The organism is Sphingomonas sp. AAP5 (genome assembly GCF_004354345.1).
Classification (GTDB): Bacteria; Pseudomonadota; Alphaproteobacteria; order Sphingomonadales; family Sphingomonadaceae; genus Sphingomonas; species Sphingomonas glacialis.
In genome coordinates this window covers 1-55311 of sequence record NZ_CP037915.1, presented here as the reverse complement: position 1 = coordinate 55311, position 55311 = coordinate 1, and the positions used below count along the sequence as shown (strand labels likewise).

At 63.5% G+C, this 55311-nt stretch carries 58 protein-coding genes, 4 pseudogenes and 1 riboswitch (1 of these 63 only partly in view); of the genes and pseudogenes, 30 read left to right on the top strand and 32 right to left on the bottom strand.

The window, feature by feature from the left end:
- The 4 genes from E2E30_RS19995 to E2E30_RS19980 form a co-directional block, all read left to right on the top strand.
- Positions 1-215: the 3' end of a hypothetical protein gene (locus E2E30_RS19995; RefSeq protein ID WP_037535047.1), read on the top strand. The gene continues 262 nt to the left of window position 1, outside the view; 215 of the gene's 477 nt are visible here — the last part of the coding sequence; the start codon falls outside the window, past its left edge; its stop codon occupies positions 213-215.
- A gap of 331 nt (positions 216-546) precedes the next feature.
- The gene (locus E2E30_RS19990; RefSeq protein ID WP_037535046.1) at positions 547-879 is read left to right on the top strand and encodes an ArsR/SmtB family transcription factor; all 333 of its coding nucleotides are present in this window, start codon (positions 547-549) and stop codon (positions 877-879) included.
- Between the two features lie 10 nt (positions 880-889).
- Positions 890-1318, top strand: coding sequence for an arsenate reductase (glutaredoxin) (gene arsC, locus E2E30_RS19985; protein ID WP_133192423.1), 429 nt, complete (start codon positions 890-892; stop codon positions 1316-1318).
- Positions 1318-2478 carry an arsenic transporter gene (locus E2E30_RS19980; protein WP_272482955.1) on the top strand — a complete coding sequence of 387 codons (1161 nt, stop codon included), beginning with the start codon at positions 1318-1320 and terminating at the stop codon, positions 2476-2478. The genes arsC and E2E30_RS19980 overlap by 1 nt, the downstream gene beginning before the upstream one ends.
- Here E2E30_RS19980 and E2E30_RS21115 read toward each other — a convergent pair.
- Positions 2433-2839 (bottom strand): annotated as a pseudogene (locus E2E30_RS21115) (voltage-gated chloride channel protein); the annotation flags it as partial. The gene E2E30_RS19980 and the pseudogene E2E30_RS21115 overlap by 46 nt on opposite strands.
- Positions 2840-2862: 23 nt before the next feature.
- Positions 2863-2940, bottom strand: a riboswitch (Fluoride riboswitch).
- Positions 2941-3101: 161 nt separating this feature from the next.
- Here E2E30_RS21115 and E2E30_RS19970 point away from each other — a divergent pair.
- Positions 3102-3341 (top strand): annotated as a pseudogene (locus E2E30_RS19970) (chloride channel protein); the annotation flags it as partial.
- Positions 3342-3371: 30 nt separating this feature from the next.
- Here the strand turns inward: E2E30_RS19970 and E2E30_RS19965 are convergent.
- Positions 3372-6341 carry a Tn3 family transposase gene (locus E2E30_RS19965; protein WP_133192422.1) on the bottom strand — a complete coding sequence of 990 codons (2970 nt, stop codon included), beginning with the start codon at positions 6339-6341 and terminating at the stop codon, positions 3372-3374.
- Between the two features lie 129 nt (positions 6342-6470).
- Between E2E30_RS19965 and E2E30_RS19960 the strand changes: the two genes are divergently transcribed.
- Positions 6471-7100, top strand: coding sequence for a recombinase family protein (locus E2E30_RS19960; protein WP_133192421.1), 630 nt, complete (start codon positions 6471-6473; stop codon positions 7098-7100).
- Positions 7101-7105: 5 nt separating this feature from the next.
- Here E2E30_RS19960 and E2E30_RS19955 read toward each other — a convergent pair whose 3' ends face one another.
- From E2E30_RS19955 to E2E30_RS19940, 4 genes are all read right to left on the bottom strand, one after another.
- Positions 7106-7450 carry an alpha/beta hydrolase gene (locus E2E30_RS19955; RefSeq protein ID WP_165954606.1) on the bottom strand — a complete coding sequence of 115 codons (345 nt, stop codon included), beginning with the start codon at positions 7448-7450 and terminating at the stop codon, positions 7106-7108.
- 9 nt (positions 7451-7459) lie between these two features.
- The gene (locus E2E30_RS19950) at positions 7460-7999 is read right to left on the bottom strand and encodes an alpha/beta fold hydrolase (RefSeq protein WP_133192419.1); all 540 of its coding nucleotides are present in this window, start codon (positions 7997-7999) and stop codon (positions 7460-7462) included.
- Positions 8000-8088: 89 nt separating this feature from the next.
- Entirely contained in the window at positions 8089-8289 is a 201-nt protein-coding gene (locus E2E30_RS19945) for a nuclear transport factor 2 family protein (RefSeq protein ID WP_133192418.1), read from the bottom strand.
- Positions 8282-8659 carry a carboxymuconolactone decarboxylase family protein gene (locus tag E2E30_RS19940; protein WP_133192417.1) on the bottom strand — a complete coding sequence of 126 codons (378 nt, stop codon included), beginning with the start codon at positions 8657-8659 and terminating at the stop codon, positions 8282-8284. The genes E2E30_RS19945 and E2E30_RS19940 overlap by 8 nt, the downstream gene beginning before the upstream one ends.
- On the opposite strand from E2E30_RS19940, the gene E2E30_RS19935 reads away from it, so the two are divergent.
- Positions 8658-9635 (top strand): LysR family transcriptional regulator, encoded by a 978-nt coding sequence (locus E2E30_RS19935; protein ID WP_240699157.1) that lies wholly within the window; start codon positions 8658-8660, stop codon positions 9633-9635. The two genes, E2E30_RS19940 and E2E30_RS19935, sit on opposite strands and share 2 nt — an antisense overlap.
- Here E2E30_RS19935 and E2E30_RS19930 read toward each other — a convergent pair.
- Entirely contained in the window at positions 9632-10585 is a 954-nt protein-coding gene (locus tag E2E30_RS19930; protein WP_165954605.1) for a hypothetical protein, read from the bottom strand. The genes E2E30_RS19935 and E2E30_RS19930 overlap by 4 nt on opposite strands.
- 223 nt (positions 10586-10808) lie before the next feature.
- Here E2E30_RS19930 and E2E30_RS19925 point away from each other — a divergent pair, with 223 nt between their 5' ends.
- The 7 genes from E2E30_RS19925 to pcaF are packed head-to-tail and all read left to right on the top strand — an operon-like array spanning position 10809 to position 16579.
- Positions 10809-11975 (top strand): muconate/chloromuconate family cycloisomerase, encoded by a 1167-nt coding sequence (locus tag E2E30_RS19925; protein ID WP_133192415.1) that lies wholly within the window; start codon positions 10809-10811, stop codon positions 11973-11975.
- A gap of 3 nt (positions 11976-11978) precedes the next feature.
- Complete coding sequence (gene catC, locus E2E30_RS19920; RefSeq protein ID WP_133192414.1) at positions 11979-12269, top strand: muconolactone Delta-isomerase; 291 nt, start codon at positions 11979-11981, stop codon at positions 12267-12269.
- Between the two features lie 30 nt (positions 12270-12299).
- On the top strand, positions 12300-13196 hold the full coding sequence (locus E2E30_RS19915) for a dioxygenase family protein (protein WP_133192413.1): 897 nt from the start codon (positions 12300-12302) through the stop codon (positions 13194-13196).
- Between the two features lie 16 nt (positions 13197-13212).
- Positions 13213-13923, top strand: coding sequence for a CoA transferase subunit A (locus E2E30_RS19910; RefSeq protein ID WP_133192495.1), 711 nt, complete (start codon positions 13213-13215; stop codon positions 13921-13923).
- The gene (locus tag E2E30_RS19905) at positions 13923-14579 is read left to right on the top strand and encodes a CoA transferase subunit B (RefSeq protein ID WP_133192412.1); all 657 of its coding nucleotides are present in this window, start codon (positions 13923-13925) and stop codon (positions 14577-14579) included. The genes E2E30_RS19910 and E2E30_RS19905 overlap by 1 nt, the downstream gene beginning before the upstream one ends.
- Positions 14580-14581: 2 nt before the next feature.
- A complete protein-coding gene (gene pcaD / locus E2E30_RS19900) occupies positions 14582-15373 on the top strand; it encodes a 3-oxoadipate enol-lactonase (protein WP_133192411.1) in 792 nt (263 codons plus the stop codon).
- Positions 15374-15376: 3 nt separating this feature from the next.
- Complete coding sequence (gene pcaF, locus E2E30_RS19895) at positions 15377-16579, top strand: 3-oxoadipyl-CoA thiolase (protein WP_133192410.1); 1203 nt, start codon at positions 15377-15379, stop codon at positions 16577-16579.
- Positions 16580-16581: 2 nt separating this feature from the next.
- Here pcaF and E2E30_RS19890 read toward each other — a convergent pair whose 3' ends face one another.
- Positions 16582-17520, bottom strand: coding sequence for a LysR family transcriptional regulator (locus E2E30_RS19890; RefSeq protein ID WP_133192409.1), 939 nt, complete (start codon positions 17518-17520; stop codon positions 16582-16584).
- A 152-nt stretch (positions 17521-17672) separates the two neighbouring features.
- Here E2E30_RS19890 and E2E30_RS19885 point away from each other — a divergent pair, with 152 nt between their 5' ends.
- The 7 genes from E2E30_RS19885 (at position 17673) to E2E30_RS19855 (ending at position 23197) form a co-directional block, all read left to right on the top strand.
- Positions 17673-17972 (top strand): phenol hydroxylase subunit, encoded by a 300-nt coding sequence (locus E2E30_RS19885; RefSeq protein ID WP_133192408.1) that lies wholly within the window; start codon positions 17673-17675, stop codon positions 17970-17972.
- Positions 17973-18989: an aromatic/alkene monooxygenase hydroxylase subunit beta gene (locus E2E30_RS19880; protein ID WP_133192407.1), complete on the top strand. Its 1017-nt coding sequence runs from the start codon at positions 17973-17975 to the stop codon at positions 18987-18989.
- A complete protein-coding gene (locus E2E30_RS19875) occupies positions 18986-19252 on the top strand; it encodes an MmoB/DmpM family protein (RefSeq protein WP_133192406.1) in 267 nt (88 codons plus the stop codon). The genes E2E30_RS19880 and E2E30_RS19875 overlap by 4 nt, the downstream gene beginning before the upstream one ends.
- A gap of 2 nt (positions 19253-19254) precedes the next feature.
- Positions 19255-20790, top strand: a complete 1536-nt coding sequence (locus E2E30_RS19870) for an aromatic/alkene/methane monooxygenase hydroxylase/oxygenase subunit alpha (protein WP_133192405.1) — start codon at positions 19255-19257, stop codon at positions 20788-20790.
- 20 nt (positions 20791-20810) lie between these two features.
- Positions 20811-21152: a phenol hydroxylase subunit P4 gene (locus E2E30_RS19865; RefSeq protein WP_133192404.1), complete on the top strand. Its 342-nt coding sequence runs from the start codon at positions 20811-20813 to the stop codon at positions 21150-21152.
- A 9-nt stretch (positions 21153-21161) separates the two neighbouring features.
- Positions 21162-22223 carry an NADH:ubiquinone reductase (Na(+)-transporting) subunit F gene (locus E2E30_RS19860; protein ID WP_443018426.1) on the top strand — a complete coding sequence of 354 codons (1062 nt, stop codon included), beginning with the start codon at positions 21162-21164 and terminating at the stop codon, positions 22221-22223.
- Between the two features lie 77 nt (positions 22224-22300).
- Positions 22301-23197 carry a SphA family protein gene (locus E2E30_RS19855; RefSeq protein ID WP_165954604.1) on the top strand — a complete coding sequence of 299 codons (897 nt, stop codon included), beginning with the start codon at positions 22301-22303 and terminating at the stop codon, positions 23195-23197.
- Between the two features lie 421 nt (positions 23198-23618).
- On the opposite strand, the gene E2E30_RS19850 is transcribed toward E2E30_RS19855, so the two are convergent.
- Complete coding sequence (locus E2E30_RS19850) at positions 23619-24632, bottom strand: AraC family transcriptional regulator (RefSeq protein ID WP_240699162.1); 1014 nt, start codon at positions 24630-24632, stop codon at positions 23619-23621.
- Here E2E30_RS19850 and E2E30_RS19845 point away from each other — a divergent pair.
- From E2E30_RS19845 to crcB, 4 genes and pseudogenes are all read left to right on the top strand, one after another.
- Complete coding sequence (locus E2E30_RS19845) at positions 24632-25519, top strand: SDR family oxidoreductase (RefSeq protein ID WP_133192400.1); 888 nt, start codon at positions 24632-24634, stop codon at positions 25517-25519. The genes E2E30_RS19850 and E2E30_RS19845 overlap by 1 nt on opposite strands.
- 75 nt (positions 25520-25594) lie before the next feature.
- Complete coding sequence (locus tag E2E30_RS19840; RefSeq protein WP_133192399.1) at positions 25595-26245, top strand: NAD(P)-dependent oxidoreductase; 651 nt, start codon at positions 25595-25597, stop codon at positions 26243-26245.
- 166 nt (positions 26246-26411) lie between these two features.
- Positions 26412-26621: a hypothetical protein gene (locus tag E2E30_RS19835; protein WP_335925478.1), complete on the top strand. Its 210-nt coding sequence runs from the start codon at positions 26412-26414 to the stop codon at positions 26619-26621.
- A gap of 3 nt (positions 26622-26624) precedes the next feature.
- A pseudogene (gene crcB, locus E2E30_RS19830) lies at positions 26625-27008 on the top strand (fluoride efflux transporter CrcB).
- Between the two features lie 14 nt (positions 27009-27022).
- Here the strand turns inward: crcB and E2E30_RS21160 are convergent.
- From E2E30_RS21160 to E2E30_RS19815, 4 genes are read right to left on the bottom strand one after another with little or no spacing between them, the layout of a single operon-like run.
- Positions 27023-27148: a hypothetical protein gene (locus E2E30_RS21160; RefSeq protein ID WP_260171586.1), complete on the bottom strand. Its 126-nt coding sequence runs from the start codon at positions 27146-27148 to the stop codon at positions 27023-27025.
- A 52-nt stretch (positions 27149-27200) separates the two neighbouring features.
- Positions 27201-27713 (bottom strand): MgtC/SapB family protein, encoded by a 513-nt coding sequence (locus tag E2E30_RS19825; protein ID WP_107963382.1) that lies wholly within the window; start codon positions 27711-27713, stop codon positions 27201-27203.
- Positions 27710-28780 (bottom strand): sulfite oxidase, encoded by a 1071-nt coding sequence (locus E2E30_RS19820; RefSeq protein ID WP_133192398.1) that lies wholly within the window; start codon positions 28778-28780, stop codon positions 27710-27712. Before E2E30_RS19820 ends, E2E30_RS19825 begins: the two co-directional genes overlap by 4 nt.
- A 59-nt stretch (positions 28781-28839) precedes the next feature.
- Positions 28840-29931: a YeiH family protein gene (locus E2E30_RS19815; RefSeq protein WP_197524563.1), complete on the bottom strand. Its 1092-nt coding sequence runs from the start codon at positions 29929-29931 to the stop codon at positions 28840-28842.
- 110 nt (positions 29932-30041) lie between these two features.
- Between E2E30_RS19815 and E2E30_RS19810 the strand changes: the two are divergent.
- A pseudogene (locus E2E30_RS19810) lies at positions 30042-30919 on the top strand (LysR substrate-binding domain-containing protein).
- Between the two features lie 434 nt (positions 30920-31353).
- On the opposite strand, the gene E2E30_RS19805 reads toward E2E30_RS19810, so the two are convergent.
- From E2E30_RS19805 to E2E30_RS19795, 3 genes are read right to left on the bottom strand one after another with little or no spacing between them, the layout of a single operon-like run.
- Positions 31354-32232, bottom strand: coding sequence for a hypothetical protein (locus E2E30_RS19805; protein WP_133192397.1), 879 nt, complete (start codon positions 32230-32232; stop codon positions 31354-31356).
- On the bottom strand, positions 32229-33626 hold the full coding sequence (locus E2E30_RS19800) for a relaxase/mobilization nuclease domain-containing protein (RefSeq protein WP_165954603.1): 1398 nt from the start codon (positions 33624-33626) through the stop codon (positions 32229-32231). Before E2E30_RS19800 ends, E2E30_RS19805 begins: the two co-directional genes overlap by 4 nt.
- A 32-nt stretch (positions 33627-33658) precedes the next feature.
- Positions 33659-34240: a hypothetical protein gene (locus E2E30_RS19795; protein ID WP_133192396.1), complete on the bottom strand. Its 582-nt coding sequence runs from the start codon at positions 34238-34240 to the stop codon at positions 33659-33661.
- Positions 34241-34530: 290 nt separating this feature from the next.
- Between E2E30_RS19795 and E2E30_RS19790 the strand changes: the two genes are divergently transcribed.
- Positions 34531-34791, top strand: a complete 261-nt coding sequence (locus tag E2E30_RS19790; RefSeq protein ID WP_133192395.1) for a hypothetical protein — start codon at positions 34531-34533, stop codon at positions 34789-34791.
- A gap of 70 nt (positions 34792-34861) precedes the next feature.
- Entirely contained in the window at positions 34862-35260 is a 399-nt protein-coding gene (locus E2E30_RS19785; protein ID WP_133192394.1) for a VOC family protein, read from the top strand.
- Positions 35261-35576: 316 nt separating this feature from the next.
- Here E2E30_RS19785 and E2E30_RS19780 read toward each other — a convergent pair whose 3' ends face one another.
- The 3 genes from E2E30_RS19780 to E2E30_RS19770 all read right to left on the bottom strand — a co-directional run bounded on the left by E2E30_RS19780 (position 35577) and on the right by E2E30_RS19770 (position 38430).
- A complete protein-coding gene (locus E2E30_RS19780; RefSeq protein WP_133192393.1) occupies positions 35577-35942 on the bottom strand; it encodes a hypothetical protein in 366 nt (121 codons plus the stop codon).
- On the bottom strand, positions 35939-36625 hold the full coding sequence (locus E2E30_RS19775; protein ID WP_133192392.1) for a ParA family protein: 687 nt from the start codon (positions 36623-36625) through the stop codon (positions 35939-35941). The genes E2E30_RS19780 and E2E30_RS19775 overlap by 4 nt, the downstream gene beginning before the upstream one ends.
- 1412 nt (positions 36626-38037) lie before the next feature.
- Positions 38038-38430: a DUF3768 domain-containing protein gene (locus E2E30_RS19770; RefSeq protein ID WP_206365725.1), complete on the bottom strand. Its 393-nt coding sequence runs from the start codon at positions 38428-38430 to the stop codon at positions 38038-38040.
- A 222-nt stretch (positions 38431-38652) separates the two neighbouring features.
- Here E2E30_RS19770 and E2E30_RS19765 point away from each other — a divergent pair, with 222 nt between their 5' ends.
- A complete protein-coding gene (locus E2E30_RS19765) occupies positions 38653-39006 on the top strand; it encodes a hypothetical protein (protein WP_240699161.1) in 354 nt (117 codons plus the stop codon).
- A 199-nt stretch (positions 39007-39205) separates the two neighbouring features.
- Here the strand turns inward: E2E30_RS19765 and E2E30_RS20880 are convergent, their stop codons facing one another.
- A complete protein-coding gene (locus E2E30_RS20880) occupies positions 39206-39370 on the bottom strand; it encodes a hypothetical protein (protein WP_165954602.1) in 165 nt (54 codons plus the stop codon).
- Between the two features lie 546 nt (positions 39371-39916).
- Here E2E30_RS20880 and E2E30_RS19760 point away from each other — a divergent pair.
- Positions 39917-40324 carry a response regulator gene (locus E2E30_RS19760; RefSeq protein ID WP_133192391.1) on the top strand — a complete coding sequence of 136 codons (408 nt, stop codon included), beginning with the start codon at positions 39917-39919 and terminating at the stop codon, positions 40322-40324.
- A gap of 95 nt (positions 40325-40419) precedes the next feature.
- Here E2E30_RS19760 and E2E30_RS19755 read toward each other — a convergent pair whose 3' ends face one another.
- From E2E30_RS19755 to E2E30_RS19700, 12 genes are all read right to left on the bottom strand, one after another.
- Positions 40420-40830, bottom strand: a complete 411-nt coding sequence (locus tag E2E30_RS19755) for a single-stranded DNA-binding protein (RefSeq protein ID WP_133192390.1) — start codon at positions 40828-40830, stop codon at positions 40420-40422.
- A gap of 815 nt (positions 40831-41645) precedes the next feature.
- Positions 41646-41894, bottom strand: a complete 249-nt coding sequence (locus tag E2E30_RS19750) for a hypothetical protein (RefSeq protein WP_133192389.1) — start codon at positions 41892-41894, stop codon at positions 41646-41648.
- Between the two features lie 93 nt (positions 41895-41987).
- Positions 41988-42947, bottom strand: a complete 960-nt coding sequence (locus E2E30_RS19745; protein WP_133192388.1) for a DUF2493 domain-containing protein — start codon at positions 42945-42947, stop codon at positions 41988-41990.
- 226 nt (positions 42948-43173) lie between these two features.
- Positions 43174-43341, bottom strand: a complete 168-nt coding sequence (locus E2E30_RS20875) for a hypothetical protein (protein ID WP_165954601.1) — start codon at positions 43339-43341, stop codon at positions 43174-43176.
- 369 nt (positions 43342-43710) lie between these two features.
- A complete protein-coding gene (locus tag E2E30_RS20870; protein WP_165954600.1) occupies positions 43711-43872 on the bottom strand; it encodes a hypothetical protein in 162 nt (53 codons plus the stop codon).
- 344 nt (positions 43873-44216) lie between these two features.
- Positions 44217-44804: a DUF6927 domain-containing protein gene (locus E2E30_RS19735; RefSeq protein WP_240699160.1), complete on the bottom strand. Its 588-nt coding sequence runs from the start codon at positions 44802-44804 to the stop codon at positions 44217-44219.
- Positions 44805-44852: 48 nt separating this feature from the next.
- Positions 44853-45488, bottom strand: coding sequence for a hypothetical protein (locus E2E30_RS19730; protein ID WP_133192386.1), 636 nt, complete (start codon positions 45486-45488; stop codon positions 44853-44855).
- A 279-nt stretch (positions 45489-45767) separates the two neighbouring features.
- On the bottom strand, positions 45768-46739 hold the full coding sequence (locus E2E30_RS19720) for a phosphoadenosine phosphosulfate reductase domain-containing protein (RefSeq protein WP_133192384.1): 972 nt from the start codon (positions 46737-46739) through the stop codon (positions 45768-45770).
- Positions 46736-47659, bottom strand: coding sequence for an ArdC family protein (locus tag E2E30_RS19715; RefSeq protein ID WP_133192383.1), 924 nt, complete (start codon positions 47657-47659; stop codon positions 46736-46738). Before E2E30_RS19715 ends, E2E30_RS19720 begins: the two co-directional genes overlap by 4 nt.
- 138 nt (positions 47660-47797) lie before the next feature.
- Positions 47798-49861, bottom strand: coding sequence for a ParB/RepB/Spo0J family partition protein (locus E2E30_RS19710; protein WP_133192382.1), 2064 nt, complete (start codon positions 49859-49861; stop codon positions 47798-47800).
- A 125-nt stretch (positions 49862-49986) separates the two neighbouring features.
- On the bottom strand, positions 49987-54207 hold the full coding sequence (locus E2E30_RS19705) for a strawberry notch-like NTP hydrolase domain-containing protein (protein WP_133192381.1): 4221 nt from the start codon (positions 54205-54207) through the stop codon (positions 49987-49989).
- Between the two features lie 177 nt (positions 54208-54384).
- On the bottom strand, positions 54385-55287 hold the full coding sequence (locus tag E2E30_RS19700) for a replication initiator protein A (protein WP_133192380.1): 903 nt from the start codon (positions 55285-55287) through the stop codon (positions 54385-54387).
- Positions 55288-55311: the final 24 nt, after the last annotated feature.

Below are 55311 nucleotides of genomic sequence, written 5' to 3'. Positions count from 1 at the left end.
TGGCGCTGAACCAGCCGCCACTCTCCGCCGACCAGTGGACCGCGGAGGTCACCAAGATGCGCGAGGTCTACAAAGCCCCCGTCGCCGCAGCCGACGTGCCGGCGATCGTCGCTTATCTGACCGCCATGAGCGCAAAGCAGCCGGGCGCCGCGAAGGGCAAGGCGCAAGACCCCGATCCGAAGGCTGCGCCCGACGTATCGGGGGGATCAGGCTAAGCCCATCAACTCACGACACGCGGTTCTGCGCGCGAAGTGCTGTGCGGTGTGGCCTCTGGGGGAGGGCGTCGACGCCAATCGAAACACTGCTCGCGCCTGCGCGTTCGCAGGTGCGCCACGTGGCACACCTTACGCGATAATCGTCACCCGGCAGGGCCGAGACGCCGGCACGATGGCTCGGTCGGCACGCCCAGCGGGCCGATAGAGCCGTGCCCGCGGGGTCCCGCCCCACTCGTTGGGGACTTCGGAAAAGAGCGTAGGGTGCCGACTGCCTGCCTACTTGGTGCTATAAACGTCTGTACCGGAACCATATAGCTGCTATTCTGGATATATGGAAAACAACACGGCAATTTCAGCGCTCGGCGCGCTCGCACAAGGAACACGCCTCGACGTGTTCCGCCTGTTGGTGCGGCACGAACCGCATGGCTTGGCTGCGGGCAAAATCGCCCGTCAGCTCGACGTACCGCAAAACACAATGTCCGCACACCTCGGCATCCTCGCCCGTGGCGGGCTGGTGCGATCCGAACGTCATAGCCGCTCGATCATCTATCGTGCCGATCTCGACGGCCTGCGCGCGCTAACGCTCTTCCTCGTCAAGGATTGCTGCGCCGGCAACGCGGAGCTGTGCGCCCCGCTGATCGCCGAACTCACCCCCTGCTGCTGAAAGGACGCCCGTGGCCGTCGATATCGTGATCTATCACAACCCCGTGTGCGGCACGTCGCGCAACACGCTCGGCCTGATCCGCAATGCCGGCATCGAACCGCACGTGGTCGAATATCTGAAAACTCCGCCCTCGCGCGCGCTGCTGGTCGAGCTGATCGACCGCGCCGGCATAACGCCCCGCGAGCTGCTGCGCGAAAAGGGTACGCCCTATGCGGAGCTCGGCCTGGGCGACACGTCGCTGTCCGACGACGCGCTGGTGGATGCGATGATGACGCACCCGATCCTCATCAACCGGCCGATAGTCGTCTCACCGCTCGGCGTGAAGCTCTGCCGGCCGTCCGAAGCCGTGCTTGATCTGCTGCCGGGCGATCAGCGCGGCGCGTTCGCGAAGGACGACGGACAACAGGTGGTGGACGCCTCGGGCCAGCGCATCGCCTGATGCTTCTTGCCGTCCTGATCTTCGTCGTCACGATCGTGCTCGTCATCTGGCAGCCCAAGGGGCTCGGAATCGGGTGGAGCGCGATAGGCGGGGCCGTCTTGGCGCTGCTCGCGGGGGTCGTCACGCTGTCCGACGTACCGGTCGTTTGGGGCATCGTCTGGAACGCGACGGCTGCATTCGTCTCGATCATTGTCATAAGCCTGTTGCTCGATGAAGCTGGATCCTTCGAATGGGCGGCGCTGCACGTTGCGCGCTGGGGCAGGGGACATGGGCGCCGGCTCTTCGTCCTAATCGTGCTGCTCGGCGCGGCGGTGTCGGCGTTGTTCGCCAATGATGGTGCGGCGCTGATCCTCACGCCGATCGTCATCGCCATGCTGCGCGCGCTGGGGTTCAAGGACAAGGCGACGCTGGCGTTCGTCATGGCGGCCGGGTTCATCGCCAACACGGCCAGCCTGCCGCTGGTGGTCTCGAACCTCGTCAACATCGTGTCAGCCGACTTCTTCAAGATCGGGTTCGGCACATACACGTCCGTGATGGTGCCGGTCGACCTGGTATCGATCGCCGCCACGCTGGGCGTGCTGCTGCTGTTCTTCCGGCGCGACCTCCCAGAAGACTATGACGTGGGGGCGCTGCGCGCGCCCCGAGAAGCGATCCGCGACGTTGCGACCTTCCGCGCCGGGTGGATCATCCTCGCGCTGCTGCTGGCCGGCTTCTTCCTGCTCGAACCCCTTGGCGTGCCGGTCAGCGCCGTCGCCGCTGCCGGTGCAATCCTCCTGCTGGTGATCGCGGGGCGGGGCAACGTGATCCAGACCGGCAAGGTGCTGCGCGGCGCGCCGTGGCAGGTCGTGATCTTCTCTCTCGGCATGTACCTAGTCGTCTACGGGCTGCGGAACGCCGGCCTGACCGACCATCTGGCGGCGCTTCTCGATCGCACCGCCCAAGGCGGCGTGTGGGGCGCGGCGTTCGGAACAGGCGTGATCGCGGCCGTCCTGTCGTCGGTGATGAACAACATGCCGACAGTGCTGGTGGGCGCGCTGTCGATTGACGCGGCCCATGCCACTGGCGCGGTGAAGGAAGCGATGATCTATGCCAACGTCATCGGCTGCGACCTCGGCCCCAAGCTGACGCCGATCGGCTCGCTCGCACCGCCGAAGAGATGAGTGGCGATCGTGCCGATGAAGACCAACGGTGCCATGCGCAGCGGAACGCCGCCTCCGGGCTCGTGTATCTGCTCGACGATGAGATTATTGCCCGCTTCGACCGAACGGCCGGGAGGTGATAGAGCAACGCGACCGCCGCTCCGCCTAAGGGCAGGAGGTAAAGCAGCCAGGGATAGTCGAACCGCGCCTGTGTCGCGGCGTCGAGGCTCCAAAGGAAAGCCGCGCAGAGTGTTCCCACCAGCGCCGCCATCGGCACGAGGACCAGCGTCCAGCGCAACACCGACAGGGCATGGTCATGGCGATCGCGAAAAAAAGCGGCCAAGTTTAATGCGTTATAGAGATTGCGAAACGTCGCGCGCACAATTCCTCCTTGCTGCCTTGCGGCGCCCGGTAGGAATCATCGGCCCTTGCGAGGGCGGTTCGGCCAACATAGCCAGGCGGAAATCCATCGCCTTCGGCCACTATATGTCGCCGCGGTGCGGCAACGTCAATCCGATGTAGAAATGAAACTGTATGGTTGCCGGATGACAGGCCCGAAACGGCAGGATAACTGACGGACCGATGCTGTTGCTCGCAGCCATCCGATTGCTGTGGCCGGCGGAGCAGGCGAAGAGCCGCCGCCCAAGGGCGGCGAGGTCACGCCGCTGTTCTTCATCGGCGCGGCGCTGGGTCATGCGCTCGCCGGCCCGATCGGTGTCCCCGTCGACCTCTTTGCCGCGCTCGGTTTCGTGGCGGTTTTCGCGGGCGCGGCCAATACGCCGCTGGCCTGCACGATCATGGGCGTCGAGCTGTTCGGCGCCGAGACCGCAGTGCCGGTCGCGGTCGCCTGTTTCGTCGCTTACGCCTGCTCCGGGCATAACGGGGACCGGTGAGAGGATGTTCGAAAACGTACGCTAAGCGTCGCGGCCGGTCTGGTGAAGGCGGAGCGGCCTGAATCGCTCGCGGGGCTTGTCCATCTCGCTCCAAAGATAATCGCCGGTAAGACCGATATGCTCCCAGCCCAATGGCGCGACGTGGGCAAGCAGTTTGTCCGGCACCTCGGCACCGCTGCCGCGCAGATGCCGGACGGCACGGTCGAGATAGACGGTGTTCCAAAGGGTGACGGCTGCGGTGAGAAGGGTTAGCCCCGAGGCACGATGGCGCTGGTTCTCGAATGTGCGGTCGCGCAATTCGCCGAGGCGGTTGAAGAAGATGGCGCGGGCTAGCGCGTTGCGGGCCTCGCCCTTGTTGAGGATGCTGCCGGTACGACGCCGCTGCTCGGGATCGTCGAACCAGTCGAGCATGAATAGGGTGCGCTCAACCCGCCCGATCTCGCGCAATGCGCGGGCCACTGGGTTTTGACGCGGAAAACCCGCCAGCTTGCGGAGCATGACCGAGGCGCTGACGGTGCCGGCGCGGATCGAGGCGGCAAGCCGCAACGTCTCGTCCCAATTCTCTTCGATCGCGCGGACGTTGACCGGGCCGGTGACGAGCGGGCGTAGTGTCGGCCAGGGATCGAGCGGTGAGAGGCCGTACAGCCGGCGCTCGTTGAGGTCGCGGATCCGCGGTGCGAAGCGGAAGCCGAGCAAATGGCACAGGCCGAAGATATGATCGACAGCCCCGGCGGTATCGGTCGCATGTTCGCGGATGACCAGCTCGCTCTCATGATCAAGCAGGCCGTCGAGGACATGCGCGGCTTCGCCGGCATTGGCGGCAATGACCTTGGTGTGAAAGGGCGTGAAGCGGTCGGTGATATGGGTGTAGAACAGCACGCCGGGATCAGTGCCATAGCGGGCGTTGCGATCGGCGCGGGCCTCGCCCTGACCGCCGGCGCGGAAGAACTGCCCGTCCGACGACGATGTGTCGCCTGGCCCCCAGACCTGGGCGAGCGGGTGCGCGGTATGGCAGTCGACGATCGCCGCCAGCGCCGACAGATAGGTTTCGTCGCGCACATGCCATTCCGCCGTCCAGCGCAGGCGGGACAGGGTCAGCCCACGCGAGCTTTCCGCCATCCGGCTCAGCCCGAGATTGGTCGCATCAGCGAGGACAGCACCCATCAGCGCGGACTGGTCGGAGGCCGGATCGCCACTACGTGCATGGACGAAACGGTCGGCGAAGCCCGACCATGCGGCGACCTCCACCAGCAGGTCGGTGATCCGCACACGCGGCAGCATCGCGTAGAGCCGGGCCTTCAGCGCCTCGGCATCGTCGGACGGCGTTCGTCGGATCCGCGAAATCAGCAACTGCCCGCGCTCGATCGTCACATCGATCAGTTCACCCGTCGCAGCTGCGCGTTCCACCTCGGTCATGCGCCGGGTCAGCAGAGTGCGGCGCTCATCATACCATTCGGCGAAACCGGACGGTACGGCCAGCCGCAGGTTGCCATCGGCTCGCATCGTGTCGAACGCAGAGGTTGGCAGCAGGTAATCGTCCAGCGTGCGATAGGCGCGACTGCCGTCTACCCAGATGCTGCCGGAGCCGAGCCGTTCGCGCAGGTGGACGATCACTGCGATCTCATAGGCGCGGCGGTCGATCGTCCCTTCGGTTGGCTGCACGACCTTGCGCCAGCGCGGCTTGATGAAGCTGATCGGCAGTCGCTTCGGCAGGACCGAGCGGCCGTCACGGTACATCGTTCGCAGCGCCTCGATCGCGCTGAGCAGCGGATCACCCGACCGCGCCGTGCGGAAGGTGAAGGCGGCGAGGAATGTTGGGGCGAACCGCCGCACGGCGGGATAGCGCTCGATCACTTCCGCCAAGCCGTCGTCGGCCGACCGGGTGAGATCCTCGGCGAAGCGGATGCTGCGTTCGAGTTGGTCCCATCCCACCTGGTCCTCGATGCGGCGGATCGCATCGCGCCCGGTCGCGCGGGCATCGACCAGCAGGCGACCGAGCCGAGCATGGAAGCGGGCGGTGTCCTTCAGCAGCCGCGCCTGCCCGAGCAACCGGTCGGAGCGGGTGCGATCGGCGCGGCGGAACAGCGCGCCCACCATTTTCTCGACCATGACCAGTGCCGCGTCGGTCAGCGCTGCCTCCATCTCGATCATAGCCGCAACGAGCATGGCGAGCCGGGGCGGACGTTCGAGACGGCGCAGATGCTGTGCCGTGACGATGCCAGCGGTCCGTGCGATAACGGCATAGCGAGCGGCATGGATGCGCCGCGCCCGATCGGCTGGGATCCCGATGCCGCGCACCGTGTCGAGCCGCTCGACGATGCCTTTCAGGTTCGACGCCGATGGTGATTCCGACCATTCGCGTATCCATCCAAGCCGGGTGCGACCATTGTCGTCCGATGCGATCAGGCGTTCGAGCGCTACTTCCTGATCGGCCGGGCAGTCGCGGATCAGTCCAGCATGCGCGGCCTTGCGTGCCTGCGCCCGTACGATGAGGGCGAGCCGTTCCAGCGTCGATGCTGCGGGCAGCACGATCTGGTCGAGCCGCAGGCGATCGACCATGCCAGCGACGATTGCATCGCCACGATCGGTCGAGGTGGCGATCTCCGATCCCAGCGCCAGCATCGATCGCACTTCTGCTCGGTCGAAGGCATGCAGACCGAGATACGCTTCAACCTCGGCGCGATGCTCGCGCAGCGTCGTCGCGCGCGCAGAATAGTCGGCGAAGTCCTTGGTACGGCAACCGATCTGGTCGGCGAGCAGCGCCAGCATGGCGGCAGGCACCGCTTCACTCGGCAGCAGGCTTCGTCCCGGGTGGCGCAGGTAGCAGAGCTGCACCGCATATCCGAGCCGGTTCGCCCCGCGCCGGCGACGCGCGATCTGTCCAAGGTCATCGGGACCGAGGGTGTAGAGCCGTTCGATCGTTGCCCGATCGGCAGGCGGATCGAAGATCGCGCTGCGCTGGGCGGGGGACAATATGGTTCTGGACGGCATCGGCTTCCTGTTCGTCACGCAACAGGAAAGCGACCCTGTTCACGGAGCGTAGACCACAAGACGGGTTATGTGACATTATAGCGATCGATCGACGGGCAATGCCGCTCCGTCACGCAGACGGACGTATATGTGACGCAGATCGGTTACGCGCGGGTGTCCAAGGCGGACGGCAGCCAGGTCCACGACCTTCAGCGCGATGCGCTGATCGCGGCCGGCGTCGATCCCGAGCATATCTATGAGGACAGCGCATCGGGCCGGCTCGACAAGCGGCCAGGTCTCGATGCCTGCCTGAAGGCGCTGCGCCGCGACGACACGCTCGTCATCTGGAAACTCGACCGGCTCGGTCGCGATCTGCGCCACCTCGTCAACACGGTCGGCGACCTGACGAAGCGCGGCATCGGCCTCAAGGTGCTGGCGGGCGAAGGCGCGTCGATCGACACCACCACCGCCAACGGCCGCCTGATCTTCGCGATCTTCGCCGGCCTTGCCGAGTTCGAGCGTGAATTGATCGTCGAACGCACCCGCGCCGGTCTGAAATCGGCGCGAGCGAGGGGTCGGCATGGCGGTCGCCCGTTCAAGATGACGACCGCCAAGTTGCGCCTCGCCCAGGCGGCGATGGGCAAGCCGGAGACGAAAGTCGCCGAACTGTGCGCCGAACTCGGCATTACCCGCCAGACCCTCTACCGACACGTCACACCCAAGGGTGAGATCAGGCCGGACGGCGAAAAGCTGTTGGCGCGAAAGGCTCGACCGGTGTGATCATATCAGTCATCCCGAAGCAGGGCAGCGATGGCATCCGGCTGCTCGGTCGGCACGTGATGCGCGGCACCGTCAACTATGGTGTGACGCCCACGGCCAACGGACACCGCAATTTCCTGACCCAGTTCGGGAGGTGTCGCTTGGTCCGACTCGCCGGAAACCACCTCCACCGGCATCTTAATCCGATCAAGTAGCGGTCGAACATCGCCGCGATCGAGAACCGCTGCATCAAGCGCCAGCGCGAGCGATGCGGGATCATGCGACGCCATCACCTCGCGTTCGCTCGTGGCTTCGGCGGGGTGTGCCTTCACCCACCCCGGCGCGGTCGTCATGCGCTGAACATCGCTCAATACGTCGTTTCATGATCCGGTATCCAGCAAAGCCCCGCGACGCGCTCGCCACGCATCAATCCTTTCGGGGTACTCGGGACGCGCGCTGGTATTCACCAGAACAAGACGTTTGACGGCATCCGGATGCCGACCAGCGAGGCGTAAGGCTATCATGCCGCCTTGGCTATGACCGACGATTGTAGCTGGCGCGGCTCCGTTTTCCACGATCCAAAGCGCCAGATCATCGGCGATACCGTCCAGATCGAGACCATTAAGCCAGGGGCTGACGCCGTGGCCTGGCATGTCGAAAGCGACGCACCTGTGGCCTTCTCCCAATCTGTCGATTACCGGGGCCCAAAATTGGCGGTTCAGGAACAGCCCGTGCAGGAAAATGATGGTGCGCCCGCAGCCGCTGTCATCCCAACCGTAAAGCACCTCGTTGAGACGAGCTTGCCGGGCAATTGCGTCGCTATGCCGAGCCATGGCGATCAGCAGCGAATCTTCGAATATCTGGTAACGAGCAATCCGACCGCCACGGATCGTAAAGCGGATGGCGTAATCGCTGTCCACTATGGCATCGGTCGGTTGGACGCGGTGCCGGAACCGGCCTAGCGCGATCACGTCGGCACCCTCCCCGATCAGGCGATCGACGGAGAAAGCTAACGGTCGAAAGCCGGTCGGGAAGCGTCAAGCCAGCGGCGCACCGCGTCACGCCCCTGAATGATTCCTACAGTGACGACTGCCGGGTCGCCATCGACGTGCCAGATCGCATCAGGGTGGATGCAATCGAGAGCAGTGCCGATGTCGCCTGCCCCGAAGGCGGCAAAGTATCGTTCGATCAGAGCGACGTTCTCACCCATGGCGAGCCTCCAGAACCGTACGCAATGCCGCAACGCCGTTCAAGGCAGCGGGAAAGCCGGCGTACAACGCCATCTGGGTGATGACTTCGACGATTTCCTCCTGCGAGGCCCCGACATTGAGCGCACCGTGCGAATGCACCTCGAGTTGCGGGCGGGCGTTGCCAAGAGCGACCAGGGCCGCGACGGTCGCCAGTTCGCGGGTTCTGAGGTCGATGCCGGGGCGGCTGTATACGTCGCCGAAGCCGAACTCGATAATGTAGCGGCCAAGGTCAGGCGCGATGTCGGCGAGCGACGCGATAACCGTCTGTCCGGCTTCCCCATCGACCTCTGCCAATCGAGCCTGGCCACGTTCAAATCGTGATTGCTCCATGAGCGATCTCCTTCGCCGGACGATATCGCGTCTAACACCGCCTTCAGGAATGGAAGTAGAAGGAAACTGGTTTTCCAATTATGGATCATTGATGGATTGGAACGATGTACGCTACTTCGTGGCGACTTACCGGGCAGGTAGCCTGACCGGTGCTGCAAGGATGCTTGGGGTCAGCATCCAGACGGTCGGCCGGCGAATTGACGCCCTTGAAGCAGCGATCGGGTCGACACTCTTTGTTCGACACTCGGGCGGCTATACGGCGACCCCAGACGCCGAAGCGCTTATGTCGGAAGCAGGGCGCGTGGAGGAGGCCGTGGCCGGCTTCCGCGCCCGTGCGAACGGGAGGGCAGAAGCAATCAGTGGGGTCGTGCGCCTCGCGGCCCCAGAGACGATCACGACCCACCTGCTGCTGCCGGCGCTGCGAGCCATCCTCTCGCAATACACGGAACTGGAACTCGAAATCATTACCGGCATAGCTCCGGTCGGTATCGCCCGTGGCGAAGCCGACCTCGCATTACGTCTCGTGCCCCCCGATCATGGCGCACTGACGGTTCGCAAGGCCGGAATGATGTGCCATGGCCTTTACGCTGGTGTCGGCCCAGTTCCGGATCTCGCGTCGGCGCGGCTCGTCGGGTGGACTGACGATCATGATCTCCCGGCCTCACGCTGGCTTCATCGCCTCACCGGACGATCGGCGGATATTCGCTTCAATCATCTGGAAGCTCACCGTGCCGCCATTGTTGCGGGCCTTGGTATCGGCATTCTGCCCTGTTTCCTGAGCTCGGGCCTTTTACGCTTGCCTTCCACGCTGCTGATGGAAGAGCCGCTGTGGCTAGTGGGCCATGCCGCTGCCGAAATGTCGAAGCGGGTGCGTGTCGTTTATGATGAGATTGCCGTCATCATTGCCGCAAACGCCGGCCGCCTGACTGGCCGTGGTGAAAACCCGGAGGCGTCGTACGTCAACGATGTGCCTTAGCGTACGTTTTTGAACATCCTCTCACCGGTCCCCAATTCAATATCGACGGCAGTGCCCGAACGGCTGTCCACATAGGTTGGCAGCCCGATCTGACGCATGCCGGAGAACCGCTTCAACTCGTCGACGAAACCAATACAGGCGCTTCCGCAGCCATAATCCGTAAGAACGTAAACCTTGGCGCGGACCGGGTTGACCGGTGCCCTCCCGTTGTTGGGGAAAGGAATAGGCGTCGACTGGAAAATCTGCCGGCCGGACGCAATCGCCTGCTTCTGAAGGCGGTCGTTGGCGGTATCATTGATCTCATATGGCGGGTCGGCCGGTTCCCCTAAGTTACCTGCCTCCGATGCACCGTCCCGGTCAAGCTTTACGTAGGCTGGTGACAGGCGATAGACTGCGCGGATGTGCAATCGCTCAGTGGCATAATGATCGGCATATTCCTGGCCATATAGCCCTCGCAGGTACGCCATGAACCAGTTGTAGGGGCCGCCGCCGTTGCCCCGTACGTCCCTTTTGGTTCGAAGAGCAGGCGCAGCATCGATCGCTGCGTGGAACGCCTTGACCTGCGCGGCATCGTTGGGCTGGAAGTATCCGAGCTTCACCCACGCTCCGTGGCTGCCGACCAGCCGTGTGCTGACCTCTGGCACGCGCTCGCCGCGCCACGAGCGCTGGATCGGATTGATGTCCTTCATCGGTGCCGGCGTCCAGTCCAGTGTCACGGGGCGGCCGCCGATGGTGCATCGCACCGGCCGCGGGCGCAGCGGACTACCGCGATCGACGAAGAGCCGCAGCGCCGCCTCGTTCCTGGCGACCTCCACCGTGTCGGGTAGCCCGACTTCGAGCCGCGCAATAGTCGCATTCGACCACGGTCGAAGCCTGACCGGTTCCGCGTCTGTCCAAAGCTGGCCCTCCGCTGCTGCCGTTCGGTATGACGGGAACCCGGTTTTCGTCATTAATATGCAGCGCTCAGGTGGTTTGCGCCACCTGAGCGGGCCTGCTGGCGCTTAGCGTATATCTGGGTCCGTTCTATGTTCTGACCCCGTTTTGCCGTAGCTTTCGAACTTACGCCGCTCACCTACCGGCGTTATCTCATGCCGATTGGGCATCAAAGTTAAGCGAAACGGTCTTTTGTGGGATGAGGTGAATAATTTAGAACGAAATTGAGGAGAGCGGAAAATGGCTGGAGACTTCAGCATTGAGGCAGTGGAAACCGTCATCGTCGATGTACCAACGGTCCGGCCGCACGTGCTTGCCATGGCGACGATGAACACGCAGGCGATGGTGATCGTACGCATCCGTTGCTCCGATGGCATCGAGGGCATCGGCGAAGGCACCACGATCGGCGGGCTCAGCTATGGCGATGAGAGCCCAGAGGGCATCAAACTCACAATCGACACCTATATCACCCCCATCCTGCGGACCTGTGATCCGCGTCATCCTGCTATGGCGATGGCGCTCGTGTCGCGCCACGTAGTCGGCAATCACTTCGCCAAGAACGCCGTGGAAACAGCGTTGCTCGACGCGATGGGTAAGCGCGTGGGGCTGCCACTCAGCGAGTTACTCGGTGGTCGCGTGCGTTCGCGCCTTCCTGTTTTGTGGACGCTGGCGAGCGGCGATACCGCGTCGGACATCGCTGAAGCGCACGGGATGATGGATGCCGGACGTCATAATGCGTTCAAACTCAAGATCGGCAAGCGCAGTCTTGAAGAAGACGTAGCTCATGTCGGCGCGATCAAGTCCTCCGTCGGCGGACGCGCCAGCGTGCGCGTCGACGTCAACCAGGCATGGGACGAAGCGACTGCCAAACGCGGTGTTGGGATGCTCGCCGATGTCGGCGTCGATCTCGTGGAGCAGCCCATAGCCCGCGCCAATCGGGCCGGCATGGCGCGTCTAACGCAGCTCTCGCGGATCCCGATCATGGTGGACGAGGCATTGCGGGGACCAGAGGACGCATTCGATTTTGCTGCAAAAGCGGCTGCCGACGTGTTCGCCGTAAAGGTCGCACAAGCCGGTGGCCCGTCCGCCGGGCGGGCAGTCGGAGCGATCGCCGATGCCGCCGGCATCGCTCTCTACGGTGGCACGATGCTCGAAGGACCGGTTGGTACGGCCGTATCCGCCCACCTGTTTGCTACCTTCCCGCGCCTTTCATTCGGCACCGAGCTCTTCGGTCCGCTACTTCTGACACAGGAGCTGCTCGCAACGCCGCTCGAATACGGCAACTTCACGCTGGTGGTTCCAACCGGGCCTGGTCTCGGCATCGAGCTTGATGAGGAAGTCGTCGCGGCGCACCGCCGCGATCGGCCGGCAAAGACGATGACGTTCCCCAAAGCCGTGGCGGGCTGAGCCATGCTGTTTCACGTCACGATGGACGTCCGCATCCCGCAGGACGCGGACCAGGCCAAGATCGACGATCTCAAGGCCAGGGAAAAGGCTCGCTGCCAGGAACTCATGGAGTTGGGCATCTGGAGGCACATCTGGCGGGTCGTGGGCCAGTATAAGAACGTGAGCGTCTTCGACGTCGAAGACAATGCGGGGCTTCACGAGATCCTGATGGGTCTCCCGCTGTTCCCGTACATGCTCATCGAGGTGACGGCGCTCTGTCGCCATCCGTCCTCGTCCAGGGAAAACGATCGCTGATCAACAATAAGACGACTTTAGGAGAGTGAGATGAGAGAAGATTTTGTGCAGACAGCGGAGGTGCAGCGACTTCTGGACCGTGCCAGCGGCAAAACGGTCGATGGCGGTGATGATCGGCTCAAGGCGATCACCCGGGATGTGGTTGAGGCTCTCATGTCGACCATCGTCAAATACGATGTCAGCGAAAGCGAATTCTGGGGCGCCATCAAGTATCTCCAGGATGGCGCAGGCGAGCTCGGCCTCATCGTCCCCGGGCTTGGCCTGGAGCATTTCATGGACCTCTACATGGACGCCAAGGACGCCGAGGCCGGCTATTCGGGGGGCACGCCGCGCACCATCGAGGGGCCACTATACGTCGAAAACGCGCCGTTGGTCGAAGGTGACGTCAATCTGAGCGACGATCCGGATGATACCGACACGCTCTATATGACCGGCAGGATCGCAGGCTCGGAAGGGGAAGCGCCCGTCAACGCGATCCTGCACGTCTGGCACGCGAATTCACATGGTTTCTACTCGCACTTCGATCCGACCGGCGAGCAGACCCCGTTCAACAATCGCCGACGGATCAAGATCGGATCGGACGGACGTTACGCATTCCACTCCAAGATGCCCAACGGCTACGCGGTTCCGCCGGACGGCGCTACCGACCGGCTGCTGAAGGCGATCGGTCGCCACGGCAATCGGCCGGCGCACGTTCATTTCTTCGTCGAGGCACCCGGCTACCGCGCGCTCACGACGCAGATCAACTTCGGCGATGATCCATTCGCGAACGACGATTTCGCTTTCGCCACGCGTGAAGGGCTTCTCCCCGTCCCGCAGCGCCAGGGCGACACCGCCTATGTCGCGTTCGACTTCAAGATCCAGCTCGCAGCTTCGCAGGGCGACCAGGTGTTTTCGGAACGCGCTCGCGCCACCGTTGCCGCCTGAATACGGAAGAGTGAAAGTGTCGAAGAAGCTTTATGCGTCGCCAGGCGCCGCACTTGAGGGTCTCCTGTCCGACGGGATGACGATCATGTCGGGCGGGTTTGGGCTTTCGGGTAATCCCGAGAGCCTCATCCCCGAAGTCAAAGCCTCCGGGGTCAGCGGTCTCACGGTGATCTCCAACAACGCCGGCGCCGATGGCTTCGGACTGTGGATGCTGCTGGAAACACGCCAGATCAGGAAGATGATCGGCTCCTATATCGGTGAGAACAAGCTCTTCGAGCGACAGTATCTCGATGGAGACCTCGAACTGGAGCTGAACCCTCAAGGTACGCTCGCCGAGCGGATCCGCGCGGGCGGTGCCGGAATTCCGGCTTTCTTCACCAAGACCGGGGTCGGGACGATCGTCGCAGAGGGCAAAACCGTCGAGCGCTTCGCCGGCGAGGATTATGTCCGGGAGACATGGCTTCGCGCCGATATCGCGCTGATCAAGGCATGGCGCGCCGATCCAGCCGGTAACCTGATGTTTCGCAAGACCGCCCGCAATTTCAACCCGGTCATGGCGACCGCCGCCAAGATAACGGTGGTGGAGGTCGAGGAGATCGTCGAGGCAGGTTCGCTCGACCCCGATTGCATCCACACGCCCGGTATCTACGTCGATCGCATCGTGCAGTGCACGATCAACGAAAAGCGGATCGAGAATCTGACCGTTCGTCAGCGAGCGGCCGTCTGATGGCCTGGACCCGCGACGACATGGCGGCACGCGCTGCCCGCGAACTTCACGATGGCTTCTACGTCAACCTCGGGATCGGCATCCCGACACTCGTCGCCAACCATATCCCCGCAGGCGTCGATATCACGCTCCAATCCGAGAACGGCATGCTGGGGATGGGGCCGTTCCCGTACGAGGGGGAGGCCGATCCCGATCTCATCAACGCCGGCAAACAGACGGTCACGGCGCTGCCGACGACTTCGTTCTTCTCCTCTGCCGACAGCTTCGCGATGATCCGAGGTGGCCACATCGATGTTGCTGTTCTTGGCGCGATGGAAGTCTCCGCCGACGGGGACCTCGCCAACTGGACCGTGCCCGGCAAGATGGTGAAGGGCATGGGCGGCGCGATGGACCTCGTCGCGGGCGTGAAGCGCATCGTTGTCATCATGGATCATGTGAGCCGGGGCGGCGCGCCGAAGATCCTCGAACGCTGCACGCTTCCACTTACCGGCAGGCGGGTCGTGAGCATGATCATCACCAATCTGTGCGTCATGACAGTCATGCAAGGAGGTGGCCTTTCACTCGTCGAGCTTGCGCCCGGTGTCACCGTCGAAGAGGTTTCCGACCACACAGGCGCGCCATTCTCGGTCAATATCGCCTGCCAGTTGGAAGCCTAACGATGCCTTTCAGCGCGAACGCGGCCTGTCGGCTTCATTGGCAGATTGCCGGGGCGGCAGACCAGCCGGCGGTGGTCCTCCTGAACTCGATCGGCACCGACCTCTCGCTGTGGGACGCGGTCGTCGATCAGCTGGCCAGCTCCTTCAGGCTGTTACGCATCGATACGCGGGGACACGGGCAATCCGACGCACCTGCCGGTGATTATGACCTTCCGCTTCTCGTGAGCGACGTGGTTGCGGTAATGGCGGATGCCGGGATGGAGAGTGCGCTTATCGCCGGCGTTTCGCTCGGAGGGATGATCGCGATGCAACTCGCGCTCGACCATCCGGATGCGGTGTCGGGTCTGGTGCTCATCTGCACCTCGGCAACAATGGATCCAACCGCGTGGCAGGCACGCATCGACGCCGTTCGCTTAGGCGGGACCGCAGCGATCGCTGACCTCGCGATGTCCCGCTTCCTTTCCGCTGATTTCACGCGCGAGCATCCCGATACGGTCGCACGGATTCGCGCAGGGCTGATCGCGACCGCAGCAGACGGCTATGCCGGCGCCGGCGCGGCGATACGAGACATGGCGCTTGTCGGACGGCTGCCCAGTCTGGCCGTCCCTGTTCTTGTCATCTCGGGATACGCCGACACATCGACCCCATTCGAGGGGCACGGCGAACACCTCGTTGCGAATATTCCCCACGTCACCGACCTGCGGCTCGACACCGGGCACTTGGCTCCGATCGAGGATCCGGCTGGGATTGCGACGGCGATCGCCAAGTTCTTCAGCCAACGCGACAGGATTTGACTCATGCAGCATGCCTTCATCTGCGACGCCGTCCGAACGCCGATCGGCCGGCTCAACGGGTCGCTCTCGGGAATCAGAGCCGACGATCTCGCCGCCGTGCCGATCAAGGCGCTCATGACACGGAACACCTCGGTCGACTGGGCATCCCTCGACGACGTCGTGCTCGGCTGCGCCAACCAGGCGGGCGAGGACAATCGTAATCTCGCGAGGATGGCCGCCCTGCTGGGCGGTATTCCGGTGAAAGTCGGGGGCACGACGATCAACCGGCTATGTGGCTCGGGACTCGACGCGGTCGGATCGGCCGCCCGTGCCATCCGCGCGGGCGACGCAACCATCATGATCGCGGGCGGCGCCGAAAGCATGACGCGCGCACCGTACGTCCTGGGCAAGGCTGGGGTTCCGTTCGCGCGCGATCAAAGGATCGAAGATACAACGCTGGGATGGCGGTTCGTCAACCCTGCGATGAGGGCGGCTTACGGCGTCGACACGATGCCGCAGACCGGCGAAAACGTCGCGGATGAATGGTCGGTCTCGCGCGAAGAGCAGGACGTTTTCGCGCTCGCAAGTCAGCAGAAGGCGGCGATGGCGCAAGCCAATGGCAGACTCGCCGCCGAGATCGTAGCGGTTGACGTGCCGGACGGGCGTGGCGAGACACGCAGCTTCGACCGTGACGAGCATCCTCGCAAAACCTCGCTTGAGGCGCTCGCGCGCCTCAAGCCAGTCGTTCGACCCGACGGTTCGGTGACGGCGGGCAACGCATCGGGTCTGAACGATGGCGCGGCGGCGATGATCATCGCCTGCGAAACAGCTGCCGCACATAATGGGCTCATCCCGCGCGGGCGCGTCGTCGCCATGGCATCGGCAGGCGTTGCGCCGCGTATCATGGGCGTTGGACCGATCGAGGCCGCCCGCAAAGCTCTTCACTTCGCCGGACTCGGCGTTGAGGACCTGGACGTCATCGAGTTGAACGAGGCGTTCGCGAGCCAGGCCATCGCCACGTTGCGGTCGCTGGACATCCCTCCCGACGACGAACGCGTCAACCGCAACGGCGGCGCCATCGCGCTCGGTCATCCGTTGGGAATGTCTGGAGCGCGTCTTGCAATGACCGCCACGGAAGAGCTCACACGCACCGGTGGGCGATACGCACTTGCGTTCATGTGCATCGGCGTTGGTCAGGGCCTGGCCATGATTCTTGAGCGGACCTGATTTCAGTTCTTGACCAAGGCAGCACGTACCGCCGCGCAGAACAGCCGCACGGTCGCCGCATTGTTGTCGCGGCGGTACGCCAGACTTAGCGCGGTCGTGGGAACCGGAGCCGCGATCGACCGATAGGCCACACCGTGGCGTTGCGACTCCTCGACCGAAGCTGGGACCAACGAGACACCGGCACCGACCGCGACCAGCCCCAAGGCGGTCTGCAGCTCCATCGTCTCCTGCGCCACGGTCGGCGAGAAACCGGCGGATCGGCAGAGATCGAGAATGGTGTCCGCAAAGCTCGGGCGTGGCTGACGCGGATAGAGGACGAAGCTGCTGTGTGCCAGGTCGGCGAGCGCGATCTCATCGCGTCCAGCGAGCGGATGATCGGACGGCAACGCGATGATGAGGGGCTCGTTCAACACGACCTCGTTCTCTATTTCCGCATCGCTGATAAGCGGTCGCGCGAAAGCGACGTCAATCTTGCGCTCGACCAACGCGACCCGCAGTTCGGCGGTGTTCATAGCTTGTAGGGTGAGTTCGATCTCAGGATGTGAGGACCGAAACTGGTTGAGGATGTTGGGCAGGATCGAATAGGTCGCCGACCCGACGAAGCCGACCTCGATCATGCCGGACATACCCTCCGCCGCGCGTCGCGTCAGTCGAGCAGCCTCGGCGACCCGAGCCATGATGTCGCGCGCGCGTGGCAGCAGCGTCTCGCCCGCCTTGGTAAGTTGGATCTGACTTCGGGAGCGGTCGAACAACTGCGCACCGATCGCACCCTCCAAATGCGCGATCTGGCGGCTGAGAGCCGGCTGCGCGACATGCAGCCGTTCGGCCGCCCTCCCAAAATGCAACTCCTCGGCGACATGGACGAAATAGCGCAGGCGCCTGGTATCTACGCCTGCGAGATGCGTCGGCCGCGATGCCTGTGATTCTGGGTCCTGCTGCATGCCAGAGCGTAAGATACCGAACCGGCATCAGCAAGTGCCATTTTGATATTTGATTCGGCATGATATCGGTCTCAACATGCCCACTCCCGGATAATGCGGGATCCCAAGATCAACAGGTCGGGGCGCGAGAGGGTGTGATGACGAGGTGATTTATGACGAGATCTGATTTGCGCTTGGTACCAGACTGGTCTCCTGACCAGATCGTCAAGCGCGTCGTAGTAAAAGGCTTCAAGCACGTCGAGCACGTGGAATTCGCCTTTATCTACGGTGATCCAGACCTGTCGGTCGAACTCGTCCTCCCATTTCCCGCCTTCGCCAGTTTTTGCGCGGATAACCACTGCGAGTTGTCGGCGGAAAGTCCCGAACTGCTTTCTAGCCTGGCCCGCCTCCAGCATCAGGCCGATCCGACAACGCATCGCCTCGCGGCCCTCGCCTCACACGGAGACGCATAGATGAATATCGACATTCAGGCAGAGGAATTCACGCCGCGCCGGCAAACCTTCTCGCACATCGCCAGACGGTTCGGCGAGGACCGCCCGGCATCACGATATGAGGAAGCGACATACGACATCCAGCCGACGACGAACTTTCATTACCGCCCGACATATTCTCCGGAATTCGAGCTTTACGATACCGCGCGCACCAAGGTCGTGATGGCCGACTGGTACGTCTTTCGCGATCCACGTCAGTTCTACTATGCGACGTACAACATCAGTCGCGCAGCGATGCAGCAATCGTTCGACGATGCCATGACCTTCGTCGACAAGCGCAACCTGTTGGGATCCGTCAACGCCGAATGGCTCGCCAAGGTTGAATGGTATCTGCTTCCGCTTCGCCACGTCGAGTGGGCGGCCAACATGAACTGTCAGCTCATCGCCGACTGGGGCTACGGCGCGCAGATAACCTCGGCATCGGCGTTCTGCGGTGCAGACCGTCTCGGGCTCGGGCAAATCATCTCACGCATCGGCCTACTTTTGGGGCGAGGCACCGATGAGAAGCTTGTCGAGGCCAAACGCGTCTTTACCGCGGACCCCGACTGGCAGCCGCTGCGCCGCGTCGTGGAGGATCTGCTGGTCGTGCACGACTGGTTCGAGACCTACGTCGCGCAGCTCGTTGTATTGGATGGTCTCATCTATCCGCTCATCACCGAGGCGTTCGACAAAGCGGGCGGCCCGAATGGCGCTTCGAGCGTGTCGATGCTGACCGGCTTCATGACCGACTGGTTCGCGGACAACAGCCGCTGGACCGACGCCGTGTTGAAGGCGGCGGCAGCCGAGTCAGATGCGAACCGCGAGCTGTTGAGCGAGTGGCTGTCCAAATGGACGGCTCGCGCCAGGGACGCGATCGAACCGATCGCGCGCCAGGTCCTTGGCGATCTTGGAGCGGTGGCCGTTCGCGAATCCGAGGCTGCACTCGAGGCGCGCGTTTCGCAGTTCGGGCTCAGTATCAAGCTGGAACTCGCGGCATGAGGATCGTCTCGATCACTTTGCAGAACTCGCCTGACGCGGCCGCGATCGTTGATGCGATCCTCGCCGACAACCCCGACGCACAGCGCAAGCTTTATCCGGCCATGACGAAGATCGATTGCCCTGGCCGGATCGACGTCAACGCGCAGTCCGTCTCGGACCGGCTCGGTCGCGAGTGGGACACGCAGGAAATCAGCATGTCCGTCATCAGCCTTTCCGGCACCGTTGACGAGGATGACGGCATTTTCTCTCTTTACTGGAGGTAGTCATGGCCACGAAAAAGCTGAGCCTGAAACAGAAGTACAGCCATCTGACCCGTGGCCTGGACTGGGAACCGTCCTATCAGAAAGCCGACGATATCTTTCCGTACGCCAAGTACGAGGGCATCAAGATTCACGACTGGGACGCCTGGGAAGACCCGTTCAAGCTGACGATGGACAGCTACTGGAAGTTCCAGGCCGAGAAGGAGCGCAAGCTCTATGCGGTGATCGAGTCGATGGCGCAGAATAACGGGCAGCTCGGGATCACCGACGCCCGCTACCTCAACGCCGTCAAACTCTTTATTCAGGGCATCACCCCGCTCGAATACCAGGCGCACCGGCACTTTGCGCATCTGGCGCGGCACCTCCCGGGCGCTGGCCTCCGTGTCGCAGCCCAGATGCAGTCGATCGACGAACTGCGTCATTGCCAGACGCAGATTCACACGATCAGCCACTACAACAAGTTCTTCGACGGTATGCACGACTTCAGTCACATGCATGACCGCCTGTGGTATCTCTCGGTCCCAAAGTCATTCTTCGACGATGCGACCAGCGCCGGTCCGTTCGAGTTCCTGACTTCGATCAGCTTCGCGTTCGAATATGTTCTCACCAACCTGGTGTTCGTGCCATTCATGTCGGGCGCGGCCTACAACGGCGACATGGCGACCGTCACGTTCGGATTCTCCGCGCAGTCCGACGAAAGCCGGCACATGACGCTCGGTCTTGAGGCGGTGCGGTTCCTGCTCGAGCAGGATGAGAGCAACGTGCCGATCGTCCAGCATTGGATCGACAAGTGGTTTTGGCGGGGATACCGCTTGCTGTCTCTCGTCTCGATGATGATGGACTACATGCTCCCCAAAAAGGTCATGTCCTGGTCTGAGGCCTGGGAAATCTATTACGAGGAGGCGGGCGGCGCCTTGTTCGCTGATCTGGCCCGCTACGGCATTCGCGAACCGAAATATTCCGACGTCGCCAAAGCCGAAAAGGATCACATCAGCCATCAGGTCTGGTCGATCTTCTACAATTATTCGCACGCGGCAGCGGTCCACACCTGGGACATCGACGACGAGCACATGGCATGGATGCGCGAGAAATATCCGGCATCGTTCGAGGCGATCTACCAGCCTCGCTATCTGGAGTGGCGTGAACAGGCCAAGAACGGCCAGCGCTTCTACAATAACGGTCTACCCCAGCTCTGCCAGGTCTGTCAGATTCCGATGGCGTTCACAGAACCAGATGACCCGAGCAAGATCTGCTTCCGTGTCTCCGAATACGAGGGCGACAAGTACCACACCTGTTCGGACGGATGTAAAGACATCTTCGATTATGAGCCGGTCAAGTACGTGCAGGCCTGGTTGCCGGTGCATCAGATCTTCCAGGGCAATTGTGGAGGAGCGACGATGCCCGAAGTCCTCGATTGGTGCCATATCAAGCAGGGCGCGGACAATCTGGATTACGCAGGTTCTCCAGAGGAAGAGATGTGGAACCGCTGGATGGAAGGCCGCCGCTCGCCTCCGCCCGCATTCGCGGTCGCAGCAGAATAACCAGCACAAAGGAACTTTCCATGGCGCTCGCCAGCCTGAACCCGGGATATTCCGGTCCAACCCGCGACAAGGTCGAGAACTTCAACGGCGCTCAGCTGGTCTACGTCCACTGGGAAGGCCATTTGAATTTCTGTGCGGGGATTACCCTTCCCCTCCCACCGGAAACGCCGTTCGGCGCACTGGCGTCGGAGATCTTGCCGTCACTCTACTCCGCCGATCCGAAGTGGCGTTCGGACGAGCTCGAAACCGCACGCTGGTCGCTCGACGGCGAAGACTGGGCACCGGATGCCGGCAAGACGCTCGGAGAGCAGGGCGTCGGACACAAATCGCTGATCCGGTTCTGGACCGGCGCGGCAGCGTAGGCTTCGAGAATCATGGCGACGCTAACCATCGAATCAACCGGCGACCAGGTGAGCGTCGCACCCGGGCAGACTCTCCTGGATGCCTGCCTTCGGGCAGGCATCTGGCTCCCGCATGCTTGTGGGCACGGGCTTTGCGGAACCTGCAAGGTTGTAGTGCTGGAAGGCAGCGTCAACCACGGCGCCGCCTCGTCCTTCGCTCTCATGGATTTCGAACGGGTCGACAACAAGGCGCTCGCCTGCGTGGCGACGGCCGACGGCGACGTCATTATTGAAGCGGATGTCGATGATGAGCCAGACGCCCTCCAGCTTGCTGTCGGTGACCATCGCGGCACGGTCAGCCGTCTCGAGATGCTGACACCCGACATCCTCGGCATATGGCTTAAACTCGATCAGCTTGGCTTTGGCTTTCAAGCAGGCCAATATGTCAACCTCACCGTGCCGGGGGCGGAAGGAACACGAGCGTTTTCCATCGCGAACGCGCCATCGGGAACAGACGAAATCGAGTTGCACGTCCGCCTGGTTGCCGGGGGAAAGGCAACGTCGATCCTGCACGGCAACCTCAAGGTTGGCGACCCGCTATCATTCGCCGGCCCTTACGGACGCTTCTTCGTGCGTCATTCCGCCGAGAAGCCGCTGATATTCATGGCCGGTGGTTCCGGGCTTTCGAGCCCGAAAAGCATGATCCTCGACTTGATCGAGCGGGGTTACAGCCTGCCGATCACGCTCCTTCATGGCGCCCGACGGCCGCATGACCTGCACTTTGCCGAGCTTTTCCAAAAGATCGCCGAGGAGAACGCTAACTTCCGTTACGTACCAGTCGTGTCGCAGCCGCAAGTCGAAGACGAGTGGGCGGGTGAAACCGGCTATGTGCACGAGGCTGCAGATCGACTTTTCAACGGCAAGTTCTCTGGACACCAAGCCTATCTATGCGGTCCTCCGCCAATGATCGAGGCGGGTATCGGTACACTGATGAAGGGTCGACTGTTCGAGAGAGACATCTTCGTCGAGAAATTTTCTACCGCGGCCGATGCTGAAAAGTCCGTCAGGTCGCCCTTTTTCAAAAGAATTTGAGCCAATTCGATAACCGGGCGTGGCAAACGGCGATACAGCCGCAGAGGATGCGCGTCCCTATTTCAGGGGAGAGTGATGTGAGCAAAGCCATATCAATGGCACTGGCTACAATGGCGGCGACCGGTATCGCGGGATCCGCCTCGGCATCTGAGGGCGGCAAGAGCACCTATCCTAATGGTGCCGAGACCTTGACCGTCGCCGCGCTACCACCGCCCGGAACATATCTTCTCGACTACAACTATTACTACTCGGCCGATCGCGTGAACGACGGCAAAGGCAATAGTGCCGGGCCTCCCGACTTTTCATTGAACGTCGTCGCCAATATTCCTCGGTTCATCCACGTGACCAAGATCAAGATACTTGGTGCGTCGCTAGCAATGCAGGCCTTTGTCCCAATCGTAAACGTCAATGTTCGCGCTGGTGGTATGCGGCAAACGAAGTTTGGCCTGGGCGACGTCATCGTCAACCCGTTCATCTTGGGATGGAACCACAGGAACAACTTCCTCGTCCTTACCATGGACACCTTCGTTCCAACCGGCCGCTACAAGCGCACCGATCTCGCAAATATCGGCACCAATGTCTGGACGTTTGAGCCGGTCCTGGCTCTCTCGCATTTCGATCCAAAAGGTGGCCCCGAACTTTCGGTAAAGCTCATGTACGACTTTAACACGAAGAATAAGGCTACGGATTACCGTTCGGGCCAAGCCGCTCATGTCGACTTTGCGACATCGTATAATTTCAATCCGGTCACGATCGGTGTGACCGGTTACTACTTCAAGCAAACCACTGACGATAAGCAGGATGGCCTCAAAGTCGGTGCGGATGGCAATAAGGGTGAGGCCTTGGCGCTGGGACCGTTGATCCGTTACCAGCTTGGTAAGGTTCCTATCACTGCACAGTGGCAGCATGAAATATTTTCAGACAATCGCACGCAAGGGAACAGTTTTTGGCTAAAGGCGGCCTTCCGGTTTTGAAAAGCCTCAGCTCGGCCGCAATGCGCTTGCGCGCTTGTTCGCGGCCTGCGACCATGAATCACTGGTCTTGTGAAGGGTTTCGGGCGCTTGCGTACGAAAGCCTCCAATGCAGGAACCCGCGGGCCCCACGCGCTGGTCTATGGGTAAATGAGCTTTGGGATGGTTCTGGTGGGTAAGCGCTGCCTATCCGGAAGTGCCGCTCCTGGTCCGATTGACTTGATTTGGTGCGGCGTCAGATTGCCGGTGGCGTTGGTTTTGCAGCCCGTTGTGCCCTGCGCCCGGCGCAATTCCGGGAAGGTGCGAAAGGGGCCATAGCCAAGGCCGAAGCCTATGTGCTGGTGTGGACGGCCTCTCATCTGGCTCGCGACGCTACCGCGTCTTGATGCCGTTGGGATGAGAGGCCGTCCACACCAGCACGAGCTCAGGCGGCAAAGGCCGACCGGTGGCTATACTGACGAGGCGTACACCCCATCTCTCGCCGGAATGCGAAGACAAAGGCGCTTTCAGACTCATAGCCTAGCCAGCCGCCAATCGCCCCGACCGGATCAGACGAAACCAAAAGGCGATCGGCCGCAAGCAACATCCGCCAGCGGATTAGATACTCCATTACCGCGACGCCGACCTTTTCTTTGAAGCGGAGAGCAAAGGCCGATCGCGACATGTTCGCGCGCTCCGCAAGCTGCTGGACAGTCCATCGCCGGCCCGGCTGTTCGTGCATTGCCGTCACGGCCCGGCTCAACTGGTCGTCCGAAAGCGCGAACAACCAGCCCACGTCTCCACCTGTAGCTTTCGTGAGGTGCAGCCGCAGAACCTCGATCAGCATCGTCTCGGCCAGGTGCGCGGTTACGAGCACACTGCCCGGCTGTGGACGCCTGAGCAACGCCATCACCCGGTCGAGATAGAGGTGCAATGCGTCGCGGTCCGCCCCGTCGCCGATATGCAACACGGCTGGAAGGGCATCGGTCAGGTATTTTGCAAAGTCCGGTCGGAACGTGAAAAGCGCGCCAAACAGGCAAGCACTACCGCCGCCCCGGAGCGACAGAACGCGGCCGTTCAGCGGGCCATCCATCTCGCGATACATGTCAATAGGCGTGATTGCCGGATCGCTCGCCAGTGAAAAGCGCCGGCCGTGCGGCAGAGCGAAGAACTCGCCTTTGTTAATCTCGATCGGCTCCGATCCATCGGCCAGCGTTAGCCAGCAGCAGCCGGAGACCATGGCAAAGCATCGGAACGCGCCATCCGCGTCGAAATTGTAGGACCATTCACCACCAATATCGAGCCCGCCGGACATGAAGCCGTTGCTCTTCACAAGCGACAGGACATCTGAGAGCGGATCGATGCCAAGAATGGACGATCGCGATATTAAATTGGACTTCATGATATAGAATGTACGGCACTGCTGGCCCAATTCCAAGGAGATTGGAAGGATCGGCAATGCGCATATTCGTAACTGGAGCGACCGGCTTTATCGGTTCGGAGCTCGTCAAGCAGCTCGTCGAGGCCGGGCACCAGGTCCGTGGTCTTGCGCGCAGCGACGCGGGTGCGGCCCAATTGCGCCACGCTGGTGCTGAAGCGCATCGCGGGAGCCTGGAGGATGCAGCAAGCCTGTGGGACGGTGCCAGCGGCATGGATGCCGTGGCGCACCTCGCCTTTGGCCTCGACATGGCGAAATTCGCCGAGAGTGCTGCGACCGAGATCAAGGCGATCGAGACGCTAGGATCATCGCTGGAAGCGGGCAAGCTGTTGATCGTGACGTCCGGCCTCGCCGCCGTCATCAGCAAGCCAGGGCGGCTGCCGATCGAGATGGACCCGCCCGGCACACCGCCCTCGATCCCGCGCCGGCCGGATCAGACCGTGCAGTTGCAAGCAGCGAAGGGGCTCAACGTCGGGATCGTACGGATGTCCCAGATCCACGACACCCGCAAACAGGGAATCGTCCAGTTTCTGATTCAGATCGCGCGGGCAAAGGGCATCTCCGCCTATGTCGGGGATGGCGCAAGCCGCTGGGCGGCTTGCTCGCTTGCGAACACCGCGCTCTTGTATCGCCTCGCGCTCGAGAAGAACGCAACCAACGCGACCTACCATGCGGTTGCCGAAGAGGGTGTGTCGTTGAAGGAGATCGCGACGGCGATCGGCAAGGGGTTGAGTGTTCCGGTAGTATCGCTCGTCCCACAAGAGGCTGAAGCACATTTTGGGCCTATCGCGCAATTCGTCAGCATTGACCTTCATGGTTCAAGCGAGCTGACCCGGAAAGCCTTGGGCTGGATGCCGGAGGGCCCAGGGCTGATCCAAGATCTCTCCAGGATGAACTACGCAGTCTGACCCGCGACGACCGACCGTTCGTCGGAGCGACGACGTTGGCCCATATTAATTTGGCAGGTAGAAAAGGATTTCAGGATGGCTCGGCAATCGACGTTCTTGGTGCTAGGCGCGACCGGCGGAACTGGGAAGCACTTCGTCGCCAAGGCGCTGACAGACGGGCACAAGGTACGAGTGCTGGTCCGATCACCGGAGAAGCTGCCGGCGCGACCCGCGAACCTTGAGGTGCTGCACGGTTCGATCACGGATTTGATCGACACCGATGGGCTCGTGGCGGGCGTTGACTTCGTCGTCTCGATGCTCGGAGACAAGAACCTCCAGAAAGACACCAAGATCAACACGGCGTTCGTGAAGCGGCTCGTGCCGTCGATGCAACGGCAAGGTGTGAAGCGCTTTCTCTACCAGGCTGGGGGCCTGAGCCGCCCTCATGGCGGGCATCTTCCGCCGCTCTTCTGGGCAATCCGGCATACCCTTGCCCGCGGCTTCCTTGGCCAGCACCAGGATAATGAAGCGGTGATGGCGTATTTGGCGACCGAGGCTCGTGATATAGAGTGGATCGTCCATCGTGCTGGCATCGGTTCGGACGGGCCATCCAAGGGTGTACTGGAACGATCGCAGACGAAGTTCAGCGTTGCGACACATGCGGACTGTGCTGCATATAACTACCGCACGATCACCGACGCATCGGCCGTGCATACGGCTGACCTTAGCCATTACACCTCAAGCTAGCTGGCGATCGTCCCCTTCATCGCTCACCAGCGCCATCTCGCCGAACCAAGGTTCTTGAAGGCCGCGTTTCCCAAAACTCGATCCCAATCGGGACGGTCGCGCTTAGCGTACGATTCCGAACATCCTCTAGCCGGCCCCCCACTACGGCTACAGCAACCACGGCCCGGTGCGTGAGAACGGCGCCGAGATCGCCGATCCGCACCTCACCATGTGTGTCGAACTGATCGGCCAGCGCGAGCAGCTCGAAGGCTTCTGCCGGGCGCACGGCGACCTGCTTGCGAACAAGGTCATCGTCTACAAGCACCTGGAGCATTGGACGGTCAGCCCGGCGGGCTTGCGCCAGGAAGATGCGGATACGGCCGAGCTGGCTGGCTGAGGCATGGGGCCATACCTGATTATGTTCGCCGGGACTGGTTCCGACGGCATGCTGCGGTATGGGCTGAACGGCCTCAGCCTGCGCCTGTTCGGCCCCGACCTGCCGATCGGAACGCCCATCATCAACGTGCTCGGCTCATTCCTTATGGGTCTGCTGGACGGCTGGTTCCTGTTGCGGAGCGGATCGAGCCGGGGATGGCGATTGTTCCTCACCACCGGCGGGCTGGGCGGCGTCACGACCTTCTCGACCTTCTCGCTGGAAGCGGCCTTGCTTTAGGAGAGAGCCGAAGTCGGGCAAGCCGCCCTTTATGTTGTCGGATCGGTTGGGCTGGGCGTGCTCGCGCTGTTCGGCGGCCTCGCTCTCGTTCGCTCCTTCAGCCCGGCTTAGCGGCGCCAACCGGCTCAGGAGCGATCATCTTCCTTGACGTTGTCAACCTTCGCCTTGTCTTTGGCGCGGACCGACTCCTCCAGCTCCAGAATCTCGGCCGATTCTTGCGTGGTGGGCTTCTTCTTGTCGATATCGCTCATGAAGTCCTCCGTCTGCAAAACTACTGGTACACCGTTTCGCGCCAAGGATTATTCAGGGTTTCTGCTCGGCGTCCCGCCGGTCCGCTTCGGCCGGGGTCTGCCGAGCGCGTTCGCGGATACGGCGTTCGAGCGGTGCGCCGACGAACAACACTAGCATCGCCAGCAGCAGACCGCCCACAAGTAGTGGCCACACCGCCAATCCCGCTGCCGCTCCGAGCGTCGCTGACACCCAGATGCACGCCGCCGTTGCTAGCCCGTGCACCTCCTGCCCGCTGCCAACGCGCAGGACCGCGCCCGCGCCGATGAAGCCGACGCCGGATAGGATGCCCTGCATCACTCGACCTGCTGCATCGGCGTTCACGTTCGGCAAGCCGCTGTGGACGATCGCCTGGACGGCGATGCAACTCGCGAGCCCGACCAGCCCCAGCGTCCGCAGACCCATGATCTGTCGGTTCTCGCGTGACCGTTCCCAGCCGAGCGTCATGCCGGCCGCCGTCGCCACGATCATCCTGCCGATCGCGTCGACCCAGAAGGCGAGATCGACCGACAAAGGCGGCGGATTCACTCGACCAGCACGTGGACGTGGTGCCAGGCCGTGCAGAGGTATCCGGCGAAGTTCCACATCGTATCGGGTAGTTCGGGCTGACCCTGGCCCGCATCGTCGAACGCGCGCACCACAAGGTGCTGGCGCCCCTTGGGCAGTTCCGCATCGAGCGACCAGCGCTGCCAGCTCCACTGCCCGTCCGGATCGTCGGAGAAATCGGCCTGCCGCCAGTCTCGACCGCCGTTCAGCGACACCTCTACCCGCGACACGTCGCGCTCATAGGCGACGGCATAGCCCTCGATCCGGACCTTGCCCGCGGGCAGACTCTCGCCCGAACCAGGCGAGCAGATCGCGGCGTTGAGCGGCATGGCGTTGATCGTCAGCCCTTGCGTCCAGTCCGCCGTCTCGCTGGTCACGTCGGCCGGAAAAAGCTTGTAATCGTGCGCCTGGATCGGCGCCTCGGAGGGCGTGTCCTTGACCTCGATCCGGGTCAGCCACTTGGCGCTACGCACGCCAGCATAGCCTGGCACGACCAGACGCAACGGCGCACCGTGCTCGGATGCCAGCGGTTCGCCGTTCATCGCCCAGGCGAGCAGCACGTCGGGCGCCCGCGCCTTGGTCATAGCGATCGAGACGCCGAACGGTGCCACCTCGCCTTCCACATCCACCTCGTCAGCGCCGGTGAAGCAGACGAACAGGTTGGACGCGTCCGATGCTCCAACTGCATCCAACAGGTCTGCGAGCCGCACGCCCGTCCACTCGGCATTGCCGATCGCGCCTATGTCCCACGGATCGCCTGAAGTCTTGCCCACCTGTTGGAGATCGGTCCGGCGGTTGCCGGCGCACTGAAGCACAGCCGTGACAGTCCGGACCGGAAAGCGCGCCTTCAACTCCGCAATCGAGATGGAGCACTCGCCCACACTGATCCCGCCCACCTCAATCCGGTGATCGGCCGGCAGCTCCGGCACGGGCCCATGGCTGCGCACATAGAACAGGTTCTGTGGCGTCAAGAACCGCTCGATCAAGGCGCCGGGCACCGGCTCGGCGTTGTAGGGCTCGGGGTTCCGCTCTATCATCAGCTCGCTCATGCTATTGTAACGCCTGACAATCGGTTTGGCCTCGGCCTCATCCTCACTATCTTGCCCGATCATGCGATGTGCAGCGCGGCCAGCAGCGTCAGGCTGATCGCGGCCAAGCCGAGCAACGACAACACGACGGCCATGGTCACGCGGCCCCCGGCCTTGGCGACGGTGCGGACGTCCACGCCGAGCCCGAGCGCCGCCATGGAAACGACGGTCAGCAGCGTGGCGCTCCGGCCGATCGGCGCGATGGCGACGGTCGGCACCAGACCCAGCGAGCGGCAGGCGACCAGTGCGAGGAAGCCGATGATGAACCAGGGCACGAGGTGGGCGAGGTCCATCCGCTTGGCCGTAGGCGCACCGGCGATGAACTCGCCTTCGGGAACCGACTGCGGCGCGAGACGAGGCGCCACCAGCGACAGAACAAGGCACACCGGCCCGAGCATCAGCACGCGCACCAGCTTGACGAGCGTACCCATCTGCACGGCGGTGGCGCCCAACGGCGAGGCGGCTGCGATCACCTGCGGCACGGCATAGACAGTGAGCCCGGCGAGCGCCCCGAAGGCGAGCCCGCCCATGCCGAGCGCAATCCCGAGCAGTGGCAGGCCAAGCACTACCACCACACCCAGTACCGCCGTGAACGCGATCGAGGCAGCTACGTCGTCGCTGTCGGCGCCGATTACCGGTGCCACGGCCGCGATGGCGGAGTTGCCGCAGATTGAATTGCCGCAAGCCACCAGCAGCGCCATCCGCGTCGGCAAGCCGAGCAATCGGCCGATCCCAAAGCTGAGCAGGATTGCGCTCACGACCACGCCGGCGATACCGGCGAGGAGCGGCAGCCCGGCCGCCAAGATGGTCGCGGCACTGACCGAAGCACCGAGCAGGACGACCGCCACCTCCAGTAAGTATTTGGCGCTGAATGCGATGCCTTCGTGCCACCTTTCATCCGGGGTCCACAGGCTGCGCACGGCGGTGCCGATCAGGATGGCGAGCACCAGCGCCTCCAGCCACGCCTTGCCGGCCAGTGCGCGCTCGCCCGCCTCCAGCGCGTAGGCCGAGCCGGTGACGGCGAGGCAGAGGCCGACGCCGGGCAGCAGCGCGGGCAATCTGCTAGTCTGGACGGTAGGGAATATACGATCGGGATAGGCAAAACTGGCCACGGCGGTGTTCCTTCCGTCGCACGATCTAAACCCTGCCTACCGATCGCTCCAACTTAGCCTTGTTGTCATTCCGATCGTCAATCGTGATCGGTTTCTATATCAGGTGCGGTGTGACACTGGAGCAACTGCGCATCTTCGTCGGCGTGGCCGAGCGCAAGCATATGACCGTCGCGGCGCGGCCTTAAACGTCACGCAGTCAGAGGCTTCCGCAGCCATCGCCTCGCTTGAGGAGCGACACGCAACCAAGCTCTTCCACCGCGTCGGGCGCGGCATCGCTCTGACAGAGGCCGGACGGCTGTTCCTGACCGAGGCTCGCGGAGTTCTTGCGCGGGCCGACGCGGCCGAGACGGTGCTGGAGGAGCTTGGCGGGCTGAAGCGGGGCACGCTGCGCCTCGTCGCCAGCCAGACCATCGCCGCCTACTGGTTGCCGCCCATCCTTGCGGCTTTCCATGAGCGCTATCCGGCGATTAGTATCGAACTGTCGATCGGCAACACCGGGCAGGCCGCGGCACGCGTCTATGACGGCAAGGCCGATCTGGGTATTGTCGAGGGCGAGATCGACAACCCGGCGTTGGCGCATTGGCCGATCGGCGAAGACCGGCTGTCGCTCGTCGGAGCACAGCCTTTCGGCGACGCCGACATCGACGTGACATGGCTGCGACGAGCACGCTGGGGGCAACGGGAGCCTGGATCAGGCACGCGATCGACGTTGAATAGCGAGTTGCGCAGCTTGGGAGTCGATCCGGCTGCCCTCGACGTGGCGCTGACGATGCCGTCTAATGAAAGCGACCGAACGGCCGTGGAGGCTGGGGCGGACGTTGCTGTCCTGTCGGCGCTAGTGGTCGACCCGGCCATCAAGGCAGGTCTGTTGCACGTCGCACCGATCACATTCGCTCCTCGCCCCTTCTTCGGGCTGCGGCATAAGGAACGCTATCGCACGAAAGCCGCGGATGCGCTGTTGGACGTGATCGGGTTGCAGCGGCGGTAGGTACGCATCGGCATTCTCAAAACGCCATCCTTTTTGGGACCGCCCGCGATCGCCATCTCCTTCCTGAAACCTGTCTGACCGCACTCTACCAGATTTGCGCCATAGTAGGACGGGACATCGCCCACGAGCGGCCGGATCTGGCAGTAGCTGTCGTTCGGCAGACCGTGCCGGGACGACGCCCTTGTCCCAGAAGGCGTAGATTACGGCGGAAAACCCTGTCGCCATCCTGGATGCACGACAAACGGGTGTTTTCCGCCACCGCAGGTCCCGCCCCCTTTGACTCAGCAGGGGGGTTGGCCGAGATGGGTCGCAACGCCGCACATTGGTTTCGCGCGGCGTGAGTGGCAGGTTCTGCGAAAAGCCGCCCTTCACGCCTTTGCTGGCGGATGGCGTGAGTTGGTCGGAAGCCGCCGATCCACTCTACCGGACGCCGTCTAACGGTCCTTGCCGGGCTCGACCGCAGTCGCACGTTCGTTGCTGTAAACCGGGCCACTGTCGCCGATGCTCGGCCGATCGCCTGCCTCGATGCGGGTTGCTAGATCGCTGTGAAGCGAGACGAGCTCGGGTGGAAAATCCACACCAGCCGCAGATCCCAGCCTGCGCTCCGCATCGTCGAAGATATCTACGGCGCGCGCCAGCTCGGGTTCGCCGTAAAGTGCTGCGCTTTCCCCTGCTCGCCATAGCTCGGCAAGTTGGTGGGACCGGATCATGCAAGCCGAGGCCGTTCGATCGACCGCAACGGCGGTGCTTGGTGGTCCTGGCGGCTCGCCCCCCCTCCCCTTGATCTCGGCCCGCGTGATTGCTGCCAGGCGGTAGCGCAGGACCCGGGATTCCGGGGTATCCGTTGGTGAGGGCTGCTGCTGATGGTTCAGGAGAGAAATAAGCTCCACGGTGGTGATGGACGACGCGGCGTTGCGCCAGTCCGTCAAAGCCCGCTCCTCCGATGCCAAATCCGCAGGCTGAGTCAGGATAAAGCGCTCGAGAAGTGGATCGCTGGCTACTGCGACAGGCAGGGGTGCTCGGTTGCCGTTAGCGGCGGCATGGGCGAAGCCGATCGCCGTCGCAATCGTACCGAGCTGCGTCTTCATGATCTCGCGATCGTCGATCGATCGCCTCAGGATCATCTCGAGGATCGGCGTTAGATCCGTCACGGCGGCCTGGCCCGCATCGATCGTGTCGAGCCTATGGACGATCTCTCTGTGTGTCGCCTCGATTCGCTGGCCGCTTTCGGTCAGCGCATCGAGCTGCTCCTGCACGAGCGTCAACGCGTCCAGAACGCCTGCCAGAGCAACGCTTACTTGGTCCGTGCTCATCGTTCTGGCCCACCCCTATCCGGCGAACGCGCGCGGTCCAGAGTTGCGCGATCACGATCCAATATCTCGCGAAGGACCTCTTGCGGCTTGCTTGACGAAGGTGCCGTGGCCTGCCGTTCGGCTTCGTCCATAAGCGAGCGAAGGCGCTCGGATACCCCCGAAGGTCGGCGTTCATGCGGCGTGTCTTCGGTCCGCTCGGGTCTCTCCCGGAGTGCTTGCTTGGCCTCCAGCTTTCCACGCATGACGCGAGAACGTTCCAGTGCTGCGGTGATCGGATCGGGCCTGGGATCCGCAGCAGCGGGGCGCGTTCGAGCATCGACCATCGCGCCGCGCGTGCGGGACGGTGAAACGGCACGCATCGCCCGAGCGGAGTTGGGCTCGGGCGGCGGCAATGCTGCGACGAACCGTTCGAGGCTCTGGGCAACCACCTGATCGGCAAGGGAAGGCGAAGCCGACAGCTCCGCGACGGATCGCATATAGGTCGCTCGAACGGTTGCCTGCCGACTTGCAATAACGGCCTCGACCGGGTCGGATATACCCTGCTGGCGGAGGCGCATAGCGCGCTCCGCCCGGCTCCTATCGAGCAGCGGAACCTGCCCTTTGTCGCGCATCTTCCGTACCGCAATGTGTTCATGCGCGGGGTCGATGCCGCGCGCCCTGGTCGGCGTGGCGTTGGCCTCGATGCCGCGTTCGCGGAGCTTCTCGGCGAAGCGCTGCCGCCAGCGAAACAGATCATCTCGGTCCGGATGAAAGCGGCGCCCATCGAAATCGCGACGCGCGATCGTGATGTGAACGTGCGGATGGTCGCGATCGACGTGAAGGCCGGCAACCCACGACCGGTTCGCAAACTCCTCGCGTGCGAAGTCCAGGGCCGCCGCTTTCAAACGCTCCGGATCGGTCCCCGTCGGCATCGAGAGGATCATGGATATCGACGTCGCACCTTTTCGTCTGGCGTCCCCGTCCATCTCGAAGTTGTGCCAATCCTTCGCGAGAATCTGCATGTCGCGTCCGTCCCGCAGCACGACGCCCTCGCTGGTTTCAAGCCCAAGTTCCTTGTCGGGACCGTGCCCCAGCCGGCTGATGTAGGCGAAGTTGGCAAGGACGTGTCCGCCGCCATGCTGACGCCCCGTGATCCGCACCATGACCTCCGGAACGCGACGTGAGGTGCGATCCGCAGTCATTATGGCACGGCCGTTCATCCGGGCTTGCGATCCGCCCCCGAAAGCGTGCTTCGCCTGCGCACTGACACGCGATGTGGCCGGTGATGATGCGGCCTTCGAGAACATCGACGCGACGGCAAGGCCGAGCATTGTGCCCCCGGTACTCGGGCCCTTTGCACTGCCGCCTCCAGTCCCGAGGCGGTACTTCTTCGGCGGCGCGAAGACGCCCGCCATGGAGTCCATCGTCCCGGAAGAGAAGCGGAGGCTCACGCTGCTGAACCTCGGTAGGTTTCGGTCCAGTACCCGACCTCTGCCCCGATCGCGGCCGAGAGGGCCAGCCGGGTCGTAAACAGAAGCGCGTTCAGCTCTTCACATTTTTCGATAAAGGGACCGGCGATGCGGGCGATATCGAGCGAGCTTTCGGGCTGGTTCGCTGCGTTCATCGCATGGACCGCCTGGTTGATGTTTCGGCCGATCAGAAGCACCTGCTTGCGCAATTTGACGATCTCAGCCTGGGTGGCCGGAGCCAGCCTCAGCACGCCCGCCTTGTCCCAAAGCTGCCAGCGAAGCGTGCGTTTGATCCATTCGTTTCGCGTCATCTTCATCGGCGCCGCTACGGTGTCGATGCCTTCTACCTCGCTCCGGTCAAGCCGGACGGTGACGCGAACGAGGTCGTCGGGATGCCCCCTGCCCTGAATTGGCAGCACCGGGATGTCATCGTTGTCCGGGGCCAGCACGGCGTTGGCCAGCACGCTTGCCATCCAGCTGCTGCGGTTCTGCCCATTCGCTGCGGCAACGCGGTCGATCTCGGCGACCAACTCGTCCTTCAACCGCAGGCCTACATTCATCCCAAAAGCCCCGTGCAGCGGCGCTCCACAAGCCAATGTTAAACATTGGTGCCGTGAGGCATATCCTGCCATCCCTAATAATTGCCTATCCTCATGAAACAACGATCCCTTTGGAGCTAAATCACTCCAAACGCGGAGGTGAAAATTGATTGACTGTGCGCTTGCGACAAGTAGCTTTCGGTCTTGTGGCGTCGGCGCAAGGCGTGTGCACGATTAGGTACGCCTACTTGCTATCTCCCGGATGGCCCGCAACGTCCTAAGTTGTTCTCTATTGGAACCGGATTCGAAGAATGGCCCGAACAAGAAACGTCGTCGATCTCGCAACAATCGAGGCTCGGCGGGAAGCTCTAAAAGCGGAACTTGCTCATCTGGAGGAACAGGCAAAGGCGGCGGAGCAGACGGCTCGGGACGCTGGTCGTCCGGTTCTTACCGCCGCGCTCGAGCGGGTTAAAATTGCAGCGATCGACAAAGCGGATGCCCGGGCAATCGCGACGGCTATCTCGAAACACGGCGGCAAAGCGGTGGCGAGCCAGCTTGCGTCGCTAGGCTAGGCTTCCCGATCCACCATCAAGACGAGAAGCCGGCGTTGGCTTGGCGTCCAGGTTAGGGCAGCCTCATCGGATGCCTCAACGCTTGAACCTGACCGCTCTCCTTGTCGACGAATATGACACCGCGCTCTCCTTCTTCGTTCAGAAGCTTGGCCTCGAACTGCGTGAAGATACCGTGCTGACTGATCACAAGCGGTGGGTGGTGGTCGCGCCGCATGGTGCGGCGAACGGACTGTTACTAACGCGAGCGATTGGCGACCGGCAACGTGAGGCGATCGGCGATCAAAGCGGCGGTCGCGTTTTCCTGTTTCTCGAAACAGACGACATTGCCCGTGACCACCTCGCTTACACGCAGCTGGGCATCCGTTTTGTCGAAGCCCCTCGCCATGAACCATATGGCACGGTGGCGGTCTTCGAAGACCTCTACGGAAACCGATGGGATTTGATCGAACCTAGCGTGGGCAAGGGATGACCTTCGATCCACCATCCTATGCGGTAAGTTCATTGGCCGGGATCGAACGCAGCGGTTCCCCAATCTTGGCAGCCACGGCCTGTCTGGGTGTTGCGCCGACGGAGGCTGACCGCCGGCGCTCGCTTCAGCGCGGCCGAGCAGAATACCCGAAAGCAGATTGACGGCGCCAGATGAGGCTGCCCCCTCCCCTGCCGGCCCACCACCGATTGCGTCGTGTTGGTGGCTGGCGATTGCCCGTGCGCCGCTGCGCGCGGGCGCCGCGCGTACGGTGTTTCGGGCGCCGTCGCGGTTCTGCCAAGCGAGGATCCCGCCCTACCTATTGACTAGCGCCATCGATCTCGCGTTCGTAAAGCAAAAGCGCCGCATCAGCGACGACGTCGGCGAGCACGCGTTTGCGTGCCGGGTCCGCGTCACGAAGAGCATAGAGTCTCGCAGCGGTCTCGGGATCTACCCTCACGTTGATCGCGATATTGCGATTGCCGGTTACGCGTGGCGGCCGTTGGAATGTCCCGGCTTGGGGACGCTCTTGAGGCACGGGCGCCGCTACAGGCGGGGCGGCTACAGCGGGAACGGCGGGACGGGACGGAAAGCCGGCCCCGTCGCTGATCTCGCGTAGCTTGGCTGGATCCTTGTTCGGGGGCGTATCATCGAACTCCGAGAGATCGAGCCGGGACCGGGTCATGCTGCCTCCTTCACGGTACGCGCCTTACGCAGCCTTGCGATCACCGCAGCCGCATAGGCCTCGGCGTTCTCGAGCGCTGCCTTCATGTTACCGACGCCTTTGTCGTTGATGGTGCGAAGCGTTCCACCAGCGGCGAACATCGCGCGATAGGCCTCGCGATTGTAGATCATGACCGGAAGGACTGGAATTTCAGCATCGTTGAACTGCTCCGCGATGTCCTTCTGATTGTTCGAGCGCAGCGCCGGCGGGATTTGGCTGAACAGGATCGCATAATCGATCTCTGTCCTGGTACCGCGCGCCGTCTGCTTGACGAGCTTGATAGCGCGGGCAGCCTGGGTGGCATCCAGATGCGACCCCTTGCAAGGAATGATCACCAGATCGCTTTGCGCGATTGCGAACGTGACGGTCGCGGTCGCCGCGCCTTCGAGGTCAACGAGTGTGAAGCGCGCCTCCGACACGCCCCTCTCGATTTCATCGATGATCGCGTTTTCGTCGCGGCACCCGACGACAGTTATCGCATCCGGTCGTCCCGGTAACTGGCCCCAGTCGACCAGCGGAAGGTTCGGGTCAGCATCGATCAGGCGTACGGTACCCCCCGCCTCCGCCAACTCTCCGGCGAGCAACAATGTCGCGGTGGTCTTGCCCACCCCGCCTTTCGGCGACACGAAGCTGATGACTGGCATGCTGCTCTCCCGTTGCGGCCAGGTTGCCACCATGTAGCAGCCAGCGTTCATGAAGCTGCTATATCGCAACCTAGCAGCTAGCGTCTAGCGACTTTGACGCATTCTGACAGCGAACAACTTGCGGTATGATTGCGATTTGATCACAACTAGACCGCGAGTTAGTAGCGAGTTTACCGCGAGCCAATCGCAGCTTAGATGCAACAATGCTGCGGCTAAGGAGCTACATGCTCGCGATCTGGTTGGTAGTCGGTTGCTGCTTGCTACCAACCAGCGATACGCGCCCTTGCGATACCGTCGAGACCCGGTCGTAAAAGCGAGAGAAGCAAGGCCACCAACCAAGTATGAACATGCTAGGTCATAGCTATCGGGTTGCTACCCGAACGCAATCAGCGATCAGGTCGCTACAATGTCGCTAGCTCGTTGCTACCAAGCAGCTACCAGACGAAGGAACAATTCCCCTCAGTTCGCGTGTCGCCAAAGCAATTGATGAATCCGCAGTGCCAAGCCACAAATCGACAAGAGATTGAGCCGCCGAACGCGACAAACATGATCGGCGTTCACCAAAGCGCAAAATGGCGAAATCGATCGTGAAGCACCCACGGCCCGATCTCGTTCGACACGACCTGCATCACACCGGATATAACGACGCTCAAGACGAAGACCCGATCCTCTAATCGGGCGGCCGAGGCCGCCCGGACGATGTTCATTCCTCCCAGAGCGGCTTGAGCTTGCGGGTCCGCCTTACTGCGGGGAGGGGTGCCCGCTCGGGCATCCCGTGTGCTGCGATCTCCGCTTGGATGCTTGCAAATTCAGCGAGCCATGCCTGGGTGCGTGCGGTTTGGACGTGCATGTGAACCTCCGTCTGTTCGTTGAGACGGATGCCGACTGACGATGGGGTGGGGTCAGGGTCACAGGACCGCGCAGCGGCCGCGCAAGCGGGGCGTGGGGGTGCCGATTTTGTCGTGGTCGAAGCGAAGCGAAGGCCGCGTCAAAATTGGGGGAACCGCGCATCCTTGACGCTGGCTCCGCCCGGTCGTCACGATGGACAAAGTCGACGACAGAGCCTTTCCGACGTTGGTAGGGCAGGGGAGGCGCCGACCCACGCGACGGTCTTGCCTCCCACACGCACCAGTCCCCCTTCCCGGACAACCGTCGATGTCCAGATAGCGACCGTCGGCTGGTCTCAACGAAATTCTGCGGCAAGTCGCAGGCATTGAAGCACTCGATCTCATCGGAAAGAATACCGCCATCACGATGACCGCTGCCATGAGCGAGGCGATCTAAGACCCCGGGCGCTCCCGCACGGCCCTGCTGATCGCCGAGCGTGGTGTGGGGAAGGGGGGCTCGAAATTGATGATCTCATCCTTTCCGCAGCAGGGGGAACCCCGGCGCCATCGCGCCGGGGCGATGCGTCATCGTTCGTCGACGCGCATGATCGTCAGGACGCGCGTGGTTTTGAAGGGATCGGCCGGATCCTCTGAGCCCGCGCTCAGGTCGTGATTGTAATAGTCGATCTTCCAGTAGCAGTCGGTGCCTTCAAACCGGAACCGGCCCAGGTCGTGCTCGCCGTAGGGGTCGATCGCATCGTCGAAGGCGTCGAAGTCGCGAACCGCGCGGAGCAGCTCCGCCCGCTTCCGGAAATTTCGGAAGAGGCTGATGTCGCCGATCAGGTCTGCGATCCCGCTGGTCATCACGACCCGGTTGTTGCCCGGGGCGGTGAGATGCTCGCGCAGCCAGTCGTTGAGGCGGGCGATCTCCGCTGCGCCACCCTTGGCGCGGTCTGATTGAGGCTTTTGCTCGGCCATGATGGTCTCCTGCCAATGACCCCGACGATCGGGGCCTTTCGACAGGCGACAGGACGGCCGGGGCATAGATCGCTCGCGCACCCGTAGGGTCACAACGGAGTGGAGAAGCCCGCTGGCGGGCTTGCGCGGGGGGGGCGCCCCGGCCAGGACGTAGGAGCCCGAAATGCCGCGCGGATCGTCGACCTGGAAGAGACTTCAGGTCGAGGCTGATGCTGGACGACCATGCCGATCGCGGCGTATCGTTCGATCATGGAAACGGCTGCCAATATCGTTGCCCTGTGGCCCCGGTGGATGGAAAGCGTCGGCGACATGCTCCGAATGAACGCGTTGGTTCGGATCCGTTGCTGCAAATGCGGGACGCTGATGCGGGCCGAGCTGGAAGACATCGTGGCGCGCCACGGCTCCGACTATTCGCTCGTCGACAAGCTGGAGCGCTGCCGGATGGTCGAGTGCGAAGGGTCTACGTTCTATCTCGCGTCGCGAACCTATGGCCGGGAATGGGTGACACTCCTGCGCGACCCGCGGCTGATGAAGGTGTTCGAGGAACTGCCGCCTGTCCGGACGGCGTGGAGCTGATTGCCCGCGTCCGAAAGAGATACCGTCTGAATTTGCATCCCGCACCAAATCGGTGGTTGGAAGGGGGTAGAAGCCTTTCGTCCAGCAGCGCTGCCGTGCTTGCGCAGCGGGGCCGGGGCGGGCTCGATGCCCGCTCCGGCGCCTTCACCGTTGAAGAGCGGGGAGGGGAGGGGAGGGGGGCCGAGGCCCCCCGGGAGGCTCAGGCGTAAGGGTCGTACTCGTTGACGATCGTGAGCGAGCTGTCGTGATCCTCGGCGGTGATGACGGCGTACCCCGTGCCGACGGCAATGACCATGGTTGCCACCATCAAGGTTCTTGCGAGGCCCATGGCGTTTTTGCGGGCGATCCAGATATCGTTGAACATGTCCGAGGCTCCTGTGAAGCCGGCGGGGTTCATCCCCGCTCGACAGGCGCCCGACAGGACGGGGAAGGGGCGCGATCACTTTTATCGCTTGCGAAAAAAGCCGTAGCGAAGCGCCCGGACCCCTTGCGGGTTGATCGTACAAGGCCCTGAGCCGGCCCAAGGATTGCGCCTCAAGAGCGGGGTGAAGCCCGCCTGCCCGGAACGTCGTGCTCAGCGTTGGTTTGCCGGTAACGCGCCCCCTCGCGGGCGCGGTGGACACCTGTTCATTCCGTGCCCCCTCTCGGCGCCCCGATGTCGACAGGGACAGTGCGCTGCGCGGCGGTGCAACCCCGGCCGGGCCAGAATGGAAGGAAGTTGCCGCTTTTCGGAAAGACGTTTCCGCGCTGCGCGCCCGTCAGTCGATCGTCACCCGAACGGGCCGAGACCGGCTACGGGCTCGGTGGAGCGAAGCGGAATAGAGCGACGGTCCCGGCTTCGCCGGGAGACGCCAACTCGTCTCGACACACCGACACAGGCTACCCGGCTTCATGATAAGGCTTAGACTGAATGGCGATCCCTACCGTCCTCTATGCATTGGTAGTCGACGACGATCCGCTCATTCTCAGGCATGCGTGCGACATTCCGGACGGAGCGGGTTTTCACTTTCACCAAGCGGGTACGGGCGAGGAGGCTAAGGCCTTCCTGGGCGATGACGCCGACGGTGTGACGCTCATGTTCTCCGGCGTGGCGATGCCCTGCGACTGCGACGGGTTCGCGCGAACCCATTACGTTGCCGAGTATTGGCCCTGGATCGAGATCGTGCTCACAAGCGGCAACGTGACGCCATGTCCGGGGGACATGCCCGACAAAGCAACGTGCATCGGCAAGCCTTTCGACGATCGCATGCTCCAGCAACATCTCACGGAGAAGCTGCCGGACAACAGGCAACTCGAACAGCTCAAGCGCGCGGTGTAGCTGTGTTTTCGTGAACTTATGACCTTGCGGTCCTGATTGGCCGGTGAACGCTAAAAGAGGCCCGGAGCGTCAGCTCCGGGCCCGTACTGCCTCCCTCAGAAGGGGACGTCATCCGCCTCATCGTCCTGCGCGGCGCCTTGGCGTTCCTGGCGGCTTTTGCCGTAGGAGAGGAAGGTCACTTCGTCGGCGATGATCTCGACACCGTAGCGCTCGATGTTCTGATCGTCGGTCCAGCGGGTGTAGTGGATGCGGCCCCGGACCATGACCTTCTGGCCCTTCTCGACATACTGCGCGACGGTCTTGCCGACGCCGTTGAAGCAGGTGATCCGGTGCCATTCGGTGTCCTCGACCCGGCGACCTTCGCCATCCTTCATGGTCTTGCCGTCTTGGTCGCGCTTGGGGCGCGAGGTGGCGAGGGAGAAGTTGGTGATCTTGGTGCCGCCCTGGGTGGTGCGGATTTCAGGCGTGGCGCCGACGTTGCCGGCGAGGATGACGAGGTTCTGCATTTCGAGGTTCCTTTTTTGCTCGCCGGGGGGTCCGTCCCCTCGACTGAACACCAAAAAAGACGGCCAGGACGCCCTCTCCACCGAAAGCGCGTAGACGCGCAGGGGAACCCCGATCGAAGGGGTGGTGCGGGCAGCCGTGGCACACGGCAACTCGGCCCGAATGATCGCGGGTTGGAGCGGGTGGACGGCCGGATTAGGTCGTTCAGGAAAGAGAGGGGATGGCCCCCCACGGCGGGCAACGGACATAGAACCGTGAAGCAGAACGCCCTTGTCGCGTTGCTCGTCCGGCAGTGCCACTATGCCTTGATCCCGCTATCCGGGCGGCGCTGACACCCTACCTCGCTGGTGATCGCGCCCTGCGCCGGTGTCTGTCGTGAAGGATGATGGTTGCGGCGTGGACCTTGGTGCCGCCTTTCGCCGTCACGGCGCGCGCGCGTCGTGCGTGTCGAGATGACGATGGGGGGTTCGTGCTGCGCAGCGCCCCGCCCGGACGGCAGGAACCGAACGCGGCTGTCGTGATTCCGGCAGCGCATCCCCCCTGGCATAGAGCGGCGAAGCCGGCGCAGAGACCAACGCGGTGAGGTGGCGTGTGGCCTGAACGAGAGGCACACGGCGCGGGGCAGACTCCGGCCTCGCCCCACGGAACCGCTCCGCGTCGGAATCGCGATGCGGGCACGGTAAGCCCCCCGTCAGTCGATCGTCACCCGAATGGGCCAAGACCGGCTAAGGGGCTCGGTGAAGCGAAGCGGAATAGCGCGCTGGTCGCGACACTATTGGCCCCGAACCTTCGCGAGCTTGCCCTTAGGAACCAGTCATCACCGCTCGGCTGTTCGCCCTGGGAAGCCTGCACGACCGATCATGACCTCGACAGCGCGATCCGCGTCGTCATGCAGGCGGGGGCCGGCGACGGTGACGGTGACGAAAACCCTCTTGCCGCTCGCGCGAGGAGCGCTGCGATTGTCCGTCATGACGACGTGGCAGGTATCGCCGTCAGACGAAGCGCGAAACGCGAAACGCGAAGCGACCGCAATGCGCAGCCGTCTGTTACGGGTTGGGCGAGGCATCGGTTTGCTCCCAGATGGGGTGGAAGTGAGTGGAATCTGCGGGGAGGCGGCAAAGGGCGAGGCCGCTGGCTTTGCCAGCGGCCGAGCCGAAGCTCAGGCGACCTCTCGGTCGCGCTGAGCGTTCTGAGCTGCGGGCGGGGTCCCCAGCGGACCGCGACGATCGACCACGCGGATGCCGGCCTTCTTGGCGTCGATGACCAGACGCTCGGTCACGCCGTTACCCTGGAAGGCGATGACGTAGCGGGGCTTCAGCGAGAGCATCTGCTCGTTGCGACGGAAGCCGGCACGATCACCCAGCTTGCGATCGAGACCGAAGCGGACTTGCTGGATGCCGTTTTGCTCGGCCCACGACGCCGCGATTCGCTCGATCCCCTTCATGTCGCCGCCATGGACGAGATACATGTCGCCGACGCGCTCCCGAACCGCACCCAGGGTACGCAGCAGATTGTCGCCAAACGCCTTCATGTCCTCATCGGTCCGGAAGGTCAGCCGTCCCCCGGCAAATACTACTGGCGTGCCCTGTGCAGTGTTGGCGTCGCGGACCCGCTCGCGCCGAGCCTGGAGGAAGGCGCGTCCGTCAACGATTGCCGACGTAACCCCGAGCGAAATGCGGTTGCCGGTCGACGGGATCCAGGAACGGCCGGTCTCGCGGATATAGTGAGCCGCTGCGGTGTCGCGCATGTGTTCGTAGCAGGTGGCGGCCTCCTCGATCTTCTTGGCAAGGTCGATCTTGTCCTCGAGGTTGGCGGTGTTGATCTCCGAACCGTCCTGCTCTGCCAGGAGGAGCCTGATCTCGTCGGTGAGACGGTCAATGGTCGCGTGCTTCTTCGCCGCGGCCCGGTGGAAGAGGTTGACCAGGCCCCAGCCCATCTCCTCGATGTCGCGCTCGAGCGACGTGTTCTGGAGGGTTGCGAACAGGTCGCTCCAGATGGCGGTGGTGGTCTGCTCCAGTGCTTCGGTCGAGGGCGGGCACATGCCTGAAATGTCTTCGGCGCGGGGTTCGAGGTGTCCAAGCTCCAGAGCGGAGAGTGCGGCAGCGAGGGAAGTGGTCATGGGGTCAAGCCCTTCATCTGATCGAGGCCGGCGGCCTATCCGCCGGATGCGCACCTCCTGGGCGGCCGAATAAGAGACGCCCGCACCGGAGCGTAGCGGAGGGAAACCGCAAAAACCGGGGTGGTGCGGGCAGCCGCAAAGCGGCAACTCGGCCCGGATTTTCGCGGTTGCGGGGGTCTCGCGGCCGCCCATGTGCCGCATCTCTCTGGCGGAAGGCTGTCGGGCGTCAGGTGGCGTCGGGTGCAGACGTGACCACGCCTGCTGCTACGGTTGAAGTGGGGCTCAACCCGAACGTCGCGATGTCGTCGAGAAGTGCCTGCCCCGTTGCACACAAGCGGACCATCGCAGCTGGGGTGATTCTCAACGCTCCATCGGCGCCGATCGCGTCGATCATGATGTGTAGCGGGTCAACCAGATCCTCGCTCCGGGTCACGGCATGGCCCGCGCACGCCGCCACCTCGGAGAACAGGCCCGGGACGGGCAGGACGGAGGCATCGCCCCCATCCGGGACAAAGCGCCAAGGATCGACTTCCGCACCTTCAGCGATCGCGCAGACATAAGTGGGATGCTCCGTGTCGAGGCTCTTCCACCCGTCGGTCGTGTGCGACGCGTCGATCGCGGAGCGGCAGGCGCTGACAGCGTCCTCCGCCTCAACCGTGATTTCCGCTCGGTAATGGGCAGGGTATTCGAAAGGGGTCGGTGAAGGTCTTCATGAGACCGGACTTCTGAAGGTTGGCAAAATTGGAGACCCAAGCGGTTCGGGTCATTCGTAGCGGGGACGCTCGGCCGGAAAGGCGAGAGCGGGCCAGCCTTCGTGGGCGTGGGTCCCGAAGCGACCAGCGGAGAGGACGCTGCTGATCTCACGCGCGTGATCGCCGACGTTCCAATCGCGATTGAGATGCGCCTTAAACTCCAGCGCCATCATTCACCCGTGGTCCTCGTGACCCTCGGCAAAGGTGACGCCGAAGGCGGTCAGTGCCGGTTCGGTGCAGAGTTCGCCGGAATCTCAGTACCATGTTGATGGTCTTCGGCCAGCGCGTCGGACGCGCGATGAAAGTCGTCGAGCCAGCGCCCCATCGGGACGCGTTGCTCAGGGAGAAGCGCGGCCTGCGCGGCCTGAAAATCGAGTAGCGCCGAGGGCGCCGTCTCGATGATGCGGTCGACTTCGGCCGGTGATAGGAGGCCGCGTTCGCGGATGAACTCGGTGATGCTGCCGGGACGCGGCGTCGCACCACGCCGGCCCCCCAGGCGGCGATGACGGGCGGGCGGTCAGCCACTGGCCGCGTCCCGCACGACGATCGCCGCATGAACGATGCGGTAGGCGCGCTTCCGAAACGCCGGGATGCGGCAGATCGCGCGGCTTTCCGGGTCACGGAACAGCGGCGTCTTGCCCTTGGGGTTCGCGACCACCTCGAAGCGGCTGCGGTCGCTGCCGTCGCTGAAGCGCATGGGTTCATCGAAGATGATCGTTTGCCCGGGCTTCGGCGTCGGCTTGGCCCGGTCGAGCTTCTTGGCGAGCAGGTTGGCGCGGCACCGCGCGCGCCAGGCCAGGGCGTATTCGCTGTCCGTTTCGGTCAGCTCGTCGAGGATCGCGGCCGGGCACTCGCTCTCGTTCGGCCCGACCGTTTCATCCATGTCCTTAAACCCGAACGTGCAGCCGTCGCGCGCGCCGGTGCTGGTCTTGGTGAGGCAGACGATGCCGAATACGACTCGTTCGGCGTCGTCCGCCAAGCGCTCGCAAGCGGCGTAATAGGTCGATCCGACCATGGCGGATGCCAGCACGGTGAGGCGATGTGTGTCGCGCTGGTAGGTGAACTGGTTGTCGAGATACGAGCGCGGGGTGGCGTAGCCACCCATATCGCGCATGAAGAGCCAACCCATGATAAGTCTCCGGTGACGTGAGGATCAGGCGGCCGCGGCGAGGCGCGGAGCGCCAACGTCGCCAACCGTCGCGGTAAGCCGGCGCTGGAACGTGCTCACGTCCAGCAGCTCGGCGATCGGTGCGCGTTGAACGGGGCCGGCGTGTTCGCCGCCCCGGCAGCGGTTGAAGGTGATCTCGCTGTCCGCGAGGAAGCTGTGCGGACGCACCCGGATCGAGAGATCGGCGTGGCGCAGCTCGGTCGTGCCATCGTCACCAATTCCGCCCATGTCGGTATCGATGCGGACGTCATGCGCATTTAGGCCGATCGCCTCGGCAAGCGAAGCGAGCGCGAGGCGTGCCTGCCGATGGAAGGTGCGTTTCGCGGCGGCATCGTCGGCGACGCTGTTGCCGGCGATGTCGAGCAGCGCGGGTCCGGAGATGACGCTGTTGCGGTCTTCCGCGCAGCGGAGCCGCAGCTCGTTCGTGCTGGGCGCGCCACGTTCGGCGACGGACGCCAGGTTGCGGATCAGCAGCAGGATCGACGCGTCGCGGTCGATCGGTTTGCCGGCACGCCGGCAGTCGTCGACGCCAGCGTTCAGGGCGTGGAGCGCTGCGGGCAGGGTGCCGAGCGCGTCGGGAGAAAGCGCCTCATTGTGGCGGTAGTGCGTGTCGTAGAGCATGGCCGAACCTCCTGAGCGCCAGGGCGCGCTCAAAAGGCCGAAGGCTTCCTCTCCTCCGTCAACCGGGCTTTAGTCAGAGCATCCGGCCGACAGGATCGGCCGACCGTGAGGCTGCATCATACCCGCACTGCCAAGCCGTGCGGAGCTTGCTCCCACGGCGGTAATGGCAACGGTCGTTGCCCATGACGAAGCAGTGCCATCCCGATTTGTTGGCCTCCCACAGCGGGTCTTCTCGCGTGGGAGCGAGCAGGTCCATGAGGTCGACGCGCGTGGCGGCGTTCATGGCGGGCCTGCATGGTCGCCGAAGGCACCGGCAGGGAGCGTCCAGCGATCCGCCAGGATCGCAAGACGCCAGACCGGATCATCGGCTTGCTCCAATTCGTCGGGATGCAGCGTCGCGGCCGGAAACGCCGTGCCGCGATCAGCGAGCTGCGTGACGGTGAGCGAGCGATGGATCGTCTTCCCGCTCGCGGCTTCGCGAGCCGCAACCCGGCGGAAGGCGGCGGGGAAGACGAGACGGAGCGTCGCCCATTGGTCGGGCGATCCGAAAATGCAGGCCCGGCACGACAGACGCCCCCATCCCAGGACGTAGGCCGGGTGCGGACGAATGCGCGCTTGCGCGATCGCATCCCAGATCAGGCGTTCGGTCCAGTCATGGACCGGGCGCCAATGATCGACTGCACGCGCGATGGTGGAGGTGCGATGCGTTTCGAGCGTCGCATAACGCGCACGCGAGGGACTTTCCTCGGCGCGCTCGCCGGTGATGACGAGCGTGCGCCCCTCGAGGAAGCGGGGTTGATTCCGGATCGCGGCCGCGAGGACGTCGATCTTCAGCGCCGGGCTGCACCAGCGCACCCGAAGATCGGGAGACGTCTGGGGGAACAGCCCGCGCGTGCCGGCAGGGCAGTTGCCTCCGGCACGGCCGATGCCGGTCGGCGTCTCGAACGCGATGGGCGCGGTCGGCGCGTCGTCGCGTGCCAGCTCGCGCGCGAAGCCACCCTCGCGCCATGAGGCGTAGAGCGCGATGCCGAAATGCTCGGCGATCGCGCGGACATAGGCGGGCGTGCACGGCCAATCCATGAAGGTCGGGCCGTGGCCATCGACATCATGGTGATGCAGCTCGATCGCGTGTGCCGGCACGCCGAGGCTGAGGAGGTGGAGCAGGGCGGCAAGGCTGTCCTTGCCGCCACTGAATGCCACGACGAAGCGCCGGTAGGCGCCGAGGTCGGGGAGGGCGGCCGGAACGGTCACGCTGCTTCACGGATCTGTTCCTCGGGTTCGGCCGAGGCGTCGAGGCCGGTCGCGCGGAGCAGATAGCCGGCTGCGGCTTCGGCCTTCGCCGCGGCGGTCATGATCGCGCGGCTGTCCTTGCGCAGCACCTTCAACCACGAGCCGATATAGGCGGCGTGGTCGTCCATATGCGACGTCGGCAGACCGAGATCGGCACCGAGCAGCGCGGAGGTCATCTCGGCGCAAAGCTCCTCGAACGCGTAGGCGTCGTCGCCGAAGCGCTTGCCGAACGTGCGATCCAGCCGGTCGGGATGGCCGGTCCAGTGGCCAGCCTCATGGGCGAGCGTGGCGGCGTGGTAGGCGCGGGTCGAGAATAGCTCGACGGGCGGCATGGTGATGGTGTCGGCGGTGCGGTCGTAGAACGCGCGATCGCCGCGCGCGTGGACCGTTGCCGGCAGCGCATCGAGGAAGCGCTGCGCGCGCTCGGGGAGCGCATCGGCCGGGGGCACGATGCTGACAGGGCTCGGGTAGAAGTCGGTAGACAGCCCGTCGATCTGGTCGCAATTGAACACGGCGTAGGAGCGCAGCACGCGCCGCATCTCGTCGGTCGTGTCGCCGGTGACGACGGATTCGACGGTCTTGCTGTAGGATTTGTAGAAGATCGCGATCTGCGACCGCTCGCCCTCGCGGACCTGACCGCCAAGGGCCTGCGCTTGTTTGTACGTCATCCAGGTGCGCGAGTTGTAGCCCGCGCCCTCGGCGCACAACCACAGCCAGAAGCAGTTGATGCCCTTGTAGGGATCGCCGGTTGCGCGCAGCGGACGGCCGCCAAGGCCGGGGCGCCACGGCTTTACCCATGGACGCACCCCGGATTCGAGCTTGTCGATGATGGTGTTGGTGATGATGTCGGCAGGCGAGGGCTTGTCGGTGGTCTGTGCCACGATCGTTCTCCTGGTTGGGTTGAGGCGAACCGGCGTGAGCATCCTTCCCTCTGGAAGGGCGGTGCCGGGTCACAAAAAGAGGGGCGACACTCCGCGAAGAGTGCCGCCCCCAGGTGCCTCGAAATGTGCAAGCCGGCGTCAGGCCGCTTGGCTGAAATCCTCCTCTTCCTCGTGATCGATCACTGCATCGTCACCGGTGTCGAGGTCGGTATCCTCGTCCTCGTCCGGATCGATCCCCGTTTCGTCGTCGGCGAAGCTGGAGCGCAGCGGCGTGCGTGCCGCCTTCTCGATGCCGTCGAAGCGCATCGCCTCGGGCAGCCAGGCGGTCGCCTTCTCGCGGATCTCGGCTTCGACGATGCCCTGGCCGTTGCACAGCGAGGCGCAAGTGCCGGCAAGGTCGCCCTTCTTGGCGTCCTTGTAGCGGCCGCGCAGGATCGGGCCTCCGATCTCCTCGAGCGCGTCGAGCATGACGGGCTTCTTGACCCGGCCGAAGAAGTTCTCGGCCGTCGGGCGCCACCAATTCTCGACCTGGATGTCGAGGAGGCGACCGAGATGGTCATGGAAGCCGTTGCTGCGATAGCCCTCGGCGACGTTGAGCGTCGGTTCGAGTGTACGTGCTATCGAAAACGCGACCCACGCGCCCCGGGCCTCGTCGTCGAGCGCTCGGAAGGCGTCGAAGCGCGCGGTCATGGTCGGCAGACCCGCCCAGCTCGTGTCGAGCTTCTGGCGCTGGTCGTCGATCGTCTGCGACGCCATCGATCCCTCGTCGCGGAACCCGAAGATGGGGAATCCAGCGGCGCTCGACTTCAGGGTCGAGTGGTTCGGGATGTGGGCCTGCTCGAAGACCACGTTCTGCGCCATCAGGAAGATGGTGAGGTCGAGTGCCATCGCCGGGTCGCTGGCCATATGAGCGACGAGGATCTGGCGGCGCTGCGTCGCCAGTTCATCGATCAGCGTGGCGCTGAGCTTCGGACCCTGTTCGGCGTCGCCGGCAGCCCCTTCCACGGCTGCGCCGCCCGACTCCTTGGGGGGGGCGTTCGGATCGACGACCGGTTTTTCGCTGAAGAGGCGGGTATGAACGCGGGGTTCACCGTCGCCCCCGATATAGACGAACGTCCCGATCTGCGCTTTCAGCGCAGGATCGATCTCGTGACGGTCGTCCTCGATGGTCTCCAATTCGCGCTCGATCGCCTCGATGCGCGCGTTTGCCGCCTCGGCCTCGGCACTGCCGTCGGGCAGTTCCTGCTCGAGCTGGTCGATCAGCGCGTCGTTCTCGGCCGACAGTACCTCGACACGCGCCGTCTCGTCCTCGGTAAGGGCGCGGGCAGGCGCGTGATACTCATGAAGCTGGCGCTCGAGATCGTAAGGGACGTGCGTCGCCGCGATCGGCGTGACGAACGCCAAGCCCTCAGCTTGTGCCAGTTCGGCTGCTGCGGCTTCGAGCTTGCTGGCCGCAAGCGTCTCGATCAGGTCGACGTCGATCCAGTTCTCATCGCCCTCCGTGGCGAACAGGTCGCCCTCGATGCGGCCGCCTGCGGCGACATAGGCATCGCGACCGACAAAGCGGGCCTTGGCGTCGTTCGCCTTGACGGTGCCGTTGAGGATGGCGCGGCGGATGTTGTCGGGGTTGTCGCCGTAGTAGGACGTTTTCATCTGGGCGAACACGCGCGTCTGGCGATCGACGTCGGTGGTGACGGCGTAAGCCTGCGCCACGCCGAGCGTAATCTCGCCGGCTGCGAGCGCCTCGAAGACAGGCGGTGCCAGCTCGGCAAGGCGCACGCGCTGCTCGACAAACCGGGTGGTGACGCCCTGACGCTTGGCGACGTCCTCGGCCGTCATGCCCTTCTGGATCAGGAAGTTGAACGCGGTGCATTCGTCGGCCGGGTTCATCGGCAAGCGCTGGAAATTTTCTGCGAGGCTCGCCTCGATCGCGTTGTCGTCGTCGCCGAGGACCAGGACCGGAACGGTGTGGTCAGCGGGGAGGGTGCCCTGCTCGATTAGAAGCTGGAGCGCGCGGAGGCGGCGACCGCCCGCCTTCACGGTGAACGTCCCCGCCTTCTTGAGCGGGGTGACGATCAGATTCTGCAACAGCCCTTGGGCTGCGATGTTCGCGGCGAGGGGGTCGATTCCCGCGCCACGGTTAGATTTGCGCACATTGTCCTTCGACAGCGTCAGGTTCTTGACCTTCACGGACTGGATCATCGGTCATACTCCATTCGAGATCAGCGCGCCGCGTCCCGCGGTCACGCGAGCCTGGTCCTCCAAGCTCACAAAGCCGAAGGCTCCCTCCCCTCCCTTTGATGATCGGGAAGAGAGCCCTGTTCGGGTCAGGCGGTGATGCGGTCGATCACGATCGCGGCTGTCGCGACGGGAATGAACATCCGCGTCTTGTGCTGGATGATCTCGGTGAAGCATCCGGCTGCCTTCAGCTCGGCCAACCGCGTGTGCGGCCAGTCAAGCAATTCGAGCCGCTGCTGTCCTGCGACCAGGCTGCGCTTCAGCCGGTACGCACCGAGCGCGGTGATCTCAGCCGTCCCCATGACGTGCTTGGCGGTCTCGGCACCCGACACCGTGATGGTCGCAGCGATGCCGAAGGCGTCCGCGAGCTTGGTCACAAGCGGGGCGGGCACGATGCGGCCAAGGAAGGACTGGCCGTCATCGGTGTTGAGACGCCAGACCTGGACGTGATCGTCGGGCAGGCGGTCCCAGACCGGCAGGAGCAGGCCGGTGACGAGGTAGAGCGTGTTGGTGCGGGTCTTGCCCGACATCTCCTCGACCTCGGCCTGCCAGAGCGCGGAAAACTCCGCCTCGCTCGCATCTTCCCACATCGTCTCGAGCAGAAGATCCTGCCGCATCCGCTCGGTGCGCGTGGGGCGGACCAGCTCGTAGCGGCGCACGATCTCGCCATCGTCATCGGTGAGCGAGTAGGTGCTGCATCGGATCGCGGCCTTGCCCGACTTGCGGTTGACGATCAGACGGGCGTCGTCGCTTAAGGTTCGCAAAGCGCGATCGAGCGCGAGGGGCTTGTAGCGTTCCTCGGTTTCCAATCGGAGGATCTCGGTCTCGGCGCCGCTGGTCTGGTCGCGGCGGATGACGGTGCGATCGAGGATCGTGATGCGCTCGGCGTTGATGCTCTCGACACCCAGATCGAGCGTGCCGGCTTCCTTCGCCGCCTCGATTCGGGCCTCGATTAGCCCCAGATACTCGTCGAAGATCGCGTTCTGCATGGCAATACGCAGTGCAAGGATGCGATTGAGCCAGCGCTGGATCGGGGGCATCTCCTCCTTGAGCCCGCCACCTTCGCCCTCCAGCTCGAGGCCGGTCAGTTTCTGGAACTCGTCCAGCGTCGTCGAGCGCAGCTTGCCATCGGCGAGCAGGCGAAACCACTGATCGAGCGACTCCTTGGCATAGTCGCTTTCGAGATTGTCGCGCGAATCGAACAGGCCCTGACCGCCCGTTTGGCGCTGGCCGCGGGTGAGCGCGCCCAGGCTGTCGAGCCGGCGCGCGATCGTCGAGATGAAGCGCCGTTCGCCCCGGCAGTCGGTCGACACCGGCCGGAACAGCGGTGCGGTCGCCTGGTGGGTGCGGTGCGTGCGTCCGAGCCCCTGGATGGCGGCGTCAGCACGCCAGCCCGGCTCGAGGAGGTAATGGTTGCGGCGCGACTGGTTTTCGCACGTCAGGCTCGCATGATAGCTGCGGCCGGTGCCGCCAGCATCGGAGAAGATCAGGATCTTCTTCGCACCGCGCATGAAGGCGTCGGTCTCGGCGAGATTGGTGCGGGGTGAGCGGCTTTCGACGCGCTGGCGACCGTGAGCGTCCATGATGACACGCCGACTGCGCCCGGTTACCTCGGCAACCGCATCGGTGCCGAAATGCCCAATGATATGGTCGAGCGCGGAGCCGACGATGGGCAGCGCGCAGAGCTGCTCGAGGAGGTTGTCCCGCATCTCGAGCGCCTCCTGGCTGAAGACGGGGCGGCCGTCCTCGTCCGACATCGGTTCGGAGCGCGTTTTGCCGGTCTCGTCGACAAAGGTCTTCATCTGCCGGACCGGGAAGGCGGCCGTGAGGTACGACATGAGAAACTCCCTCGGCGAAAGTTCAATGTCGAGATTGGCGCGCTCCTCGACCGAAAGAGCCGCCAGTGCCCGGTTGAGCATCGCCTCGGACGTCGAGACGAGCTGGATGACGACGCTCTCGCCGCGGGCGAGATCGGCGCGGATCGCGGGAACGAGCGAGGGCAGCTTCATGCCGATCAGGAGTTGGCAGAAGAACCGCTGCTTGGTGGATTCGAAGATCGACAGTGCGGCCGCCTTGGCGCCGCTGTTATAGGTGTCGTTCGAGAAGCTGTCCGTCACGCGGGTCGCGTCCAGCGCCGCGCGCAGGTTGCTGTGGATGATCGCCCACGCATCGGCATAGGCGTCATAGACCTCGATCTGGTCGGCGGTCAGCTTGTGTTCGAGGATATCGTACTCGACGCCGGCGAAGCTCAGCGCGCGCGAGACGTAGAGCCCCTGCATTTTCAGGTCGCGGGCGATCAGCTCCAGCGCGGCGATCCCGCCCCGGCGCAGGGAGTCGACGAAGGTCCGGCGATCGGCGAACGCCGTGCCCGGACCCCACAGGCCAAGCCGCGTTGCATAGGCCAGATTGTTGACGTCGGATGCACCGGTCGCGGAGACGTAGAGTACGCGGGCGCGCGGGAGGAGGTTCTGGAGACGGACGCCGGCGATACCCTGGTCGGAGCCTTGTTTGGTGCCGAAGCTGCCTTCGCCACCTGCGACACCGGCCATCTCGTGCGCCTCGTCGAAAACGATCATGCCGTCATAGTCGTCGCCAACCCATTCAAGGATCTGCTGGAGACGGGTGCCCTTGTCGCCGCGATTGGAGCGCAGCGTCGCATAGGTGAGGAACAGCACGCCCTCGCCAGCACCGATCGGCGTTCCCAGCTTCCACTGGTTGAGATGCTGGATATCGAGTGCGAGACCGCCAACAGCGGTCCAATCGCGCCGCGCATCTTCGAGCAGCGTCTCGGTCTTGGAGACCCAAATGTGCTTGCGGCGACCGCGCAGCCACTGGTCGAGAATGATCGCGGCGACCTGGCGGCCCTTGCCAGCGCCGGTGCCGTCACCGAGGAAGAAGCCGGTCCGATACGGACGGCCATCCTCGGATGGTGCGATCGATAGCCCCTCCTCGACAGGTTTGAACAGGCCGGGGATGTCACGCTCGACGGCGTCGCCCGCATATATCAGCGTCTCGAGCTGTGCGTCGGAAAGCGTCTTCGCGTCGACGACGGTTTGCGTGAGCGTGGGGACGTAAGTCGGCCGCGGTGCGGTGATCGAGCCCATTGCGATCGATTCCACCAGCGCGGTTGGATGCGCCGATGCGCAGCCGATCGCGATCCGGCTGGGCCGGTATGGCAGGTACACACCGACAGACTCGCCGGTCGGGAGTGGCTCGGCGAACACGGTGTAATCGATCGGCGTCGCGGTCTGCGACCTCGCGGCTTTTGCAGGTGCTGCGTTGAGGCGCGGTTTGCTGGCGAGGCCGCCAAGCAGCGAGCTGCGCCCTGCAGGGCGCGCGAGCAGCGAGGCGGTGCGCGGGACATGCGCGGATACGGGGGAAGCGGCCTTTGCCGCGATCGCCGCGAGCGCCTCGGCGAGCGTCGCGCAGCGGATCAGTTCGGCCGGCGTGCCGGTGCCATTTTCCAACACCATGATCTTCACGGCCTGGCTGGTGCCGTGCTTGGCATAGGCATCTGCCGGCAGCTCGAGGTGCAACGTGAGGGTGCAACCCTTCGTCGCTTTGGCCCAGGCGCGGCTCGATGTGTCCACGCGATCGGGCAGGATTGCGGCGCAGCGGCCTCCGGTGCCGAGACGCATCAAGGCGGCGCGAAGATGCCGGAACGCTGCCAGCGGGTCGGCGTGGCGACCGATGCTGCGCGAGAAGGGAGGATTGATGAGGACGGCCGTTGGCCGGATCGTTGGTTCGAGTAGATCGTGGATCAGCTCGCCGTCGTGCCGCGTGACAGCAACGCCCGGGAACGCGGCAGCGAGCATCTCAGCGCGCGCCGGATCGATCTCATTGAGGACCAGGCGGGCACCGACGCGGTGCGCGAAGGCGGCGAGTAGGCCTGTCCCGGCAGACGGTTCGAGGACCAGATCCGTGGCCGCGATCCTGCCGGCGAGCGCAGCTAGGTAGGCGATCGGGGCCGGGGTCGAGAATTGCTGAAGCTCGATCTGCTCCTCGCTGCGAACGGTATGCGTCGGCAGGTTGGCGACCAGCTCGGTCAGCGCGGCAAGGCAATCGCCGGGTGTGGACGGCAGGTCGGCCTTCGCCAGGTGCATGACCTCGGCGAGTTCGAGCATGTCGTAAGCGTCGCGTAGCGACCAACGACCGTCGGCCGAGGATCCGCCATAGGCTTGCTCCATGACCCACAGCAGCGTGTCGCGCTGGAGCGATCCGTTCCTGGCGATGGTGTCGGCGACCGCCTTGGCCGCCGTGATCGAGGGTTCGGTGAAGTCGAGTTCGAGAGCTGCGGCTGAGGTGCGCATCGAGGGCTTCCTTCTTGTCGCCCGGTGCTCATCACCGGATCAACAAGCCGAAGGCTCCCTCTCCTCTGCACGCCTTGTGCCCGACGAAGCATCGCTACCGCGAAGCCATCTCCCAAAGCCGGTTGGGACGCGTCGGCCGCAGCTAGTTGCGTAGAATGTCAGGCATATGGATCGATATCAGGCGGCCAACGCGGCTCGACTTCCTGTCAAACGATCCTTGGGCTTCATCACAACAACCGTCTCGGGCTTCCCGACCCGTCGGCCTAGTTTATCCCGCGCAGGGACTTCCGGAACAACTTCCCGAACTTCGATTGAGTAGCTCGGCATTTTATTCTCGGCTGCGATCTTCTTCAGCTGACTTTTCAACGTGCGGAGCGGCGACGTTGAGCCGATCTTCGCACCCAGCATTTCCAGAGGCATTTCATATTCTTCATCACGACAATAGCAGTGCGCCAATTCATAAAGGCGTCGTTCAATCGAGCCGAGACGAAAATAGTCGTTGTGGTAGTCATAGATACGGCTGTCACGAGAGACCGCGCGGACGAGCCAGTCACAGAGCTGGACGCGGACCGGCATGAGTTGATCGACGCCGCTCGCCGTTTCGCGAGTGGTCGCCTGCGCTTCCGCGAACCAAGAGAAGAAGCCTTTCGTCCCCACGGTGCCAGTTTTGATGTTCGTCCGGATCTGCGTGCCCTGCAAACGACCGAGCGCTTCGATGAAGCGATCGTAATCACGCTTCGATGGGCGTCCAACGCCGGTCGCCCGGAAGAAGTCGTGTGCATTGAAGGTGAAGACGTTCTGTACTTCACCCCCGGTCCGACCAATATGCTGCACCATCAGCGACAGGACGTATATCAGGACCTCTTTATCCCACATCGTCGCGATACCGCTCGAACTGGGCTTGATCTCGATTTTGACGCCGTCCATCTCGTAGGTCATCGCCTCCATCTGAGGCCGCTTCGCTAACGAGAAGAGTGGAAAGTCCATGATACTCTGCTCGCCACGGACTTTGCCGTGCAGCGGGCTGTCGAGATAATCGAACAGCTTACCCTGGGTGAGAGCGACTTCTCGCGAATCCATCGTCGGGGCTCCCACCAGCTTCAC

What these genes read in the sequence shown, in the direction of transcription:
- E2E30_RS19990 (WP_037535046.1), top strand. Translation starts at nt 547, where the DNA reads ATGGAAAACAACACGGCAATTTCAGCGCTCGGCGCGCTCGCACAAGGA.
- E2E30_RS19980 (WP_272482955.1), top strand. Translation starts at nt 1,318, where the DNA reads ATGCTTCTTGCCGTCCTGATCTTCGTCGTCACGATCGTGCTCGTCATC.
- E2E30_RS19965 (WP_133192422.1), bottom strand. Translation starts at nt 6,341, where the DNA reads ATGCCGTCCAGAACCATATTGTCCCCCGCCCAGCGCAGCGCGATCTTC.
- E2E30_RS19945 (WP_133192418.1), bottom strand. Translation starts at nt 8,289, where the DNA reads ATGGGTGAGAACGTCGCTCTGATCGAACGATACTTTGCCGCCTTCGGG.
- E2E30_RS19935 (WP_240699157.1), top strand. Translation starts at nt 8,658, where the DNA reads ATGAGCGATCTCCTTCGCCGGACGATATCGCGTCTAACACCGCCTTCA.
- E2E30_RS19940 (WP_133192417.1), bottom strand. Translation starts at nt 8,659, where the DNA reads ATGGAGCAATCACGATTTGAACGTGGCCAGGCTCGATTGGCAGAGGTC.
- E2E30_RS19930 (WP_165954605.1), bottom strand. Translation starts at nt 10,585, where the DNA reads ATGACGAAAACCGGGTTCCCGTCATACCGAACGGCAGCAGCGGAGGGC.
- E2E30_RS19925 (WP_133192415.1), top strand. Translation starts at nt 10,809, where the DNA reads ATGGCTGGAGACTTCAGCATTGAGGCAGTGGAAACCGTCATCGTCGAT.
- catC (WP_133192414.1), top strand. Translation starts at nt 11,979, where the DNA reads ATGCTGTTTCACGTCACGATGGACGTCCGCATCCCGCAGGACGCGGAC.
- E2E30_RS19915 (WP_133192413.1), top strand. Translation starts at nt 12,300, where the DNA reads ATGAGAGAAGATTTTGTGCAGACAGCGGAGGTGCAGCGACTTCTGGAC.
- E2E30_RS19905 (WP_133192412.1), top strand. Translation starts at nt 13,923, where the DNA reads ATGGCCTGGACCCGCGACGACATGGCGGCACGCGCTGCCCGCGAACTT.
- pcaD (WP_133192411.1), top strand. Translation starts at nt 14,582, where the DNA reads ATGCCTTTCAGCGCGAACGCGGCCTGTCGGCTTCATTGGCAGATTGCC.
- pcaF (WP_133192410.1), top strand. Translation starts at nt 15,377, where the DNA reads ATGCAGCATGCCTTCATCTGCGACGCCGTCCGAACGCCGATCGGCCGG.
- E2E30_RS19890 (WP_133192409.1), bottom strand. Translation starts at nt 17,520, where the DNA reads ATGCAGCAGGACCCAGAATCACAGGCATCGCGGCCGACGCATCTCGCA.
- E2E30_RS19885 (WP_133192408.1), top strand. Translation starts at nt 17,673, where the DNA reads ATGACGAGATCTGATTTGCGCTTGGTACCAGACTGGTCTCCTGACCAG.
- E2E30_RS19880 (WP_133192407.1), top strand. Translation starts at nt 17,973, where the DNA reads ATGAATATCGACATTCAGGCAGAGGAATTCACGCCGCGCCGGCAAACC.
- E2E30_RS19875 (WP_133192406.1), top strand. Translation starts at nt 18,986, where the DNA reads ATGAGGATCGTCTCGATCACTTTGCAGAACTCGCCTGACGCGGCCGCG.
- E2E30_RS19870 (WP_133192405.1), top strand. Translation starts at nt 19,255, where the DNA reads ATGGCCACGAAAAAGCTGAGCCTGAAACAGAAGTACAGCCATCTGACC.
- E2E30_RS19865 (WP_133192404.1), top strand. Translation starts at nt 20,811, where the DNA reads ATGGCGCTCGCCAGCCTGAACCCGGGATATTCCGGTCCAACCCGCGAC.
- E2E30_RS19845 (WP_133192400.1), top strand. Translation starts at nt 24,632, where the DNA reads ATGCGCATATTCGTAACTGGAGCGACCGGCTTTATCGGTTCGGAGCTC.
- E2E30_RS19840 (WP_133192399.1), top strand. Translation starts at nt 25,595, where the DNA reads ATGGCTCGGCAATCGACGTTCTTGGTGCTAGGCGCGACCGGCGGAACT.
- E2E30_RS21160 (WP_260171586.1), bottom strand. Translation starts at nt 27,148, where the DNA reads ATGAGCGATATCGACAAGAAGAAGCCCACCACGCAAGAATCGGCCGAG.
- E2E30_RS19820 (WP_133192398.1), bottom strand. Translation starts at nt 28,780, where the DNA reads ATGAGCGAGCTGATGATAGAGCGGAACCCCGAGCCCTACAACGCCGAG.
- E2E30_RS19805 (WP_133192397.1), bottom strand. Translation starts at nt 32,232, where the DNA reads ATGAGCACGGACCAAGTAAGCGTTGCTCTGGCAGGCGTTCTGGACGCG.
- E2E30_RS19800 (WP_165954603.1), bottom strand. Translation starts at nt 33,626, where the DNA reads ATGGCGGGCGTCTTCGCGCCGCCGAAGAAGTACCGCCTCGGGACTGGA.
- E2E30_RS19795 (WP_133192396.1), bottom strand. Translation starts at nt 34,240, where the DNA reads ATGAATGTAGGCCTGCGGTTGAAGGACGAGTTGGTCGCCGAGATCGAC.
- E2E30_RS19790 (WP_133192395.1), top strand. Translation starts at nt 34,531, where the DNA reads ATGGCCCGAACAAGAAACGTCGTCGATCTCGCAACAATCGAGGCTCGG.
- E2E30_RS19785 (WP_133192394.1), top strand. Translation starts at nt 34,862, where the DNA reads ATGCCTCAACGCTTGAACCTGACCGCTCTCCTTGTCGACGAATATGAC.
- E2E30_RS19780 (WP_133192393.1), bottom strand. Translation starts at nt 35,942, where the DNA reads ATGACCCGGTCCCGGCTCGATCTCTCGGAGTTCGATGATACGCCCCCG.
- E2E30_RS19775 (WP_133192392.1), bottom strand. Translation starts at nt 36,625, where the DNA reads ATGCCAGTCATCAGCTTCGTGTCGCCGAAAGGCGGGGTGGGCAAGACC.
- E2E30_RS19770 (WP_206365725.1), bottom strand. Translation starts at nt 38,430, where the DNA reads ATGGCCGAGCAAAAGCCTCAATCAGACCGCGCCAAGGGTGGCGCAGCG.
- E2E30_RS19765 (WP_240699161.1), top strand. Translation starts at nt 38,653, where the DNA reads ATGCCGATCGCGGCGTATCGTTCGATCATGGAAACGGCTGCCAATATC.
- E2E30_RS20880 (WP_165954602.1), bottom strand. Translation starts at nt 39,370, where the DNA reads ATGTTCAACGATATCTGGATCGCCCGCAAAAACGCCATGGGCCTCGCA.
- E2E30_RS19760 (WP_133192391.1), top strand. Translation starts at nt 39,917, where the DNA reads ATGGCGATCCCTACCGTCCTCTATGCATTGGTAGTCGACGACGATCCG.
- E2E30_RS19755 (WP_133192390.1), bottom strand. Translation starts at nt 40,830, where the DNA reads ATGCAGAACCTCGTCATCCTCGCCGGCAACGTCGGCGCCACGCCTGAA.
- E2E30_RS19750 (WP_133192389.1), bottom strand. Translation starts at nt 41,894, where the DNA reads ATGCCTCGCCCAACCCGTAACAGACGGCTGCGCATTGCGGTCGCTTCG.
- E2E30_RS19745 (WP_133192388.1), bottom strand. Translation starts at nt 42,947, where the DNA reads ATGACCACTTCCCTCGCTGCCGCACTCTCCGCTCTGGAGCTTGGACAC.
- E2E30_RS20875 (WP_165954601.1), bottom strand. Translation starts at nt 43,341, where the DNA reads ATGATCGACGCGATCGGCGCCGATGGAGCGTTGAGAATCACCCCAGCT.
- E2E30_RS20870 (WP_165954600.1), bottom strand. Translation starts at nt 43,872, where the DNA reads ATGATGGCGCTGGAGTTTAAGGCGCATCTCAATCGCGATTGGAACGTC.
- E2E30_RS19735 (WP_240699160.1), bottom strand. Translation starts at nt 44,804, where the DNA reads ATGGGTGGCTACGCCACCCCGCGCTCGTATCTCGACAACCAGTTCACC.
- E2E30_RS19730 (WP_133192386.1), bottom strand. Translation starts at nt 45,488, where the DNA reads ATGCTCTACGACACGCACTACCGCCACAATGAGGCGCTTTCTCCCGAC.
- E2E30_RS19710 (WP_133192382.1), bottom strand. Translation starts at nt 49,861, where the DNA reads ATGATCCAGTCCGTGAAGGTCAAGAACCTGACGCTGTCGAAGGACAAT.
- E2E30_RS19705 (WP_133192381.1), bottom strand. Translation starts at nt 54,207, where the DNA reads ATGCGCACCTCAGCCGCAGCTCTCGAACTCGACTTCACCGAACCCTCG.
- E2E30_RS19700 (WP_133192380.1), bottom strand. Translation starts at nt 55,287, where the DNA reads ATGGATTCGCGAGAAGTCGCTCTCACCCAGGGTAAGCTGTTCGATTAT.